At 68.6% G+C, this 55,681-nt stretch carries 51 protein-coding genes, 1 tRNA gene and 2 pseudogenes (1 of these 54 cut by a window edge); 35 read left to right on the top strand and 19 right to left on the bottom strand.

What is annotated here, in order from left to right:
* Positions 1-131: 131 nt before the first annotated feature.
* Both ACFSOX_RS18700 and ACFSOX_RS18705 read left to right on the top strand, forming a co-directional pair.
* On the top strand, positions 132-671 hold the full coding sequence (locus ACFSOX_RS18700) for a PEGA domain-containing protein (RefSeq protein ID WP_378479338.1): 540 nt from the start codon (positions 132-134) through the stop codon (positions 669-671).
* A 244-nt stretch (positions 672-915) separates the two neighbouring features.
* A tRNA-Val gene (locus ACFSOX_RS18705) sits at positions 916-990 on the top strand.
* 251 nt (positions 991-1,241) lie between these two features.
* On the opposite strand, the gene waaC is transcribed toward ACFSOX_RS18705, so the two are convergent.
* Positions 1,242-2,207, bottom strand: coding sequence for a lipopolysaccharide heptosyltransferase I (waaC, locus tag ACFSOX_RS18710; protein WP_378479339.1), 966 nt, complete (start codon positions 2,205-2,207; stop codon positions 1,242-1,244).
* 182 nt (positions 2,208-2,389) lie between these two features.
* On the opposite strand from waaC, the gene galE reads away from it, so the two are divergent.
* From galE to ACFSOX_RS18740, 6 genes are all read left to right on the top strand, one after another.
* A complete protein-coding gene (gene galE, locus ACFSOX_RS18715) occupies positions 2,390-3,376 on the top strand; it encodes a UDP-glucose 4-epimerase GalE (RefSeq protein ID WP_378479340.1) in 987 nt (328 codons plus the stop codon).
* A gap of 229 nt (positions 3,377-3,605) precedes the next feature.
* Complete coding sequence (locus ACFSOX_RS18720; protein WP_378479341.1) at positions 3,606-4,172, top strand: GlcG/HbpS family heme-binding protein; 567 nt, start codon at positions 3,606-3,608, stop codon at positions 4,170-4,172.
* Positions 4,173-4,497: 325 nt separating this feature from the next.
* Positions 4,498-4,911 carry an NUDIX hydrolase gene (locus ACFSOX_RS18725; RefSeq protein ID WP_378479342.1) on the top strand — a complete coding sequence of 138 codons (414 nt, stop codon included), beginning with the start codon at positions 4,498-4,500 and terminating at the stop codon, positions 4,909-4,911.
* A gap of 198 nt (positions 4,912-5,109) precedes the next feature.
* Positions 5,110-5,604 carry a hypothetical protein gene (locus ACFSOX_RS18730; RefSeq protein ID WP_378479343.1) on the top strand — a complete coding sequence of 165 codons (495 nt, stop codon included), beginning with the start codon at positions 5,110-5,112 and terminating at the stop codon, positions 5,602-5,604.
* 121 nt (positions 5,605-5,725) lie between these two features.
* Positions 5,726-6,427 (top strand): fumarylacetoacetate hydrolase family protein, encoded by a 702-nt coding sequence (locus ACFSOX_RS18735; RefSeq protein WP_378479344.1) that lies wholly within the window; start codon positions 5,726-5,728, stop codon positions 6,425-6,427.
* Positions 6,428-6,693: 266 nt separating this feature from the next.
* Positions 6,694-7,098, top strand: a complete 405-nt coding sequence (locus ACFSOX_RS18740; protein WP_378479345.1) for a hypothetical protein — start codon at positions 6,694-6,696, stop codon at positions 7,096-7,098.
* A 201-nt stretch (positions 7,099-7,299) separates the two neighbouring features.
* On the opposite strand, the gene argC is transcribed toward ACFSOX_RS18740, so the two are convergent.
* The 3 genes from argC to ACFSOX_RS18755 form a co-directional block, all read right to left on the bottom strand.
* The gene (gene argC / locus ACFSOX_RS18745; protein ID WP_378479346.1) at positions 7,300-8,358 is read right to left on the bottom strand and encodes an N-acetyl-gamma-glutamyl-phosphate reductase; all 1,059 of its coding nucleotides are present in this window, start codon (positions 8,356-8,358) and stop codon (positions 7,300-7,302) included.
* Positions 8,359-8,623: 265 nt separating this feature from the next.
* The gene (locus ACFSOX_RS18750) at positions 8,624-9,622 is read right to left on the bottom strand and encodes an MBL fold metallo-hydrolase (RefSeq protein ID WP_378479347.1); all 999 of its coding nucleotides are present in this window, start codon (positions 9,620-9,622) and stop codon (positions 8,624-8,626) included.
* Between the two features lie 138 nt (positions 9,623-9,760).
* On the bottom strand, positions 9,761-10,309 hold the full coding sequence (locus tag ACFSOX_RS18755; protein ID WP_378479348.1) for a DedA family protein: 549 nt from the start codon (positions 10,307-10,309) through the stop codon (positions 9,761-9,763).
* A 375-nt stretch (positions 10,310-10,684) separates the two neighbouring features.
* Between ACFSOX_RS18755 and parE the strand changes: the two genes are divergently transcribed.
* Genes parE through ACFSOX_RS18770 form a run of 3 tightly spaced genes read left to right on the top strand, consistent with a single transcriptional unit; the run spans position 10,685 to position 14,742 of the window.
* Positions 10,685-12,787: a DNA topoisomerase IV subunit B gene (parE, locus tag ACFSOX_RS18760; RefSeq protein WP_378479349.1), complete on the top strand. Its 2,103-nt coding sequence runs from the start codon at positions 10,685-10,687 to the stop codon at positions 12,785-12,787.
* 57 nt (positions 12,788-12,844) lie between these two features.
* The gene (locus ACFSOX_RS18765) at positions 12,845-14,221 is read left to right on the top strand and encodes an AAA family ATPase (RefSeq protein WP_378479350.1); all 1,377 of its coding nucleotides are present in this window, start codon (positions 12,845-12,847) and stop codon (positions 14,219-14,221) included.
* The gene (locus ACFSOX_RS18770) at positions 14,218-14,742 is read left to right on the top strand and encodes a hypothetical protein (RefSeq protein WP_378479351.1); all 525 of its coding nucleotides are present in this window, start codon (positions 14,218-14,220) and stop codon (positions 14,740-14,742) included. Before ACFSOX_RS18765 ends, ACFSOX_RS18770 begins: the two co-directional genes overlap by 4 nt.
* A gap of 254 nt (positions 14,743-14,996) precedes the next feature.
* Here the strand turns inward: ACFSOX_RS18770 and ACFSOX_RS18775 are convergent.
* Positions 14,997-15,227: pseudogene (locus tag ACFSOX_RS18775) on the bottom strand (IS5/IS1182 family transposase); the annotation flags it as partial.
* On the opposite strand from ACFSOX_RS18775, the gene ACFSOX_RS18780 reads away from it, so the two are divergent.
* Entirely contained in the window at positions 15,196-15,303 is a 108-nt protein-coding gene (locus tag ACFSOX_RS18780) for a DUF2442 domain-containing protein (protein ID WP_378479352.1), read from the top strand. The pseudogene ACFSOX_RS18775 and the gene ACFSOX_RS18780 overlap by 32 nt on opposite strands.
* Before the next feature lie 133 nt (positions 15,304-15,436).
* Here the strand turns inward: ACFSOX_RS18780 and ACFSOX_RS18785 are convergent, their stop codons facing one another.
* Positions 15,437-16,183, bottom strand: coding sequence for an SAM-dependent methyltransferase (locus ACFSOX_RS18785; protein ID WP_378479353.1), 747 nt, complete (start codon positions 16,181-16,183; stop codon positions 15,437-15,439).
* Between the two features lie 718 nt (positions 16,184-16,901).
* On the opposite strand from ACFSOX_RS18785, the gene ACFSOX_RS18790 reads away from it, so the two are divergent.
* From ACFSOX_RS18790 to ACFSOX_RS18800, 3 genes are all read left to right on the top strand, one after another.
* Positions 16,902-18,455 carry a tetratricopeptide repeat protein gene (locus tag ACFSOX_RS18790; protein ID WP_378479354.1) on the top strand — a complete coding sequence of 518 codons (1,554 nt, stop codon included), beginning with the start codon at positions 16,902-16,904 and terminating at the stop codon, positions 18,453-18,455.
* Positions 18,456-18,613: 158 nt separating this feature from the next.
* Positions 18,614-19,345, top strand: a complete 732-nt coding sequence (locus tag ACFSOX_RS18795; protein WP_378479355.1) for a superoxide dismutase — start codon at positions 18,614-18,616, stop codon at positions 19,343-19,345.
* Positions 19,346-19,551: 206 nt separating this feature from the next.
* Positions 19,552-19,896: a hypothetical protein gene (locus tag ACFSOX_RS18800; RefSeq protein ID WP_378479356.1), complete on the top strand. Its 345-nt coding sequence runs from the start codon at positions 19,552-19,554 to the stop codon at positions 19,894-19,896.
* Positions 19,897-20,011: 115 nt separating this feature from the next.
* Here ACFSOX_RS18800 and dksA read toward each other — a convergent pair whose 3' ends face one another.
* Complete coding sequence (gene dksA, locus ACFSOX_RS18805; protein ID WP_111356778.1) at positions 20,012-20,428, bottom strand: RNA polymerase-binding protein DksA; 417 nt, start codon at positions 20,426-20,428, stop codon at positions 20,012-20,014.
* A 329-nt stretch (positions 20,429-20,757) separates the two neighbouring features.
* A complete protein-coding gene (locus ACFSOX_RS18810) occupies positions 20,758-21,177 on the bottom strand; it encodes a flagellar assembly protein FliX (protein ID WP_378479357.1) in 420 nt (139 codons plus the stop codon).
* 244 nt (positions 21,178-21,421) lie between these two features.
* Between ACFSOX_RS18810 and ACFSOX_RS18815 the strand changes: the two genes are divergently transcribed.
* From ACFSOX_RS18815 to ACFSOX_RS18825, 3 genes are read left to right on the top strand one after another with little or no spacing between them, the layout of a single operon-like run.
* Positions 21,422-22,537 (top strand): flagellar basal body P-ring protein FlgI, encoded by a 1,116-nt coding sequence (locus tag ACFSOX_RS18815; RefSeq protein ID WP_378479358.1) that lies wholly within the window; start codon positions 21,422-21,424, stop codon positions 22,535-22,537.
* Complete coding sequence (locus tag ACFSOX_RS18820; protein ID WP_378479359.1) at positions 22,537-23,019, top strand: rod-binding protein; 483 nt, start codon at positions 22,537-22,539, stop codon at positions 23,017-23,019. The genes ACFSOX_RS18815 and ACFSOX_RS18820 overlap by 1 nt, the downstream gene beginning before the upstream one ends.
* Positions 23,016-23,507, top strand: a complete 492-nt coding sequence (locus ACFSOX_RS18825; RefSeq protein WP_378479360.1) for a hypothetical protein — start codon at positions 23,016-23,018, stop codon at positions 23,505-23,507. The genes ACFSOX_RS18820 and ACFSOX_RS18825 overlap by 4 nt, the downstream gene beginning before the upstream one ends.
* Before the next feature lie 53 nt (positions 23,508-23,560).
* Here ACFSOX_RS18825 and ACFSOX_RS18830 read toward each other — a convergent pair whose 3' ends face one another.
* The gene (locus tag ACFSOX_RS18830; protein ID WP_378479361.1) at positions 23,561-24,781 is read right to left on the bottom strand and encodes a polysaccharide biosynthesis/export family protein; all 1,221 of its coding nucleotides are present in this window, start codon (positions 24,779-24,781) and stop codon (positions 23,561-23,563) included.
* A gap of 338 nt (positions 24,782-25,119) precedes the next feature.
* Here ACFSOX_RS18830 and ACFSOX_RS18835 point away from each other — a divergent pair, with 338 nt between their 5' ends.
* The 7 genes from ACFSOX_RS18835 (at position 25,120) to ACFSOX_RS18865 (ending at position 33,719) form a co-directional block, all read left to right on the top strand.
* Entirely contained in the window at positions 25,120-25,539 is a 420-nt protein-coding gene (locus ACFSOX_RS18835; RefSeq protein ID WP_378479362.1) for a hypothetical protein, read from the top strand.
* Positions 25,540-25,988: 449 nt separating this feature from the next.
* Positions 25,989-28,259, top strand: coding sequence for a flagellin N-terminal helical domain-containing protein (locus tag ACFSOX_RS18840; protein ID WP_378479363.1), 2,271 nt, complete (start codon positions 25,989-25,991; stop codon positions 28,257-28,259).
* A gap of 508 nt (positions 28,260-28,767) precedes the next feature.
* Positions 28,768-31,044: a flagellin N-terminal helical domain-containing protein gene (locus ACFSOX_RS18845; RefSeq protein ID WP_378479364.1), complete on the top strand. Its 2,277-nt coding sequence runs from the start codon at positions 28,768-28,770 to the stop codon at positions 31,042-31,044.
* A gap of 282 nt (positions 31,045-31,326) precedes the next feature.
* Positions 31,327-31,695, top strand: coding sequence for a flagellar biosynthesis regulator FlaF (gene flaF / locus ACFSOX_RS18850; protein WP_378479365.1), 369 nt, complete (start codon positions 31,327-31,329; stop codon positions 31,693-31,695).
* 251 nt (positions 31,696-31,946) lie between these two features.
* Positions 31,947-32,843: an ABC transporter substrate-binding protein gene (locus ACFSOX_RS18855; protein ID WP_378479366.1), complete on the top strand. Its 897-nt coding sequence runs from the start codon at positions 31,947-31,949 to the stop codon at positions 32,841-32,843.
* Positions 32,844-32,968: 125 nt separating this feature from the next.
* The gene (flbT, locus tag ACFSOX_RS18860) at positions 32,969-33,400 is read left to right on the top strand and encodes a flagellar biosynthesis repressor FlbT (protein ID WP_378479367.1); all 432 of its coding nucleotides are present in this window, start codon (positions 32,969-32,971) and stop codon (positions 33,398-33,400) included.
* Positions 33,345-33,719, top strand: a complete 375-nt coding sequence (locus tag ACFSOX_RS18865; protein WP_378479368.1) for a flagellar biosynthesis regulator FlaF — start codon at positions 33,345-33,347, stop codon at positions 33,717-33,719. Before flbT ends, ACFSOX_RS18865 begins: the two co-directional genes overlap by 56 nt.
* A 49-nt stretch (positions 33,720-33,768) precedes the next feature.
* Here ACFSOX_RS18865 and ACFSOX_RS18870 read toward each other — a convergent pair whose 3' ends face one another.
* Genes ACFSOX_RS18870 through ACFSOX_RS18880 form a run of 3 tightly spaced genes read right to left on the bottom strand, consistent with a single transcriptional unit; the run spans position 33,769 to position 40,155 of the window.
* Positions 33,769-36,255 carry a hypothetical protein gene (locus ACFSOX_RS18870; RefSeq protein ID WP_378479369.1) on the bottom strand — a complete coding sequence of 829 codons (2,487 nt, stop codon included), beginning with the start codon at positions 36,253-36,255 and terminating at the stop codon, positions 33,769-33,771.
* Positions 36,256-36,262: 7 nt separating this feature from the next.
* A complete protein-coding gene (gene flgK / locus ACFSOX_RS18875) occupies positions 36,263-38,128 on the bottom strand; it encodes a flagellar hook-associated protein FlgK (protein WP_378479370.1) in 1,866 nt (621 codons plus the stop codon).
* 29 nt (positions 38,129-38,157) lie between these two features.
* Entirely contained in the window at positions 38,158-40,155 is a 1,998-nt protein-coding gene (locus tag ACFSOX_RS18880; protein WP_378479371.1) for a flagellar hook-basal body complex protein, read from the bottom strand.
* Positions 40,156-40,659: 504 nt separating this feature from the next.
* Here ACFSOX_RS18880 and ACFSOX_RS18885 point away from each other — a divergent pair.
* On the top strand, positions 40,660-41,505 hold the full coding sequence (locus ACFSOX_RS18885) for an AAA family ATPase (protein ID WP_378479372.1): 846 nt from the start codon (positions 40,660-40,662) through the stop codon (positions 41,503-41,505).
* 766 nt (positions 41,506-42,271) lie between these two features.
* Here ACFSOX_RS18885 and ACFSOX_RS18890 read toward each other — a convergent pair.
* The 4 genes from ACFSOX_RS18890 to ACFSOX_RS18905 form a co-directional block, all read right to left on the bottom strand.
* Positions 42,272-42,868 (bottom strand): hypothetical protein, encoded by a 597-nt coding sequence (locus ACFSOX_RS18890; RefSeq protein ID WP_378479373.1) that lies wholly within the window; start codon positions 42,866-42,868, stop codon positions 42,272-42,274.
* Positions 42,869-43,285: 417 nt separating this feature from the next.
* Entirely contained in the window at positions 43,286-43,468 is a 183-nt protein-coding gene (locus ACFSOX_RS18895) for a hypothetical protein (protein ID WP_378479374.1), read from the bottom strand.
* Between the two features lie 264 nt (positions 43,469-43,732).
* Positions 43,733-44,395: a B3/B4 domain-containing protein gene (locus ACFSOX_RS18900; protein ID WP_378479375.1), complete on the bottom strand. Its 663-nt coding sequence runs from the start codon at positions 44,393-44,395 to the stop codon at positions 43,733-43,735.
* 75 nt (positions 44,396-44,470) lie between these two features.
* A complete protein-coding gene (locus tag ACFSOX_RS18905) occupies positions 44,471-45,004 on the bottom strand; it encodes a hypothetical protein (protein WP_378479376.1) in 534 nt (177 codons plus the stop codon).
* Between the two features lie 125 nt (positions 45,005-45,129).
* Between ACFSOX_RS18905 and ACFSOX_RS18910 the strand changes: the two genes are divergently transcribed.
* Together ACFSOX_RS18910 and ACFSOX_RS18915 are read left to right on the top strand one after the other, a co-directional pair.
* On the top strand, positions 45,130-45,696 hold the full coding sequence (locus ACFSOX_RS18910; RefSeq protein WP_378479377.1) for a DUF2975 domain-containing protein: 567 nt from the start codon (positions 45,130-45,132) through the stop codon (positions 45,694-45,696).
* An 8-nt stretch (positions 45,697-45,704) separates the two neighbouring features.
* The gene (locus ACFSOX_RS18915) at positions 45,705-45,944 is read left to right on the top strand and encodes a helix-turn-helix domain-containing protein (RefSeq protein ID WP_378479378.1); all 240 of its coding nucleotides are present in this window, start codon (positions 45,705-45,707) and stop codon (positions 45,942-45,944) included.
* Positions 45,945-45,958: 14 nt separating this feature from the next.
* Here the strand turns inward: ACFSOX_RS18915 and ACFSOX_RS18920 are convergent, their stop codons facing one another.
* Positions 45,959-47,635, bottom strand: coding sequence for an NAD(P)/FAD-dependent oxidoreductase (locus ACFSOX_RS18920; protein WP_378479379.1), 1,677 nt, complete (start codon positions 47,633-47,635; stop codon positions 45,959-45,961).
* A gap of 178 nt (positions 47,636-47,813) precedes the next feature.
* Between ACFSOX_RS18920 and ACFSOX_RS18925 the strand changes: the two genes are divergently transcribed.
* From ACFSOX_RS18925 to ACFSOX_RS18935, 3 genes are all read left to right on the top strand, one after another.
* A complete protein-coding gene (locus ACFSOX_RS18925) occupies positions 47,814-48,341 on the top strand; it encodes a SixA phosphatase family protein (protein ID WP_378479380.1) in 528 nt (175 codons plus the stop codon).
* Between the two features lie 260 nt (positions 48,342-48,601).
* Entirely contained in the window at positions 48,602-48,790 is a 189-nt protein-coding gene (locus tag ACFSOX_RS18930; protein WP_378479381.1) for a hypothetical protein, read from the top strand.
* Between the two features lie 256 nt (positions 48,791-49,046).
* Entirely contained in the window at positions 49,047-49,418 is a 372-nt protein-coding gene (locus tag ACFSOX_RS18935; RefSeq protein ID WP_378479382.1) for a hypothetical protein, read from the top strand.
* 262 nt (positions 49,419-49,680) lie between these two features.
* Here ACFSOX_RS18935 and ACFSOX_RS18940 read toward each other — a convergent pair whose 3' ends face one another.
* Positions 49,681-50,193 carry a YciE/YciF ferroxidase family protein gene (locus ACFSOX_RS18940; protein WP_378479383.1) on the bottom strand — a complete coding sequence of 171 codons (513 nt, stop codon included), beginning with the start codon at positions 50,191-50,193 and terminating at the stop codon, positions 49,681-49,683.
* A gap of 221 nt (positions 50,194-50,414) precedes the next feature.
* Between ACFSOX_RS18940 and hemN the strand changes: the two genes are divergently transcribed.
* Positions 50,415-51,761, top strand: a complete 1,347-nt coding sequence (gene hemN, locus ACFSOX_RS18945; RefSeq protein WP_378479384.1) for an oxygen-independent coproporphyrinogen III oxidase — start codon at positions 50,415-50,417, stop codon at positions 51,759-51,761.
* Between the two features lie 275 nt (positions 51,762-52,036).
* Here the strand turns inward: hemN and ACFSOX_RS18950 are convergent.
* Positions 52,037-52,537: pseudogene (locus tag ACFSOX_RS18950) on the bottom strand (YciE/YciF ferroxidase family protein); the annotation flags it as partial.
* A gap of 273 nt (positions 52,538-52,810) precedes the next feature.
* Between ACFSOX_RS18950 and ACFSOX_RS18955 the strand changes: the two are divergent.
* The 3 genes from ACFSOX_RS18955 to ACFSOX_RS18965 form a co-directional block, all read left to right on the top strand.
* Positions 52,811-53,299 (top strand): hypothetical protein, encoded by a 489-nt coding sequence (locus ACFSOX_RS18955; RefSeq protein WP_378479385.1) that lies wholly within the window; start codon positions 52,811-52,813, stop codon positions 53,297-53,299.
* A 265-nt stretch (positions 53,300-53,564) separates the two neighbouring features.
* Positions 53,565-55,055 carry a patatin-like phospholipase family protein gene (locus tag ACFSOX_RS18960; protein ID WP_378479386.1) on the top strand — a complete coding sequence of 497 codons (1,491 nt, stop codon included), beginning with the start codon at positions 53,565-53,567 and terminating at the stop codon, positions 55,053-55,055.
* Between the two features lie 131 nt (positions 55,056-55,186).
* On the top strand, positions 55,187-55,681 hold the 5' portion of the coding sequence (locus ACFSOX_RS18965) for a hypothetical protein (RefSeq protein WP_378479387.1). Its footprint extends 705 nt past the window's final position; 495 of the gene's 1,200 nt are visible here — the first part of the coding sequence; the start codon lies at positions 55,187-55,189; the stop codon falls past the right edge of the window.

Below are 55,681 nucleotides of genomic sequence, written 5' to 3' on the forward strand. Positions count from 1 at the left end.
CGAATCAGACCTTCCGCTACCCCGAAACCGCCGTTAACCCGAGTTCGGTGCCCTGCCACCAACAGTTGCATGGTTGCACCGCTCCGCCCGTCTGATTAATGTCGCGCTCGGGCGTTGGGGGACGCCGAGCCATGACCACGGTCTTTCGCCGCATTTTGGCCGTCGCGGCCGCGGGCGGTCTGCTCACCGGCTGCGAGTCGCTGTCGAGCTTCCAGATGCCGAGCTTCGGGCTCGGCGGACCGGCCACCACGGCCCTGAACCTGGAGAGCGATCCACCGGGCGCCGAGGCCAAGCTGTCGGGCGGTGGCAGCTGCCGCACGCCCTGCACGCTGCCGGCGCCGCTGGTCGGCGACATGACCGTGAGCTTCGCGCTGCCGGGCTACCAGCCGACGACGATTCCGGTCCGGGCCGTGCAGACGCCGAGCACGGCCGAGAACGGCTTCGCCGCGAGCACCGTGACGCTCGATCCGAATCCGATCTTCGTCGAGCTGCAGGCGGTGGCGCCGCCGCCGCCGGCCAAGCGGCGCCGGCCGACCGCGCAGCGCGCCCGCACGTCGCAGCCCTCGGCGGCCCGCCCGCCGCGCGCCTCGGTGCCCGCGGCGGCGCCCGCTCCGGCCGCCCCGGCGGCGCCCGCCACCATCGCCCCGGCGACGCCACTGCCGCCGCAGTGAGGCGCACCCGCCGTGCGGGCCGCCCCGGCGGCGCCGCCGGTCACGGTCGGCCGGCCCTTCGGCAAGAACGAAAGAGCGGCCGCGCGACGCTTGACAGGCCCGGTCCCGACGGCTACTTCGCCCAGACGGTTCGGGCCGCACCCGAACTTTTCGGACCTCGGTCCGAACGGTTCGGCGAGCCGGATTGTTCGGCGGGTCGAGCAGGTTCGGGACACCGAACAGGACGGCCTTCGGCCGACCAGGCGGGCGCTTAGCTCAGCGGGAGAGCACATCCTTCACACGGATGGGGTCGCAGGTTCAATCCCTGCAGCGCCCACCATCTGGCCCGCCGCCAGTCCACGCTTTGCTGTCAGATCGCCCGCTTTGGCTTTGACGTTGCCGTTTGCTCGCGCGACCTCCTCAGGTGCGCGCGAAGCTCATTTCGTGGTCATGGCCGCGCTTGTCCCGACCATCCCCGACCGCCCGCACTTCACCCGAAAAAGCCGTGGATGGCCCTGACTGGCGCGGCCATGACGGCCAGACCTGACGACAGGTGCAACGCCGTATGCGGCGTTCTGACTCGAACACCGCTCAGACCGGCGTCGCCGCCGGCATCACCCGCCCTACGGCCGCCTCGACCTCGGCGAGGCCGCAGGGGGCGCCGTGGTCGCCGAGCGTGACGATCGGGCCCGTGCCGGTCGGGCCGGTGAGCGAGGGGCGGCTGCCGACGAAGATCGACACCAGCGGCACGCCGAGCGCGGCGGCGAGATGCAGGAGGCCGGTGTCGACGCCGACCACCAGGGTCGCCCCGGCGATCAGCCGCGCCACCTGGTCGAGCGGCCGCCGATCCGGCACCCGGGCCGACGGCATCGCGGCGGCGAGCCGCTCGGCCCGCACCTTTTCGGCCGGCGTGCCCCAAGGCAGAACCAGATCGAGGCCGCGCGCCGCCAGCGTGGCGCCGAGCGCGATCCAGTCGGCCTCGGGCCATTCCTTCGCGGGCCGCGCCGTGGCGTGCAGCAGCACCGCATAAGGCCGCGGCGCCGGGTCGGCGAGCGCGGCACGGCCGAGCCCGTAGTCGGCCTCCCCGTCCGGCGCGTAGCCGAGCGCCGCGGCGGTGAGCAGCCGGTTGCGGGCGACGGCGTGGAGATCGCGGGCGACGGCGTGGCGGACGTCGTAGCTCAGCGTCGCGAGTCCTTCGCGGGCACTGGAAAAATCGTAGCCGTGACGCTCGCCGCGGGCGATCCGGGTGAGCACGGCGGTGCGCAGCAGGCCCTGCGTGTCGATCACGGTGTCGAAGCGGCGCTCGCGCAGGTCGCCGAAGAAGCGGCCGATCTCGGCCCAGGTCGCGCCCTCGTTAAGCCGCCGTCGCCAGCGCCGCCAGGCGACCGGCACCACCGCGTCGACGCCGGGATGCAGGCCGGCGAGCGGTGCGAACGCCTCCTCGACGAGCCACACCAGGCGGGCCGACGGCAACGCTCGGCGCGCGTCGGTGACGGCCGGCATGTGATGCACCACGTCGCCGAGCGACGAGGTCTTGATGAACAGGACGTCGGCCATGAAACCTCGGCCATGAAACCATCGGGCCCGGCGGGCCTCTCCGACGGGCGGGTCCGGCGGAGCGCGGTTCTCATAACCGGGGCCGGCGCGCTTGTCATGCGGACCCGACCACGCCCCCTCCCCTGGTCGGGGCGCCGCGGCGCCGATATGGATAGGCGATCGCGGCAACGAAAGGACTGCGCATGAGCGTTCTGGTGACCGGCGGCGCCGGCTATATCGGCAGCCACATGGTGCATGCCCTGGTCGACGCCGGCGAGCCGGTCGTGGTGCTCGACAATCTTTCCACCGGCTTTCGCGCCGCCGTGCCGGAGGCCGCGACGCTGGTGACGGGCGACACCGGCGACGCCGCGCTGGTGTCGCGGCTGATCGCCGAGCACGGCGTGGACTCGATCATCCACTTCGCCGCCTCGATCGTCGTTCCCGAGTCGGTCGCCGAGCCGCTGAAATACTACCGCAACAACACCGCCAACACGCGCAGCATGATCCAGTGCGCGGTCGAAGGCGGCGTGAAGCACTTCATCTTCTCGTCGACCGCGGCCGTCTACGGCAACCCGGCCCAGGTGCCGGTCGCCGAGGATGCGACGCTCGCGCCGATGTCGCCCTACGGCTCGTCCAAACTGATGAGCGAGATCATGCTGCGCGACGCGACGCTGGCGCACGGCCTCGGCCACGTGATCCTGCGCTACTTCAACGTCGCCGGCGCCGACCCGGCGATGCGCACCGGCCAGTCGACGAAGAACGCCACCCATCTGATCAAGGTCGCGGTCGAGACGGCGCTGGGGTTGCGCGACAAGATGGACGTGTTCGGCACCGACTATCCGACCCCGGACGGCACCTGCGTGCGCGACTACATCCACGTTTCGGATCTGGTCTCGGCGCATGCCGACGCGCTTCGCCATCTGCGCGCCGGCGGGCCGTCCGAGACGCTCAACTGCGGTTACGGCCGTGGCTTCTCGGTGCTCGACGTGATCGAGACCGTGAAGGCGGTGGCCGGCGTCGACTTCCGCGTCGACCGCGCGGCGCGCCGGCCGGGCGATCCGGCCGTGATCGTCGCCGCCTCCGACCGGGCGCGAGAAGTCCTCGGCTGGCAGCCGCGCCACGACGACCTGAAGACCATCGTCCGCCACGCCCTCGACTGGCAGCGGAAACTCGGCACGGCGCCGAGGTGATTTCGGGTCGTTCCGGGGCGGCGCGCCGGCGCCGAGCCCGGACCCCATACGCCCTGTCTCTCGTATGCCACCGGCACGGGGGCTATGGATGTCCGGCCCGCGGGCTTCGCTCATGCCCGGAACGACCATGCCGAGGGTGGCGCCGAGGGAATCCGCTCCGGCTTGGCGCGAGCCGGTTGCGCCGACTACGATGCGGCCCGGAAACGCTCGAATGCCCGAGAGACGCCCCATGACCCGTTCTCTGCACGCCCGCCCGCTCGCCGCCACCCTGCGCACCTCCACCCTGCGCTCCGCCACCCTGCTCGGTGGCGCCCTGCTCGGCATCGCTCTGCCGCTCGCAGCCGGCCCGTCCCGGGCCGCCGAGCCGGCCGTCGTGACCACCAAGTCGATGAGCCCCGAGACGGCGCTGGAGCTCGCCCGCGCGGCGCTCGACGCCTGCCGGCAGCGCGGCTTCCAGGTCGCGGTCGCCGTGGTCGACCGTTCCGGTGCCCTCCAGGTGATGCTGCGCGACCGCTACGCGGGACCGCACACACCGGCGACCGCCACCGGCAAGGCATGGACGGCGGTGAGCTTCCGCACCAACACGACCGAGCTGGTCGGCATGACCCAGCCCGGAATGCCGCAAGCCGGCGTCCGCGCCCTGCCGGGCACCGTCGTGCTCGGCGGCGGGCTCATGGTGGAGGGCGGCGGCGCGCTGCTCGGGGCGATCGGCGTCTCGGGCGCGCCGGGCGGCGAAGCGGACGACGCCTGCGCCAAGGCCGGCCTCGAGGCGATCCGCGACAAGCTCGACCTGTGAGGTGCGGCGCGGTCCACCTGGTTCCGCTCCCTGTTCAACCGGGAAAAGGGTCTATACGCTGGACCGGGATGATCGTCGACAGGGTGGGGTCGGGGCTCGTGATTCGTGCCGCCGCTGCGTGGAGCCCAACCGGGGCGGAGCGAGGCGGCCGGCCGTGCGTGGGAGCCTCACCGGGAGCATCGTGATTGCCTCGACCGTGACGATGCCGGCGGCGGCCGTGATCGGCGCGGCATTCCATAGTGCCTGTGGCCTTTTCATCCGAGGATCTCTGTTGGCCCGTCGACATCTCGCGGAGACACCGAAACGTCCACTGCAATATGCGGCCGTGCCGTATCGACGGACCGCCGAGGGCGGGACCGAGGTGCTGCTGCTGACCTCGCGCGAGACGCGGCGCTGGGTGATCCCCAAGGGCTGGCCGATCCGCGGAAAGAAGCCGCACGACTCGGCCGCCCGCGAGGCGCGCGAGGAGGCCGGCATCGTCGGCCGCACCGGCCGCGAGGCGATCGGCAGCTATCGCTACGACAAGCGGCTGAAGAGCGGCGCGGCGACCCGCTGCAAGGTCGAGGTGTTTCCGCTCGCCGTCACGGGACAGCGCAAGCGGTGGCCCGAGAAGGGCCAGCGGACGCTGCGCTGGTTCACGCTGTCGGAGGCGGCCCGGGCCGTGCAGGAGCCGGGCCTGCGCAAGCTCCTGCGCCAGCTCGATCTGCTGCTGCCGGACACGGCCGACAGCGAGGCGTGACGCCACCGGCTGCGATCTCGGCGCCCCCCGGCGGCGGGCGGTACGGCCGGTCCGGGCCCTCTCCGAATGCGGCGAAGCCGACCGGCGAATGTCGGCAAGAATACGCAATTGCGCCCTATATCCGAACCCGGCCCGTGCGAGATCGGCGCCGATGCGCGACGGACCACCACCCGGCCCGGCGCGCGCCCGGAGTTCGTCATGTCTCGTGCTGGTGCGTTCTGTTTCTGTGAGTTCCGCGCGATTCGGCCCGTCCTGGTCGCCGGCCTGTCGATCCTCCTCGCCACGACCGCCCTTCTCGGCCCCCCACCGGCCGCCGCCGCCCCGGACTGTCTCGCCGCGCCCGACGGCACCCCGACCGAGGGCCGGCGCTGGTTCTACCGCCTCGATCACGCCAACAACCGCAAGTGCTGGTACCTGAAGGCGCCCGGCGACAGCCGCGCGGCGCCGTCCCCGAGCCCCGAGGCGACCGGCGGCATCGCCTCCGCACCGGTGCCGGCGACCCCACTCCCCGCGACGCCGCTCACAGCCGCGCCGCCCGCCGACGCGCCGGTCCAGGCGGCGACCGACACGGCCGCGAGCGGTGCACCGGCCGCAGAACCGGCGGGACGCTCCGCGAGGCCGCTCGACGACGCCGCGCGCGACGCGCTCTATCGCGAGTTCCTCGCGTGGCGGCTGCAACAGCCCGCCGATTAGGCAGCGCCGGCGGCTGCCCGCGTTGACGGCCCCGGCGCGTGTGATATGGGCGGATCGCCGAAACGACCGGCCGTCCGACCGACCGGCCGGATGCCCCCGCCACCCTCACCGAGACGTCTTCATGAGCGCGCGCTACGTGATCGATCCTGCCCCCCAGGCCACCCTCGCGGTCGCCGGATCGGACCAGCTCTTCCCGGTCCGCCGCATCTGGTGCGTCGGCCGCAACTATGTCGAGCACATCCGCGAGATGGGGCAGGACGAGCGCGAGCCGCCGTTCTTCTTCGCCAAGCCGGCCGACGCCGTGGTGCCGGACGGCGCCACCGTCCCCTACCCGCCGCTGACCAAGGACATGCATCACGAGGTCGAGCTGGTCGTCGCGCTGAAGGGTGGCGGCCGCAACATCAGGACCGACGATGCGCTCGGCCTCGTCTACGGCTACGCGGTCGGCATCGACCTCACCCGCCGCGACCTGCAGATCGCGTCGCGCAAGATCCAGCGGCCGTGGGAGATCGGCAAGGCGTTCGACGCCTCGGCGCCGTGCGGCGCGCTCAAGCCCGCCTCCGAGATCGGCCACCCCTCGAAGGGCCGCATCACCCTCGCCTGCAACGGCACGCTGCGCCAGGACGGCGATCTCGAGCAGATGATCTGGAACGTGCCCGAGGTGATCTCGAAGCTCTCCGAGATGGTCGCGCTCGCGCCCGGCGACATCATCATGACCGGCACGCCGGCAGGCGTCGCCGCGACCGTCGCGGGCGACACGCTGGAGTGTGCGATCGAGGGCGTCGGAACGCTGACCGTGAAGATCGGCGCGCCGCTCGGCTGAGTCGTTCGAGACCGCCACGGCGGCAGCATGGCCGGACCGGGGCGGTCCACCGGAACCACCCGAATTGGTGAACGTGTCCGTCATCCGTTTGGGGCGAATTGCGCGGACCGGCACAGCGGTCTCGTAAGGGGTGCCGGCTATAACCCGTCGCAGAGACGGCGCTCTCCCGGCGGGCCGAAAAGCCCCGCCGGGAGAGCGGTCCTCGAGCGGTGCCGCGCGGTGGATCGTCCACCCGACGGACCGTCGTTCGACAGGGATGAAGTGCCTTGCGCCCACAGCGTATCGCCTTGGACGCGGCGTTCCGCCGCCGCGCCGACAACGACAACCGTCGCGAGCCCTGCGGAACCAGGCTCGCGCGCCGCAACGTTCTCGCCAGCCGGACCGTCGTGGCCTGCGCGACCGGACTGATCACGACCGATCGCGAGATCTTCTTCGCGGCCGAGCACGCCTGGGCGGCGGAGCGCCTGCTCGACGCGATCGGACGCCAGGACTTCTCCGGCTGGGCGGCCGGCGACGAGGGCACGAGCCCGCATCGCTGGCGCCTCGCACGACGCCGCCTCGAGCTGCATCTGCTGCCGCACGCGACCGCCTTCGAGGCGCTGCTGCGCGACGAGTTCGACCGCCTGTGGACCGAGATCGCCGCCCCGGCGGCGGCCGACTGCGCGGCGTGACGGAGCCCTCGCCCTCATGGTGAGGAGCGCTCCGAAGGAGCGCGTCTCGAACCATGAGGCCGCCTCCGCACACAACCTTCAGGCCGGCAACCGTGGCCGCATGGTTCGAGACGCGGCCTGCGGCCGCTCCTCACCATGAGGAGCGACACAGGGGAACGCCCACCGGAATGACTAGCTCGGATCTCCCGCGCCCGCCGTCCCTCACGGGAACAGCGCCACCTGGTCGATCGCCAGCGTCTCGGGGAAGCCGAGCATCAGGTTCATGTTCTGCACGGCCTGACCCGACGCGCCCTTGACCAGATTGTCGAGCGCGGCGCCGACGATGGCGCGGCCCGGCCGGCGGTCCTTGGCGACCCCGATGAAGGTCATGTTGGAGCCGCGCACATGGCGCGTGTGCGGCATCTCGCCGAACGGCAGCACGTGCACGAAGGGCTCGTCCCGATAGGCCTCGGCGAGGATCGCGTGGAGCTGCTCCGGCCCCTTCCCGGCGGTGCCGCGGACATAGATGGTCGAGAGAATGCCGCGGTTCATCGGCACCAGATGCGGCGTGAAGGTCGGCACGACGGTGCGCCCGGCCGCCTTGGAGAACTCCTGGTCGAGCTCGGCCATGTGGCGGTGATGACCGACGCCGTAGGCGTTGAAGCCCTCCGACACCTCGGAGAACAGCATCGCCTCCTTGGCGGCACGGCCGGCGCCGGTCATGCCCGACTTGGCGTCGATGACGATCTCGTCCGTGTCGATCGCCCCGGCCCGGATCAGCGGAATCAGCGGGAGCTGTGCGCAGCTCGTGTAGCAGCCCGGATTGGCGACCAGGCGGGCGCCCTTGATCTCGTCCCGGTAGACCTCGACCAGCCCATAGACGGCCTCGCGCTGCAGCGCCTCGGCTTGGTGGGCGTGGCCGTACCAGCGCGCATAGGCCTCCGGATCGGAGAGCCGGAAGTCGGCCGAGAGATCGACCACCTTGGTGTTCGGCGCCGTCTCGAGCAGCGTCGCGATCACGGCCTGGGTCGTCCCGTGCGGGAGCGCGCAGAACACGAGGTCGAGCCCGGCGCTCGGCCAGTCGATCGCATCGATCGCGACGAGGCGCGGCAGCGCATAGGGCGAGAACTGCGGAAACACGTCCCGCATCGCCTGGCCGGCGCGGCGGTCGGCCGTCAGGAGGGCGATGTCGACGCGCGGGTGGCGCAGCAGCAGGCGCAGCAGCTCCGAGCCCGTGTAGCCCGAGGCGCCGAGAATGCCGATGTTCGCCTTGTCCGCCATGACCTGTCCTTCCGCGGTCCGGTGATTTTCAGTGCGGCGGACACATAGCCCCTCGCGGGGTCAGCGGAAAGACCCCGCGCAACGCGGGGCGGCCGTGCGGAATGCGCCACGGCTGGCCGTTCCGGGGCGCGCAGGCTGCGCGAACCCGGAATCCGGCCCAGACGATGGTGCTCGTCGGAGCATTCCGGGTCCGCGAGCCTTCGGCTCGCGCCCCGGAACGACGGCGAGACGACCACTGATTCCGTGGTCGGAGCGTGCGCTCCCGTCAGAGCGACGGGTTCCAGGCGACCGGCACCAGCCGATAGCCGGTCCCGTCCTTCTCCACGAAGCCGGTCGCCGGGAACGGGAAGTGGAAGCCCTGCACCTGCATCTTCTCGGCCGCCGCCATGTCGTAGACGCGGCGCCGAGTCGCCTCGGCCTGGGCGGCGTCCATGTCGAACATCACGTGCCAGCCGGGATTGCGCAGGAACAGCGCCGGATGGTTGGTCACGTCCGACTGCACCAGCACCTTGCGGTCGCCGGAGGCGAGCACGAAGGAGGTGTGGCCCGGCGTGTGGCCCGGCGTCGCGATCGGCGTGACGCCGCTCACCACCTCCTTGTCGTGCGGATAGCGCGTGACCTTGTCGCCGAACCCGCCGAACACCCGGCGGGCGTTCTTGAAGTTGCCCTCGACGCCGCTGCCGGCCGGCGCCTTGGCCATGTTGGCGTCGTTCATCCAGAACGCCCACTCGGCCTCCGGCACCAGGATCTCGGCCTTCGGATAGAGCGGCTTGCCGTCGGCGGTCAAAAGCCCGTTGATGTGGTCGCCGTGGAAGTGGGAGATGATCACGGCGTCGACCGCCTCCGGCGCGATGCCGGCCGCGGCGAGATTGCGCGCGTACTGGCCGACCGCGCCCTTCGACTGCTCGAACGCCGCCGGGCCGTTACCTGGATCGATCAGCACCACCCGGCCGCCGGTGCGCACGGCGAGCGGGTTGAACACGATCGTCATCTGGCCGGGCGTCATGTAGGCGGCCTGGAGCGCCGCGTCGATCTGCTCCTTGCCGGCGTTCTTCACGAAGCCGTCCGGCAGCGGGAAGCTCCGCGCGCCGTCCGGCACCACGGTCACCTCGAGGCTGCCGAGCTTGTAGCGGTAGAACCCGGCGGCCGGCCCGGCCGCCGCCGGCGTGTCCGCGAGCGCGGGCGCCGCCGCGATCGGCAGGCTGGCGCCGGCCGCGCCGAGGGCGGCGCCGGCCATCACGTTGCGTCGGGACATCTCGCTCATCCTCTTCTCCATGCTCGGGGGTCGTCATGTTTCGGGGGTGGTCGTCGGGAAAACTCTGGGGATCGAGGGGCGGCGGGTGGGCCGCACGGCCGCACCCCTCTTACGCCGGCAGGGCGGACGCGCGCACGACACGGGCGATCACGCTCCGGTGAACCACTTGAGACCGAGCGCGCCAGGCACCAGCAGCACGGCGGCCCAGACGAAGGCAGAGGAGAAGTTGGCCGCCTGGAAATGCCACCACGGCATCACGAAGATGCCGGCGACCAGCGGCACCGAGGCGCGCAGCGGCCCGAAGAAGCGGCCGATGAAGATCGCCGCCACGCCGAACTTCTTGATGAAGGCCTCGCCCTTGGGGAGCAGCTCGGGATGGCGCGACAGCGGCCACACGTGCGCGACCCTGTCCTTGAAGGTGAAGCCGAGCCAATAGGACACCCAGTCGCCGAGCGCGGCGCCGACCGCCGCCGCCACCCAGATCGGCCAGAACTCCAGCCCGCCGAGCCCGACCAGCGCCCCGATGCCGATCAGGGCCGCCCAGGCCGGAACGATCAGGGAGAAAAAGGCGAGCGATTCCGCGAACGCCAGGAGGCCGACCACCGGGGAGGCCCACATCTGGTTGTCGCGCACGAAGTCGATCAGGCCTTGGGTGTACTGTTCCAGCATGTCCGGGAAGAGATGGGAGCCGAGCATGGGCCTGGGTAGGTTCCCGGATGCCGGAGCGTCCGCGGCAGCGTGACGCGGACCGCGTCCGCCCCGGGGTCCGGCGGGACGCCGCGCCTCGGTCGCGACGTTCGCACGGGCGCCGCAGCTTGTCACGCGACGCGGCGCCGCGGCAGATGAACGGCCCGGCGCGACCGCATCCCGCAAAGGCTGCGACGCAACGGGATCGACCGCTCTGCGCGTGCCGCGGCGTTGGTGCCACACCTTCGCCGCCTCCCATGGCATAGTGCGGCGATCCCGATTCGGCCGGTTCCGCCGCCGCCGCGCAGGATGCGCAGGCGCCGGAGCCGCCGTCCGATCCGTCCTTGCGACCCGTCCGTGCGACCGAAGAGACCGACCCGTCCGATGGCCAAGCCCGCCCAGAAGCCCGCGCCCAAGACCTCCGCCGACGATCTTTTCGCCGGCGCCGCTTCCGCCGCAGGCGGCCCGGCCGCCCGCCGCCCGGAGCCGGCCAAGCCGGAGCCGCCGAAGCCCGAGCCGCGCCGCGCACCGGCCGGCGCCGGCGGCGACGGCACCTACACGGCGCACGACATCGAGGTGCTGGAGGGGCTCGAGCCGGTGCGGCGCCGCCCCGGCATGTATATCGGCGGCACCGACGAGCGGGCGCTGCATCACCTCTTCGCCGAGGTGATCGACAACTGCATGGACGAGGCGCTGGCCGGCTTCGCCACCTTCATCGAGGTGACGCTCGGCGCCGACGGCTTCCTCACCGTGACCGACAACGGCCGCGGCATCCCGGTCGACCCGCACCCGAAGTTCCCGAAGAAGTCCGCCCTCGAAGTGATCATGTGCATGCTGCACGCCGGCGGCAAGTTCGACTCCAAGGTCTACGAGACCTCGGGCGGCCTGCACGGCGTCGGCATTTCGGTCGTCAACGCGCTGTCCGAGGCCTTGGAAGTCGAGGTGGCGCGCGGCGGCCAGCTCTATCGCCAGACCTTCGCCCGCGGCAAGCCGCAGGGCGGGCTCGAGTCGCTCGGCAAGATCAACAACCGCCGCGGCACCAAGGTGCGGTTCAAGCCGGACCCGCAGATTTTCCCGAAGTCGAGGTTCAGCCCGCAGCGCCTGTTCAAGATGGCGCGCTCGAAGGCGTACCTCTTCGGCGGCGTCGAGATCCGCTGGCGCTGCGACCCGAGCCTGCTGGCCGGCCTCGACGGCGTGCCGGCCGAGGAGACGTTCCACTTCGCCGGCGGGCTCAAGGACTATCTCGCCAACGCGGTCGAGGGCCAGACGCTGGTCCATCCGGATCTGTTCACCGGGTCGAGCGGCCGGCCCGGCCAGAACGGCGCCGTCGAGTGGGCGATCGCCTGGACGGCCGACGGCGACGGCTTCGTCTCCTCCTACTGCAACACGATCCCGACGCCTGAAGGCGGCACCCACGAATCGGGCCTGCGCGCGGCGCTGCTGCGCGGCCTCAAGGACCACGCCGAGCGCGTCGGCCAGGGCAAGCGCGTCGCCGGCGTCTCGTCCGACGACGTGATGAACGGCGCCGGCGTGATGCTCTCGGTGTTCGTGCGCGAGCCCGAGTTCCAGGGCCAGACCAAGGACCGGCTCGCCACCGTCGAGGCGAGCCGCATCGTCGAAGGCGCCGTAAAAGACCAGTTCGACCACTGGCTCGCCGGCAACCCCAACCAGGCCAACAAGCTGGTCGACTGGGTGGTGGAGCGCGCCGAGGAGCGGCTGCGCCGCCGCCAGGAGAAGGAGATCGCCCGCAAGTCGGCGGTCAAGAAGCTGCGGCTGCCCGGCAAGCTCGCCGACTGCACCGGCACGGCGACCGAGGGCTCCGAGATCTTCATCGTCGAGGGCGACTCGGCCGGCGGCTCGGCCAAGCAGGCGCGCGACCGCGCGACCCAGGCCGTCCTCCCGTTGCGGGGGAAGATCCTCAACGTCGCCTCGGCCGGCAAGGATAAGCTCGCCCAGAACCAGCAGCTCGCCGATCTCGTGCTGGCGCTCGGCTGCGGCACCGGGGCGAGCTATCGCGACGAGGATCTGCGCTACGAGAAGGTGATCGTGATGACGGACGCCGACGTCGACGGCGCCCACATCGCCTCCCTGCTGATCACGTTCTTCTACCGGCAGATGCCGCAGCTCATCGAGAGCGGCCACCTCTATCTCGCGGTGCCGCCGCTCTATCGCCTGTCGCACGGCGGCAAGACGTTCTACGCCCGCGACGACAAGCACAAGGACGAGATCCTGGCGAAGGAGTTCCGCTCCAACGCCAAGGTGGAGATCGGCCGCTTCAAGGGCCTGGGCGAGATGATGCCGCACCAGCTGAAAGAGACGACCATGAACCGCAAGACCCGCACGCTCTTGCGGGTCAAGCTCCTGGCCGAGGACCGCTCCGACACGGCCAAGTCGGTCGAGCGCCTGATGGGCACCAAGGCCGAGACCCGCTTCGCCTTCATCCAGGAGCGCGCCGAATTCGCCTCCGAGGACATGCTCGACGTGTGAGGAGTAGAAATTTCCGAAAAGTGCAGATATCCTGAGCTAAACTTTCAAGGTGCGCTAATGTTGACACGACTCCGCTTTGAGAACTTCAAGTCTTGGAAGCGGGTCGACATCACCCTCGCCCCGCTCACAGCGTTTTATGGAGCAAATTCTTCCGGAAAGAGCAGCATCATTCAATTCCTGCTAATGTTGAAGCAGACAAAAGATTCTCCAGATAGGTCTCTTTCTCTTGACTTCGGAAGCGCCGACTCACTGGCGGACCTAGGCTCATTTCTGGACACCGTTTACCAACACAACAGCGAAGCAAGTATAAGCTGGCGTCTTCACTGGAAGATGCAGCAAGAACTCCGAATCGCAGATCCCTCGGGGAAACGTAGCGAAGCCCTATTCAACGGAAGTGAGATAGCAATTGCATCTGCCGCTCGCCTACGGAATAGGAACGTAGTGAGTGAATCGTTAGAATATGATTTTTCCGGTGCACGCTTTGTACTTAGGCGCGAGAAGGAGCGCCCCGGATTTCAATTAGAGGCCCGCTCTGCAAGCGACTTCCGATTTGTTCGAACTCTCGGACGCAAGTGGGATCTACCCGGACCTACCAAATCCTATGCTTTTCCAGATCAAGCACGTACTTACTTCCAGAATTCACAGTTTCTGAGTGAATTTGAAACTGCATATGTCGGGCAAATGGACGCCATTCTACATCTCGGACCACTGCGTGACTTTCCAAGACGGCAGTATATTTGGGCGGGATCAAGCCCCAATGACGTCGGGCGACGCGGGGAAAGAACCATCGACGCCGTCTTGGCTGCGACAGCCAGAAATGAGCAACGCAACCTTCGCCCAAGAACCAGACTTAAACCATTTCAAGAAATGATAGCATGGTGGCTAAAAGAGATCGGATTGATCAGCAGTTTTAAAGTCACAGAAGTGGCTGACGGCAGCGGCTTGTATCGCGCAACAGTGAAACGCGACCCCAAGTCAACGGAAGCGCTTATTACTGACGTTGGATTTGGCGTTTCACAGGTACTTCCAGCATTGGTTCTGCTTTATTACGCTCCTGAGGGCTCAACAATAATTCTAGAACAACCAGAAATACACCTGCATCCTGCCGTGCAGGCGGCTTTAGCCGATGTTATTATAACGACGATTAAAAGTCGGAACGTTCAAGTTATCATCGAAAGCCACAGCGAACATTTACTGCAAAGAATTCAGAGAAGAATTGCTGAGGGAAAAGACTCCCCCTATCCTATGCTCTCAGAGCAGGATGTTAAAATCTATTTTTGCCAGACGACCGACGGAAAGTCGGAGGTTGATGAACTTAAGGTTAATCTCTTTGGCTCCATTGAGAACTGGCCCGACGACTTCTTTGGCGACCAACTTGGTGAGATCGCTGCGCGACAAGAAGCCGCAATAAAGAAACAACGAGCCGCCGAATGAAGGGTTACGTAGTCGATGAAAACGTCGCCATTGTTGCAAATGACCAAAGTTCAGGGAAGCCGAGAGCCCCGCAAGCAAATACAGCGTGCCGGTTGGCATGCATCAAAAAGATCCGAGAGATTGTAAAGGGCAGACTAGTTTTCATTGATTCGAATGGCGCAATGCTGAATCATTACAAGAAGCACCTTAGCAGGAAAGGTCAAACTGGAGTTGGTGATCTGTTTTTCAAGCATTTGTGCGACAATGAGTTCAACCGCAAGAAGATCAGGCGAATCGATCTTGAGAGACTGGACGATGGCGCTTATGCGGCCCTATCGATTTACCCGAGTCTGCTAAAGTTTGATCCTGCGGATCAAATCTTCGTTGCGGTTGCGCTGACGGCACCAGAAAAGCCTGCGATAATTAATGCAGTCGATAGCGACTATAAGCAATTTGCCTCGGCACTCTTGAATGCGGGCGTGGTCGTCGAAGAGCTTTGTGAAGATTGCATCAAAACATTGCCTTCGAAGCAGCGGGGCTAATGCGGAATGGTCAGCTCGTGATCTCGGCGCACTTCAACCCAGGGCAATCGCATATGGAACTTTTCGATTCTATTCGTGCGCTGAGGCGGCGCCCCAGATTCTAAAATTTCGCGCCGACCACGCTTTCGATTCTTATCGTGTGCCGAGCGCCTGAAACCGAGCCATATGCGATCCCCCTGCACTTCAACCACGGATGTCGTTTCGCGTAACTCGGGATATGTCGTCGTCCGTGAAGAAAGGCTCTGGACGCCAGTTCAGGCGTAGGGTGGGTCGAGGGCGGCGTGGAGGATGGCGGCCCAGAGGGCACGCAAAATCCGCTCGAACCATCGCAGGAGGAGTCGGAAGTTGAAGCCGACGGCGGCGAGGAGCGCGTTGGCGCGATCGCCGTCGCGGCCTTTGAGGTGGTTACGGCCCAGGCGGTGCTCGGCCTTCAGGTGTCCGATGACCGGCTCGATGGCGGCGCAGCGCGACAACTGGCGGCTGATCGGCCGCGGCCAGGGCATCCACTGGCCCGACCTCGACGAGGACGTGTCGGTCGCGAGCCTGTTGAAGGCGAGCTGAGAGTTCGTCGTAGGGTGGGTGGAGCCGCAGGCGATACCCACCGATACGGCAGCGCTCCGAGATGATGGGTATCGCCTGCGGCTCCACCCATCCTACGGGCTGCGGGCGCGGCGACGCGGGAGGCGCCCCGCCCTCACCGCCGCATCAGAGCGAACACACCCCAGCCCAGATACTCGCGGGTGAATGCGGCGTAGCGTTCGGGCTCGGTGGTCAGGAGGGACCGCACCTCGGCGGCGAGTTCGTCGTCCGGATTGGCGTCGAGCCAGCGGCGCATGGTGAGCCATTTGGCGGCTTCGTAGCGGTCCCAGCCGTCCTGGTCGGCCAGCATCATCTCGACAACGTCGCAGCCGAGCCGGCCGAAGGAGGCGAGCAGGTCCGGCAGCAGCAGGAAGTCGGAGATCGCGCCGGCGAGGCAGCGCCGGGCGACGTCGTCGCTCGGCGGCAGCCGGCGCCAGTAGGGCTCGCCGATCAGCATGATGCCGCCGTCGCGAAGACTCCGGTCCAGAAGCGCGATCGTGCCGGCGACGCCACCGCCGATCCAGGTGGCGCCGACACAGGCCGCCACGTCGACCTTCTCGGCGGCGACATGGCCGGCCGCGTCGTCATGCACGAAGGTCACGCGATCGGCGACGCCGAGCTCCGCGGCACGGCGACGCGCCTGCGCCGTGAACACCGAGCTCATGTCGATGCCGGTGCCGACGATGCCGTGATCGCGCGCCCAGGTGCAGAGCATCTCCCCCGAGCCGCTGCCGAGGTCGAGCACGCGGGCGCCCGGCTCGAGCCGCAGCGCCGCGCCGAGCACGGCGAGCTTGTCGGGGGTGATCGGATTGTGGATGCGGTGGGCGCTTTCGGTGATGTTGAAAATACGAGGGATGTCCACCGGGACGCACTCCTTCACCGCGATCCGATCGAGCCCGACCAGACGCGCGCCAGCCGTGGGTCGCGAACATGCCGGATCATGACACCGGCCAGCGCCGGTGCGCCGTCCGTAACCCGCGCGAACCCGCGGCGGAATGCGGGGCATTACGGCATCGGCGAAGAGAGCCGGCTGCGGCTCGTCCGACCGGTCCGCCCGCGCATCATGCGACATCACGACTGCAAACCCGCGGCCCCGGCCGACGTCACACCGCCTCCTGCTAAACGCCCGGCTTTCCCTTGTGGCGCCGGTGGCCGTCACCGGCCATCCAGTCGTCGATCTCGTCGAACCGTCGAACCCCCACGGGCCGCTGGCGCGGCACTCTCGTTATCCGTCGCATCACTGGTCCACACCGGTATTCGGACCGAAAAACGCACGATCCGCCAAAACGTGACGCCCGCCGGAAGGGCGGGCGTGTTCGGTCCGGTATATGGGGGCTCACGGCGACATTTCGACGGCAGGGTGCCGCAACCCTGCTGCGCGCCACCCGCTGGGATTAAGTGAGATTAGGCGCACAATCATTGCGCGCAACAGCGTCCGATGCCCGTCTTCACCGTTGGTTAACCATGATTTTTCACCGTGCGTTAACCATTCTTCTCAACCCTTTGTTAACCATGACGCGGCTTCGATCGCGATCGCCGGCCGGTCTCTGCTGCGGACCCGGCACCGCGGAGCGCCAGCCATGGCTTCGAAAAAGTACCCGCCGCCCCGCCCCGCCGTGGTGGCTGCGGTGCGGCTGCAGGAGGCCGGGCGGCTCGCCGAGGCCGAGCAGGCCCTGATCGCGGCGCTGCGCGACGACCGGACCGACTTCTACGCCCTCCACCAGCTCGGGCTGATCTGCTGCGACCGTAAGAGGTTCGCCGACGCCGTGCTGCTGCTCGCGACCGCGGTGGAAGCGCGGCCCGATTCGCCCGAGGCCCTGTGCAACCTGGCGCTGGCGCTGCGCGGCCTCGGCCGGCTCGACGAGGCGGTCGCCGCCTGCGACGCGGCGCTGGCGCTCGCCCCCGACCACACCGCCGCCCACCACAATCGCGGCAACGCGCTGCTCGATCTCGACCGCCCGGCCGAGGCCGCCGCCGCGCACGAGCGCGCCGTCGCCCTCGATCCGAAGAACGCCGAGTCGCTCTACGGGCTCGGCAACGCGCTGCGCGAGCTGCACCGCTTCGACGCCGCGATGGACTGTTACGACAAAGCCCTGAGCCTCGCGCCGCAGCGCTCCGACATCCGCTTCAACGTCGCCCTCTTGAATCTATTGACCGGCCGGCTGCGCGAGGGCTTCGCCGGCTACGCCCACCGGCTGGAGAAGCCGGAGTTCGCCGAGCTGCGCGGCCGCTTCGCGGCGCCCGCCTGGGCGGGCGAGCCGGTCGAAGGACGCTCCATGCTGCTGCATCCCGAGCAGGGCGCCGGCGACGTCATCCAGTTCGTGCGCTACGCCCCCCTGTTGGCAGCCCGCGGCGCCCGGGTGATCTGCGCCGTGACGGCGCCGCTGAAGCCGTTGATCGATAGCCTCGCCGGGCCATCCATCCAGGTGACGGTGTGGGACCGCACCGCCCCGCCGGCGCACGACCTGCACTGCCCCTATCTCAGCCTGCCGGCCGGTTTCGGGACGACCCTCGACACGATCCCGGCCTCCGTGCCGTATCTCGCCGCCGCGCCGGCGCGGATCGCCGCGATGGCGGACCGAATCGCTGCCGCGGTGGCCGCGGCCGGGACCGTGCCGGGGGCGGGCAGCGGCGCCCCGGCGGACGTGCCGCGGCTGCGGGTCGGCCTCGTCTGGGCCGGCAACCCGGCCTTCGCCAACGACCGCCATCGCTCGATCCCGCTCACCACGCTGGCCCCGCTGCTCGGACTGCCGGATATCGACTTCATCAGCCTGCAAAAAGACTTGCGGGAGGGAGATGAAGCCTTTCTCCAGCACCACGGGGTGGCCCGGCTCGGCCCGGACCTCGCCGACTTCGCCGCCACGGCGGCGGCGGTCCAAAACCTCGACCTGGTGATCACGGTCGACACTGCCGTCGCCCACCTGGCCGGGGCGCTGGGGCGACCGGTGTGGATCCTGCTGCCGTTCTCGCCCGACTGGCGGTGGCTGACCGGGCGTACCGATTCGCCCTGGTACCCGACCGCGCGCCTCTTCCGCCAGCCGGCGCTCGGCGACTGGGCGAGCGTCGCCGTGACCCTGCGCACCGCCTTGGCAGAGCTCCGGGCGACGCCCCGGATCGACACTGCAAGCGCCTGAGATCCCTGTCGCTTTTTTCCCCGATCACGGTCCGGTGTGATGCCCGCCATGGCCCTCGCGGGCGTCATGCCGAGCGGTTAGCCTGCGGCGGCCGTCGGAGCCGACCGACTATCGCCCGACGTTGCCTCGGACACCGTGCATTCCCAGAGGAGACCCCCATGTCCTTCCATCGTCGTCAGTTCCTCGTCGGCGGCGCGGTCGCGGCCGCCGCCCTGCTCGGCTCCCGCGCGGCGTTCGCCCAGACCACGTCGAGCCCGCCGGCCGGCCCGTTCAAGCTCGATCCGCTGCCCTATGCGAACGATGCACTCGCCCCGCACATCGATGCGCGGACCATGGAGATCCATCACGACCGCCATCACCAGGCTTATGTGAACAACCTCAACGCCGCCGTGAAGGACCACGGCCAAGTGGCTCAGATGTCATTGAAAGACATTCTGGCGAAGCTCGGCGAGATGCCCGAGGCGATCCGCACGGCGGTGCGCAACAACGGCGGCGGCCACGCCAACCACACGATGTTCTGGCAGGTGATGGGGCCGAACGGCGGAGCCCCCTCCGGGGCGCTGGCCGAGGCGATCCAGCGCGACCTCGGCGGACTCGACAAGCTGAAGAGCGACTTCAACGGCGCCGGGGCGCGCGTCTTCGGCTCGGGCTGGGTGTTCGTCACGGTGACGCGCGACGGCAAGCTCGCGCTCGAATCGCGGCCGAACCAGGACACGCCGCTGATGGACGGCAAGATGGTCCTGTTCGGCAACGACGTATGGGAGCACGCCTATTACCTCACCTACCAGAACCGCCGGCCCGACTATCTGGCGGCGTGGTGGAACGTGGTGAACTGGGGCAAGGTGGGCGAGCGCTACGCGGCCGCGGCGGCCGGCACGCTGACGCTCTGACGACGCCCCTCCGCCGCGCGACGGCGTGCATATTTCGAACATGGCGAGTCCCGTCCGGGCGGGACTTGCTTTACACTTGCGCTCCGGATGGGGTGGATGGGGAGCGGCCCGGGCCGCCAACGAGCGAGGTTCCGATGTCGAGGGGTCCGGCTGTCACGCGGTGGTTCGAACGCGGGTCTCAATCCGGACGAGCATCGGCCGCGGCCGTGCTGGTGCTGCTCGCCGGCGTCGCCCTGCCCGGTGGTTCCGCCGCCGCGCAGACCGCGGCCGGCTGCGCCCCCTATTGCGACTTCCGGCACTACTACGGAACCTACGATTACACCTATGTCCAGCGCGGCGTGTATTGCGCGCCGATCTGCGACGCCTTCGGAAACTGTGTGCCGGCCAAGACCTGCGTGCGCGCCCCGAACGCGATCCCGACCACGGCCACCGTGACCTACATCGACCCGACCATCGCGACGCCCGGCGTGGTCGGCCCGCGCCGGACGGTGCGCGCGACCGCGGCCCGTTCGGCGACGGTGCGGGTGCGGCCCTATCGGCCGCAGCGCTGACGCTCGCGCACATCGCAGGACGGCCGACGCGGAACCGCGTCCCCGAGAAGCCGAACGCCCCGCGGGGCGGGGCGTTCGGAGGTCGTGCCTGCCGTCGACGATCGCCGGGCGATGATCAGTCGTCGCGATAGACTCGTTCGCGCCGCTCGTGCCGCTCCTGCGCTTCGAGCGACAGGGTGGCGATGGGGCGCGCCTCGAGGCGCTTGATGGAGATCGGCTCGCCGGTCTCCTCGCAGTAGCCGTAGGTGCCGTCCTCGATCCGCTGCAGCGCCGCGTCGATCTTGGCGATCAGCTTGCGCTGGCGATCACGCGCCCGAAGCTCGATGGCCCGCTCCGTCTCGGACGAGGCACGGTCGGCGAGGTCAGGATGATTCTGGTTCTCGTCCTGCAGGTGCTGAAGTGTTTCCTTCGCTTCCCGCAGAATATCGTCCTTCCATGAGAGCAGCTTGTTACGGAAGTACTCGCGCTGCCGCTCGTTCATGAAGGGTTCTTTGTCCGTAGGTCTGTAGATCCCGTTCGTTTCCAGGCGCATGACACGCTCACTCCCACGCGGCCATCCCGTTTCCTTCCCGATCGACTTCTCTGGTCGATTCATCGGCGGATGCGCACGCTATATACAAGCGTTGCGACATAACGACAACAACAGTTTGGATTAATCCGGCCGCCGATCGATCAGTAAAGTATATGTCGGATCGACAAGGAGATGCGCCGGGGAGCCCGGCTCCGGCGCGCTTCCGCGATACCGCCTGGACGCCGTTCGTCGCAGGATTGAATTACCACCGAGGCGCGAGTTGTTTCGCGGTGCGGCGAATCGGCTCGATTCGCCCCCTGTCGGTCACGTTCGGATGGTACGGACCGCCGTCACACGCCGCCGAGCGGCTTGAGCTTGGCGAGCTCGACCTCCACCCGAAGCTCGATCTCGGCGAGGACGCCGTCGAGGCCGGGGTCGCCGGTCGTCTCCTTGAGCCCGGCCGCGATGGCGGAGAGCCGGGCCAGGATGGCCGGATCGAGATTGCCGGCGAGGAGCGCGAGCTTCATCTCGTCGAGCACGTCGAGGGCGGAGCGGCCGCGGACCACGGCGCGGCGGCGCCGTTCGGTGGCGTCCTCGACGCCCTGCAGGGCGAGCAGCGCGTCGATGCCGCCGAGCATGCGGGCCGCGCCGCTCGCCGAGGAACCGTGCGGCCCGTCGGTGTCGGGCAGCGAGAAGCGGCCGGAGCCGGAGCGCCGCACCGTGGTGCCCGGCGTCGTCGAGGTGGGTCCGGTGGGGCCGGTGATGCGCATGGTCCGTCGAGTCCTCCGAGACTCGCGACGTGTCGAGGCTCGCGACAATTCAGCGCCGCAATGGTTAACGCGCCGTTAAGGCTCGGCAATTCCTGCCGGGTCGGCCCCGCCGACGGCCCATTCCTTCCCGGCCCGACCCGCAGGCGCCGAAATTTTCGACAATGATTTCAACAGTTAACGAATCCACACCGGCTGGCACGCTCCTCGCAATGCAGCCTCCGTCACGCCGTCCGAGGAGCATGCGATGCGGACCCTTCTCCACTGCGCACTGGCCGCGATCACGCTCGCCGCGACCCTCTTCGCAGGGCCACCGGCCGGCGCCACGTCGCGCATCAAGGATCTCGCCAATGTCGAAGGGGTCCGCCAGAACCAACTGATCGGCTACGGCCTCGTGGTCGGCCTGCAGGGCACCGGCGACACCATCAACAACTCACCCTTCACCAAGCAGTCGCTGCAGGCGATGCTGGAGCGGCTCGGCGTCAACATCCGCGGCCAGACGCTGCGCACCGGCAACGTCGCCGCCGTGATGGTGACGGCGAACCTGCCGCCCTTCTCGACCCAGGGCACGCGCGTCGACGTCACCGTCTCGGCGCTCGGTGACGCCAAGAGCCTGCAGGGCGGCGTTCTCGTCATCACGCCGCTGCTCGCCGCCGACGGCAACGTCTACGCGGTGGCGCAGGGCTCGCTCGCCATCGGGGGCTTCATGGCCGAGGGCGAGGCCGCCAAGATCGTGCGCGGCGTGCCGACCGTCGGCCGCATCGCCAACGGCGCCATCATCGAGCGCGAGATCGAGTTCGCGCTGAACCGGCTGACCCAGGTGCGGCTCGCCCTGCGCAATCCGGACTTCACCACGGCCAAGCGCATCGCCGCCGCGATCAACGACTTCCTGGCGATGCCGGTGGCCGAGCCGATCGATCCCTCGACCGTGCAGCTGAGCGTGCCGAAGGAGTACACCGGCAACGTCGTCGCCATGCTGACCGAGATCGAGCAGCTCCAGATCGAGCCCGACCAGCTCGCCCGCATCATCGTCGACGAGCGCTCCGGCATCATCGTGATGGGCCGCGACGTGCGCGTCTCCACCGTGGCAGTGGCGCAGGGCAACCTCACCGTGACGATCACCGAGTCGCCGGAGGTGAGCCAGCCGGCGCCCTTCTCCGAAGGCCGCACCGTCGTGGTGCCGCGGACCAACGTCACGGCGAACGAGGACGGCCACAAGCTCGCGGTGGTGCGGGAGGGCGTGTCGCTGCAGCAGCTCGTCGACGGGCTCAACGCGCTCGGCATCGGCCCGCGCGACCTGATCGCCATCCTGCAGGCCATCAAGGCGGCCGGCGCCATCCAGGCCGACCTGGAGGTGATGTGATGAGCGCGGCGAGCATCCCCGCCTCGGCCACGCTGACGGCCGATCAGATCAGGTCCGGCGGCCTGCCGGTGTTCGCCGGCGGCGCCAGCCGCACGGCACCGGCCAAGACGGGAGCCGAGAAAGCCTGGGCCCAGGCCCAGGATTTCGAAGCGATGTTCCTCAACCAGATGATGCAGACCATGTTCGCCGGCGTCGGCGAGGACGGCCCGCTCGGCAACGGCCCGGCAACCGGGATGTGGCGCTCGTTCCTGATCGACGAGTACGCCAAATCGACCGTCAAGGCCGGCGGCATCGGCATCGCCAAGCAGGTCTACGCACAGCTCCTGAACCAGCAGGACGCCGCCTCGGCGCGCGGCGCCGGCGCGGCTGCCGCGACGTACTCGGCCACCGCGACCTCGGCGACCACCTCGGCGACCACCTCGCCGATCGGCCCGCCGACCACCACGCAGACCACCACGACGAGCAAGGGGAGCGTCCAATGACCGATCAGGCCGTCGCCACGAGCCCGGAGACCGCGCCGCGGGCGATCACGTCCGTCGACGAGGCGCGCGACGTGATCCGCATGCTCGACGAGACCATCACGGCGCTCGTCGAGGTGATCGAGGAGGAGAACCGCCTGGTGCGCGCCGGGAGGCTGTCCGAGGTGGCGCGGCTCTCGCCGACCAAGACCGGCCATGCGCGCCGCTATCTCGCCGGCAGCCTGCGGCTGCGCGACAGCCTGCCACGACTGCGCGGCGCGCTCGGCGGCGAGCTCCCCGCCGTGAAGGCGCGCCACGCCGCCTTCCAGGATCGGCTGCAGAGCAATCTCACGGCGCTCGCCACCGCCCACGCGGTGTCGGAGGGCATCGTGCGCGGCGTCGCCGGCGAGCTCACCCGCAACGAGAGCCTGCAGACCTACGGCGCGTCGGGCCGCACGCCCCTGCCCGATCCGCGCAACATGAAGCCGCTCGCGGTCAGCCGGACGCTGTGATCGTCGGGACGCTCGGCTGATCGATCGCATGCGTGAGGCGGCGCCGCGCGCGGTCAGCCGCCACTTCCCGACACCGGCGTGCCGAGGCGCGGGAGGCGACTGTTGTAACGCGCGATGTAGATGTCGTTGACGAGGTTGACGCCGGTGTCGGCGGTCCCCATCGCCGTGTTCAGGAAGTTGAGGAATTTGGTCGTGTCGACCTGCGGCGCATTGGCGACGTAGAGGATGTCGAACGGTCGCATGCCCACCCGCGTGGCGTGGAAGTAGCCGGCCGGATCCTGGAAGCTCACCGAGTAGACGACCGGCACCAGGCCGGTCGGGAAGCGCGCCATGTCGACGCCGAGCTTCTCGGCGACCTCGCGCGGCTCGCGCCGATAGAGGAAGACCGAGCCCGGATCGGCCTGCAGATCGAACAGGCCGCCGGCCTTGGCGACCGCTTGGGCGAGGTTGATCTTCCAGGCGTCGAACTTGAACTCCCCCTGCTGGCCGGTGGCGCCGAAGGCGAGGAAGCGCATCGGCTCGCGATAGACGTAGATGCGGTCACCGGGCTGCACGTAGATGTTGTTGACCGGCGCGTAGACGAGGTTGGCGAACGGCACGATGCCGCGCTTGCCGTCGCGCTCGAGCATCACCCAGATCTCCCAGCCGTCGCCGGCGATGCCGCCGGCCCGGGTGAGCGCGTCGGTGATGCGATCCTGGGCGCCGGTGGTCGGCATCGGGTAACGCAACGGTGCGCGCACGTCGCCGACGACGCTGACCAGCGACGAGCGCTGCTCGGCGAGCGCCACGACCACCTGGGGATCGATGGCGCGGTTCTTGATGCGGGCGACGATGTCGTTCTGGACCTGAACATTGGTGCGCCCGGCGGCCCGCACGACGCCGGCATAGGGCACCGTGATGTTGCCGTCGTTGTCGACCGTCTGGGCCGGCAACGAGACGAAGTTGCCGGGCCGCACGCCGGCCTCGAGCGGGATGAACAGCCCGCCGGCCGCCGCCTCGAAGATCGTCACGTTGACGATGTCGCCGATGCCGAACCGGATGCCGCTCGGGGCGCGCCGGTCGGTGAACACGCCGCCGAGCACGTCCGGCTCGAACGCCTCCAGCACCTGGACGGCCCGGGCGTCGAGCCGCACCACCGCATAGGGCAGCGTCGGGCTGTGCTCGGTCCGGATCTCGAGGCTGGACGGCCCCGACATCGGGATGAAGCCGCACCCTCCAAGTCCAACCGCCGCTAGCAGGCTCGCCGCGAACGCGACCAGCGCCGAACTCCGCATCCCCTGCCCCGACGGTAAGACTCACGCTCAGATTCTCGAAAGCTGCTGATAACGCGAGCCGATCCCGGCTTCATGACAGCCGGAGCGAAATCGTCCTGCGTCGCGAGATCACCGCTCTCATGTCACCCGTCTGCAACACTCCGGAGCCGACGGAGCCGACCGCGATTCGCGTCCGGCCGCGGCTGCACCGGAACTCGTTAAAATTTTACCCATCCAAGTATTTCTCGATAACCATCTTTTCTAACAAGGTCTTAATGCCGCTCCTTTATGAGTATGTGATTGGAAGGTGGAAAACGTGCGGTCGGCAGGACGTGCGGCCGCAGCGGACAGGACGTCACATGGACACGAGCCTCACCATAAGGCCACCGAGCGTCGCCCCGATGGGCGACCATGGGCGGCCCGTGGCGGTCGAGGCCCCGGCCGTCCCCACCGTGCTCCCCGAGCACCAGACGGTCGCCGCACTCGGCGCCAGCAACTCCACCTCGACGGACCCCGACCTCGGCCAGAACGGCAACCCTCCGTCCCAGGAGCAGCCGCTCGCGGCCCAGATGCGCCAGGCCGCCGAGCAGACCACCCGCGTGCTGATCCTCAACCCGGAGACCCGCGAGGTGATCTTCCGGGTGATCGACTCGCGCTCCCGCCAGGTGCTCCGACAGGTGCCCGACGAGGCGCTGCTGCGGATGCGCGCCTACAACAAGGCGCTCGAGGAAGGCAAAAGCGCAGCCGACGTGATGATGCACGCCGACCTGCAGGTCTGATCCGTCCCTGATCGGTCCGCCTCCTCGCCGGTCTTTCCTCGTGCCGCGCTCGGCCCGCGCCGCTTCTGTCCTCGCGCCGCACGTCACGCGCCACGCGCCGCACTGCCCGACTTTCTCGTGCACCGATCCTGTCGTGCACCGATCGACGTCGTGCGCCACGCCCCGCCGCTTCTGCACCACCTCCTCCGAACGAGCCGATCGATCCGCCACGGCGCGAGCGGGAGATCGCCGCGCGGCGGGTATCCGGCCGCCCTCTCGCGGACCGGTATGCTTAATGAAAACCTAATCGAAACCAATGCGTTCGGTCTCCCGGCGGAGAGCCGAAATTAGGCGGGAATTAACGGGCCGTATTTACGCTTGGTTACGTCCCGCCGTGCGATCACGGCCGGCGACCATGAAGGTCGAAGCTCCACCGCCAGTACGGCACACAACCAGAAAGGTTGAACTCCATGTCTTCCGGTATCACCCTCTCGGCCGGCGTCCGCCAGAATCTTCTCTCCCTCCAGGCGACCGCGGACATGATGGCGACGACGCAGAATCGTCTCGCCACCGGCAAGAAGGTCAACTCGGCTCTCGACAATCCGTCGAACTTCTTCACCTCGCAGTCGCTCAGCGACCGGGCGGGCGACCTCAACTCGCTCCTCGATTCGATCGGCCAGGCGGTGAAGACGCTCGACGCGGCCAACAACGGCATCACCTCGCTGACCAAGCTCGTGCAGTCCGCGAAGTCGATCGCCCAGCAGGCCCGCTCGGCGACGGCTCCGGCCGCCACCTACGACGCCCTCAACGTCACCGGCACGCTCCCCTCCGAGACCATCTCCTCGACGATCGCGGGCGGCGCCAACGACCTTCAGCCGAAGGCCGTGAACCTCTCGTTCACCAACCAGAGCGAGTCGATCGGCGCGGTGACGGGCTCGGCCGACCTGTCCGGTGGTCTGACGGGTGCCGACGCCGGTACGGTTCAGATCCGCGTCACCGCGAGCGGGGTCGACAAGACCTTCAACGTGGCGCTCGACGGAACCGAGGCGGACACCGCGGCCGTCGTCGCGAAGTTCGCCGCGACGACGTCCGGCACCGTGGGCGACACGCTCGACCAGTACCTCACCATCGCCAACGACGGCTCGGGCCATCTGGCGCTGACGGCGGCCTCGGCCGACGTCGACTTCTCGATCAGCGCCGCCGGCTCCGGCTCGACCGCCGCCACCCTGACGGCCGTCGGCCTCACCGCCGGTGCCCACAATTCGACCAGCCTGCTCGACCGCATCACCGCGGCCGGCGGCACGGCGGGCACGTCCAGCCTGGTGCTGAGCGTCACCGGCCAGACCGACAAGACCGTCACGTTCGGCAACAGCGGTGGTCAGGTCTCGACCATCTCCGAGCTGAACAGCTGGATCAACAGCAATCGCGGCGCGGCGACCGGCTCGATCTCCGGCACCACGTTCTCGATGAGCCTGGCGGCAGGTTCGGGCAATGCGATCGGCTTCAACGCGACCGATGTCGGCGTCACCACGGCGCTCGGCCTCAACGCGGCGACCGCGAACTACAACTTCGGCACCGGCGCCCGTGGCGGCATGGGCTCGGCGCTGTCGAAGTCGTTCAACAGCGAACTGACGCTCGGCGAGATCGACACGACCCTCGCCGCCGGCACCAGCATCTCGATCACGGTCGACGCCAACGACGGCAACGGCTCGCAGACCCAGACGGTCGGCCTCGCCGGAACCGACAACCTGACCTCGGTCGTGAACAAGCTGAAGGGCAACGCCACCCTCGCGGCCAACCTCGACATCTCCAACGAGGCCGGCAAGCTCAAGCTGGTCGCCAAGACCGCCGACGTCGACTTCTCGATCGCCGCCGGCAGCGCCACCACGGCCCTCAACATGACGGCCGGCTCCTACAACTCGACCAGCCTGCTCGATCAGATCGTGGCCGGCGGCGGCTCCATCGGCGACACCATGACGGTGGCGGCCAACGGCGGCGCGGCCCAGACGATCACGTTCGGCAAGGGCACGGGCCAGGTCTCGACCATCGCCGAGTTCACCAAGGCGATCTCGAACCTGTCCGGCGTCACGGCGAGCGTCACCGGATCGGCGTTCTCGATCGGCGTGGCGCAGGGCACCAGCCAGACCTCGCTGACCATCGGTGGCGCGACCAACACGCTCACCGCGATCGGCACCAGTGCCCAGTCGAAGTCGGGCGTCAAGCACGAGGGTGACCCGAACTCGACTCGCGAGAGCCTGCAGAAGGACTACAACGACGTCCTCGCGCAGATCGACGCCCTGTCGAAGGATGCCTCCTACAACGGCATCAATCTCCTCAACGGCGACGATCTCAAGGTGGCCTTCAACGAGAGCAACACCTCGTCGCTGACCATCAAGGGCGTCACCTACAGCGCGTCCAACCTCGGCCTGAACAAGCAGAACGGCACCACCTTCCAGGACAACGCGAAGATCGACGAGACCATCTCGGCGATCAACGATGCCCTGACGTCGCTCCGCACCCAGGCGTCGAAGTTCGGCTCGAACCTGACGACCGTCCAGACCCGTCAGGACTTCACCAAGAGCATGATCAACACCCTGCAGACGGGTGCCGACAACCTGGTGCTGGCCGACTCGAACGAGGAAGGCGCCAACATGCTGGCCCTGCAGACCCGCCAGCAGCTCTCCACCACGGCCCTCTCGCTCGCCAACCAGGCGAACCAGGCCGTGCTGCGGCTGTTCTGAGTCTCCTCGGCCACGTCCGATACGGACAAATACGGACGGCGGGGCTTCGGCCCCGCCGTTTTCATTTTAACGATCGTGCCGACCGCGCGAGAGCGGCGATTTCGGCCCGCGGCCGCGGCCCCGGCGACCGTGCGCGCGCGCCGCCACGGCATCGCGGAAAACCCGATCGGCCCCCCGAAGGGCCGCGCGCGGGCTCGGCGCGCCGATCCGATTCCCTAAATCGTCCAGCATCTTGAGGTCCGGGCTCCGGGCCCGCGACGGCGTCGTGACCGCGCTGCGGCGGGGCGTCGCGGCGTGCCGCGCCGAGGTCGGCCCGGCGCCCCGCAGGCCCACCCGGCAAAAATTGCTTATACGTAAAGAAAGCAGATTCCAGGCGCAGAATTTTCAACGTCGTTATCGAGGCGTTAACGATCTCGGCCCTACCCTCTCCACGTTCGGCAAGAGGCTGGCGCGAATCTCAACCCGCGAGCCCTCCGCGCCGGTCCGAGATTTCGACGGAGAGGCTTCCATGTCGTCCAACATCACCCTGTCCGCCGGCGTCCGCCAGAACCTGCTGTCGCTGCAGGCTACCGCGGACCTGATGGCGACCACCCAGAACCGTCTCGCCACCGGCAAGAAGGTCAATTCCGCGCTCGACAACCCGTCGAACTTCTTCACCTCGCAATCGCTCAGCGACCGCGCCGGGGATCTCTCGTCGCTGCTCGACTCGATCGCGCAGGGGATCAAGACGATCGAGGCCGCCAACAACGGCATCACCTCGCTGACCAAGCTCGTGCAGTCGGCCAAGTCGATCGCCCAGCAGGCCCGCTCGGCGACGGCGCCCTCGGCCACCTACGACGCGCTCAGCATCACCGGCTCGCTGCCGACCGAGATCATCGGCTCGGCGATCGCCGGCGGCGCCAACGACCTCTCACCCAAGGCCGTCAACCTCTCCTTCACCAACATGGCCGAGACGATCGGCACCAAGACCGGCACGGTCGACCTGACCGCCGGTCCCGGTGGCGCCGGCGCGGCCGGCACGGTGCAGATCCGCGTCACGGTGTCGGGCGTCGCCAAGACGTTCGATGTCAACCTGGCCGGCACCGAGGCGAACTTCGCCGCCACCCAGGCGGTGTTCGACGCCACCACGTCCGGCACGGTGGGCGACACGCTCGACAACTACATCACCATCACCAACGACGGTTCGGGCCACATGGTCCTGACCGCCGCCTCGGCCGACGTCGACTTCTCGATCAGCGCCGCCGGCTCCGGCTCGACCGCCGCCACCCTGACGGCCCTCGGCCTCACCGCGACGACCCACAACTCGACCAGCCTGCTCGACAACGTGATCGCCGCCGGCGGCACGCTCGGCACCTCGAACATGATCCTCAAGGTCTCCGGCCAGGCCGACAAGACCGTCACGTTCGGCCACGGCGGTGGCATGGTGTCGACGATCAGCGAACTGAACTCCTGGATCAACTCGAACCGCGGCGCGGCGACCGCCTCGATCAGCGGCACCACCTTCTCGCTCGGCCTCGGCGCGGCGACCGGCAACTCGATCGGCTTCACCCTCTCGGACGTCGGCGTCGCCGGCGCGCTCGGCCTCAACGCCGCCGAGGCGGACTACAACTTCGGCACCGGCGCCCGCGGCGGCATGGGCTCGCTGCTCAGCAAGACCTTCAACAGCGACCTGACGCTCGGCGAGATCGACACCGACCTCGCCACCGGCACCAACATCGCCATCACGGTCGATCCGAACGACGGCACCGGCCCGCAGACCCAGACGGTCGGCCTCGCCGGCACCGACAACCTCAATTCCGTGGTCGCCAAGCTCAAGGCCAACGCGATGCTCGGGGCCAACCTCGACATCACCAACGAGGCCGGCAAGCTGAAGATCGTCGCCAAGTCGGCCGACGTCGACTTCTCGATCGCCGCCGGCCTCGCGACGACGGCCCTCAACATGACGGCCGGCAGCTACGCCTCGACCAGCCTGATGGATCGCCTGATCGCCGCCGGAGGCGCCGAGGGCGACGTGTTCACGGTCTCGGCCAACGGCGGCGCCGCCCAGACCATCACGTTCGGCAAGGGTACGACCCAGGTGTCGACGCTCGCCGAGTTCACGGCGGCGCTCTCCAACCTGTCGGGCGTGACCAGCAGCGTCACCGGAACGGCCTACACGATCAGTCTCGCCGAGGGAACCAGCCAGACGACGCTCGCCATCGGCGGCTCGACCAACACGATCACGGCGCTCGGCACCAGTGCCCAGATCCTCAAGGGCGTCAAGCACGAGGGCACGGCGAACTCGACCCGCGAGAGCCTGCAGAAGGACTTCAACGACGTCCTCAACCAGATCGACGGACTGTCGAAGGACGCCTCCTACAACGGCATCAACCTGCTCAACGGCGACGACCTCAAGATCACCTTCAACGAGCGCGGCACCTCCTCGCTGACCATCACGGGCGTCACCTACTCGTCGTCCAACCTCGGCCTGAACAAGCAGAACGGCTCGTCGTTCCAGGACAACACGATCGTCGACCAGGTGATCGAGTCGATCAACACGGCGCTCACCACGCTGCGCACCCAGGCCTCGAAGTTCGGCTCGAACCTCTCGACCGTCCAGGTGCGGCAGGACTTCACCAAGCAGATGGTGAACACGCTGCAGATCGGTGCCGACAACCTCGTGCTGGCGGACACCAACGAGGAAGGCGCCAACATGCTGGCCCTGCAGACCCGCCAGCAGCTCTCCACCACGGCCCTCTCGCTCGCCAACCAGGCGAACCAGGCCGTGCTGCGGCTCTTCGGCTGACGCCGAGACCCACGCTCCGGCGGACCGCGGGGCCACGGCCCCGCGACTCCGCCGAGACGCCGGACGGCAGGCGCCGCGGTCCACGTCGATCGCAGGCTTTGGCACGCCGCGCCGTCCACACCACCCGAAACGATCCAGAAGAGATCGATGCGGCTACGTGCGAGCCGCACGAACCAGGCGCGCGTCCGACGCAAATCGGGCAGCCTGAATAAGCATGTCTTAACGGCACGACGCTACAACCGAAGTCCATCGTGCCGACCAGTGGCACCAGGAGTCCCCGAGATGCACAGCGCGGCGAAAGCCTACGGACAGGTGGCGCAACAGATCGCGAATCCGCGCGAGCTCGAAGCCCGCTTGCTGCTCAAGGCGGCGGCCCGCCTGCAGCACGTCCGCGAGGACTGGGAGAAGGATCGTTCCGATCTCTTCGACGCCTTGCTCTACAATCGCAAGCTCTGGACCGTGTTCCTCACCTCGGTCACCAGCCCGGACCACGAGATGCCGGCGCCGATCCGCCAGAACGTCGCCAATCTCGGCCTGTTCGTGATGAACCACACGCTCGACATCCAGCGCGATCCGCGGCCCGAGGCGCTCGCCGCCCTCGTCAACATCAATCGCGAGATCGCCGCCGGCCTGCTCGGCCAGCCGGCCTGAGACGCGGCGACACCGTAGCCGTGCGATCGACGCTCCGGCGCGTCGATCCGCGTTCCGCCGCCCGCCGGCGCGCCACATCGGGCCTCGCGAGCGACCCGCCCGGCGCGCCGCGCCACGCCGCGCCGCGCGGGTGGCGCCCTCGCCGGCGCAACCCAGCCCCATCGTCCAAGCCGTTGATTTTTCGCCGCGATGCCGGCAGAACCGGCGCGCTGCCGGGGCACCGCCGGGCGAGGACGGGAGGCGAAGACGACATGACCGAACCTGAAAAAAAGCTCCGACTCCACACGCTGCTCGGCACCCATCCGAATACCAAGGCGCTCAAGTCCGGCGCCGTCGTATCGGATCTCGTGGCGTTCGACTTCGCCGACATCCCGGTCGCCAATCGCGGCTTCAAGCCGATGGTGCGCCAGCACGTCTTCGATTTCGGCGAGCTCGCCATCGGCACCTTCCTGCAGGCCCGTGTGGCCGGCGCGCCCTACCGGCTGATCCCGGCGACCGTGGTCGGCCGCGGCCAGCTCCACACCATCGCCTACGTGCCCGAGCGCGGGCCGCTCGCGCCGGGCGACCTCGCCGGCAAGCGGGTCGGCGTGCGCGCCTACAGCCAGACCACCGGCATCTGGCTGCGCGGCATGCTGGAGGAGCTCTACGGCGTCGACCCGGAGCGCATCGACTGGGTGACGTTCGAGGATGCCCACGTGGCCGGCTACCAGGATCCGCCCTTCGTGCGCCGCGCGGCCGAAGGCGAGGATCTCGTCACGATGCTGCTCGACGGCGCACTCGATGCCGCCATCGTCGGCGACAGGTTTCCCGATCCGCGCCTCGCCCCCCTCGTCCCCGATCCCGAGACGGCGAACCGGCGCTGGGCCGAGACGCACGGCGGCGTGCCGATCAACCACATGCTGGTCGTGCGCGAGGAGATCGCGGCGGCGCGCCCCGACGTGGTGCGCGAGCTCTACCGCATGATCCGCGAGAGCACGGCGGCCGGCGGCCTGCCGACCGACGACGCCACGGCGGCGTTGCGCTTCGGCATCGAGCCGAACCGCCGCTCGCTCGAGTTGATCGTCGACTACGCGTTCCGCCAAAAGCTGATCCCGGAGCGGGTCAGCGTCGATTCGCTGTTCGACGACACGGCCCGCGGGCTCGCCTGACGCGGCGGGGCGTTTCCGGGCCTGGAAGCCCCTGGCAACCCACTGAGAAAACGATCGTTTTTCCCCTTAACGGATCGTTAAGCCAGATGGTTAACGATCCGTGAGACTCATGGGGGAGAGCGGCCATGGCCTTGAAGGTCGAACTGAAGCCCGGCGAACGCATCATTCTCGGCGACTGCGTCATCACCAATTCGGACCAGCGGGCGCGTCTGCTGATCGAGGGCGAGACGCCGATCCTGCGCGAGAAGGACATTCTGACGGCCGAGACGGCCGACACGCCGGCCAAGCGCATCTATCTCGCCGTGCAGCTCATGTACACGTCGAAGGACGCGCGCGCCTATCACGAGATCTACTTCAAGCTGGTCAGCGACATCCTCAAGGCGGCGCCGAGCACCTGGCCGCTGATCGAGAGCGTGAACAACCACATCCTGGCAGGCGAGATGTACAAGGCCCTCAAGGAGGCCAAGAAGCTGATCGCCTACGAGAGGGAGCTGGTCGACCATGCCCTGCATCGAAACGGCGAACAGTCCGGAGCACCCCACGCCCGCTCCGCGTGAAATCCAGGCCCTGCTTCTCCGCGATGCCGCCTGGCGCCTCCAGGCGGCCCAATCCGGCGCGGTCCAGAACGGCGAGCAGACGAGCCGCGATGCCATCGACGCCGCGCTGGTCCACAACCGCCGCCTCTGGCACGAGGTCGTCGAAGCCGCCGCGGCACCCGACCCGGCGCTTCCCTGCGCGGTGCGGCACAGCCTCGCCAGCCTCGGCCTGCTGGTCGATCACCAGACCGTCGCCTTCGCGACCGACCCCCGCCCCGAGCGCCTCGCCACGCTGATCGGCATCAACCGCGACATCGCCGACGGTCTCTTGGGCGCCTGAGGGGCGCCCTGCCCGACCGGCTGCCGGCGCCCGATCGGCGCCCGCGCCCTCAGAGATAGTTCACGAGATTGAGCTTGGAGAGCAGCGCCGTCGTCTGCAGCGAGGCCTGGAGGCTCGTCTGCAGGGCGAGGATCATGGCGGCCGACTCCTCCATCGGCACGCCTTCGATGTTCTCCAGCATGTCGGTCAGCGCCGCGGTGGTCTGGGTGTGGCGATCCTTGGCGGTCTGCACCGCCTTCTGCGAGGCGCCGAGATCGGCCGTGATGTCGGAGATCTTCTGGACGCCCTGCTGATTGCCGAGATTCGACTGGACCCGGTTCATCAGCGCCGAGAACCGGCCTTCGCCGTCGGCGTCGCTCGACGAGAAGGTGACGGCGGCCATCGCGGCCGTGTTGGCGATCGCCACCCGGAACGCCTGCTCGTTGGCCCGCATGCCGTAGGAGATCGAGATCTGCGAGTCGATGCGGGCGACCGAGGTGGAGCGCGCCGAGGTCGCGCCGGCCTCGCCCGTGTACCAGGTCAGCGTGTCGGCCGTCGTGCCGTTCTTCAGGGCGACGGCGGTATCGAAGGGCGGACCGTCGACCCGCTGCGGCGGCGTCGCGTCGCCGGCGTTGAAGAACTCGTTGGAGGCCTGCACGGCGGAGGCCGCCATCAGCGACGTCCTGGCGAGCGTTCCGACCGACGAGTTGAGGAGCGTGTGCAGGTTGGCGAGCGTCTCCGCCTCGGTGACGCCGATGGCGAACTGGTTCTTCTCCTTGGGCGGATCGACGACGTTGCCGACCCGGTTGCCGGCCGGAAAGCCGAGCGAGTCGAGCGTCGCGGAATCGCCGCCGAGCGTGATCTGCTCGCCGGCCGCCGACTTGAACACCAGCTGGCCCCCCTCGTTGGTGACCGACACGCCGCCGTTGCCGGCCGGCAACGAGTTGAGCGCCGCCATGATCTTGGTCGCGGCGGTCGACGGGCTGTCGCTCGCGTTCAGGCCCGAGACCGTGACGGCGGCCCCCCCGTTCAGGAGCGGCGTCTGGATCGTGATGGCGCCCGGCGTTCCGCCCAGGATGTGGCCGGGCGCCGAGAAGCCGCCGGTGCCGACCACGCTCTTCGGCGTCGATACCGCGGTGAGGACGAGATTCTCCTTGGTGCCGTCCGGCAGCGAGAAGCCGAACGTCACCGTGTCGCCGTCGCGCGGCAGCGTGCCGCCGATGTCGACCGACATCGTGGGCGGCGCGCCGGCCGGCTGGGTCGCGGTGGCGCCCGGGATCGTCGTCGCCATCGACAGGAGCTTGAAGCCGAACACCGAGCCGGCGACGTCCTCGCCGATCGAGACGACGTTGGTCGCCTTCGACGTCGTCGTCGCGAGCCCGAACGTGGACGCCGCGACCGTGCCGCCGATCGTGATGTCGCCGGTGCTGCTCGACGCCGTGACGGTGAGATTGCCGTTGGCCGTATCGACGACCGCGGTGCCGCCCGTGATGGCCGCCAGCGCGGTGTTCAGCTCCGCGATGGTCGACACCTGGCCGAGGCCGGTGCCGAACGTCACCGTGACGGCACTGGTGCCGATCGCGACCGACAGGGTCTGCCCGGCCGTGACGCCGCCCGCCTGGGTCAGCAGATTGGTCGGCGCGGCGGTGCCGGCCGAAAGGCCGAGCTCGGTCAGGAGCCCGGCCGTGCTGCCGGCCCCGATCGTGACGCTCGCGTCGGCATCCGCACCGGTGAGGACGAGATGGTTCGCGCCGTCGAGCGACGCCGTGACGCTCGGCGCGGCGGGCGCCGCCGCGGCGGTCAGCGCCGCGTTGATGGCGTCGCGGATCGTCGCGCCGTCGTCGCCGGCGTTGATCGTCACGCTGACGCCGCCGATGTCGAGCGTGCCGCCGGCCGCCGACGTGAAGGGCGGGCCGAGATCCGCCGTGCCGGTCGTCACCGCGACGGCGTCCGGCGCCAGCGTCGCCGTGGTGCCGACGAGGCTCGCCGAGGTCGAGGTGGTCGCCGGGATCACCAGCCGGCCGAGGCCGGTGGCGCCGAGATCGGCCTGGTTGCGCTCGGTGATGAGCTGGATCAGCCCGGCCTGCGGGCCGACGCCGTTGAGGATGTGGTCGGTGGTCTCGACCGCGGCCTTGTCGGGGGACAGGCCCGAGAAGATGAACTGGTCGCCGAACTGGGTGTTGAGCGCGCCCAGCATACGGTCGAGCTGGCCCTGGGCCGTCACCTGATCCTGGGTGCGGCCGTTCTGCGAGAGCACATAGGTCGCCTTGGGGATCGAGGTCTTCACGGTGCGGGCGGCGGCGTCGATGTCGGAGAGCGCCGTCTGCGACAGCTTCAGCCGGGTCTCGAGCTGCTGGATCGAGCCGTTGTAGGACGACACAGACGACAGCTTGGTGCGCAGCCCGACGGTGAGGCCACGGTCGAGACCGATGCCCGCATAAGTGTTGGAGCGCTTCTGGGTGCCGAGCTGCCGCTGCAGGTCGTCGAGCTGGCGCCGCATCGAGATGAGACGCTCGACCTGGAGCAGGCTCTGGCTTCCCAAGCCGGTGATCGCCATGGCAGCCTCACATCATCTGGAGCAGGGTCTTGAGCATCTCGTTGACCACCGAGAAGACCCGCGCGTTGGCCCCGTAGGCCGTCTGCAAGGTGAGGAGAGTCGTCATCTCCTCGTCGATGTTGACGGCGGCGCCTTCGTTGAGCCGCTGCTGCAGCGCGTCGACGACCATCTTCTGGCCTTCGGCGAGCTTGGCGGCACCGGCGGCGTTCTCGCCCTGCAGCGCCATCGCCTGGCGCAGGAAGGACGCGATGGTGCCGTTGTAGGGCGCCGCGTCCGAGCCGACGCCCGTGTTGGTCGCGTAGGTCTGGCCGGCGTTGACGAGCTTGTCGTAGAGGAAGTTCGGGCGGGTCAGGTCGCCGGACGGCGTGGCGACGTCGAACTGGACGAGCTTGCTGACGTCGGCGAGCAGCGCCGGGTTGACCGTGATGCGCGCCGCGAAGCCGACCGACTGCGGATACGTGCCGGCGACCGCGCCGGAGAAATAGTCGGGACCGTCCATGAAGAACGGCAGCGCCGCGGTTCCGCCGGTCAGCGAGGTCTGGGTCTTGGTGACCGAGACCGAGACGATGTCGGCCGCGCTCGCGGCGCCGTCGTCGAGAACGCGCAGCGTGTTGCCCGACGGGTTGGAGAACTGCACCTGGCCCGTGAAGGCCTTGTTCATCTGGGTGACGGCGCTGGCGAGCCCGCCCGAGAAGTCGATGCCGATCACCTTGTCGTTCGGATCGGCGGTGAGGCTGTTCGACAGCGGCAGCGCGCTCGGATTGTCGACCCGCACCAGGGTCGCCGTGTGGGTCTTGCCGGTGAGCGTGTCCTTCCAGCTCACCTTCACCGAATTGCCGGCGAGGAGCCCGGTCAAATCGACGTCGAAGCCGGACTGGGCGCCGGAGGTGGCCGGCGTGCCGGCCGTCGTCGTGTCGGAGAGGGAGCGCGAGACCGCGGCGGCGAACTCGTCGAGCTGGTTCTGCGCCTGGACCAGGACCTTGTCGCGCATCTCGAGATAGGCGGCGATCTTGCCGGAGCGGATCGAGCGCGTCGAGATCAGGTCGATGGTGCCGCCGGACGAGTTGGTGGCGATGATGGTGCCGACCTGGCGCTTGCTCTCGTCGGCGTTCCACTGGGCGCCGGCGGTGATCATGCCCTGGGCGTCGAACGACAGGGTCGAGGCGGAAGCGCCGGCGAGCTGGATCCCGGAGCTCGTGAACACCGCGACGCTGTCGTCGGTGTTGTGGGTCACCTGGATGTCCATCAGCTCGGCGAGCCGGTCGAGATAATAGTCGCGCTGATCCAGCATGGTCGCGCGCGAGGCGTCGTTCGAATGCGACGCGGTGAGCTGATTGTTGACCTGCGCCAGCCCCTTGAGAAGGGTGTTGACGCTCGCCACGCACTCGGCCAGCCCCTGCTCGGCGTTCTGCCGCAGGGATTGGATGTCCTCCGACATGTTGTTGAGCTGCTGCGCCACCGCGATGCCGGTCGACAGCACGTTGGCACGGGTCGAGTAGTCGGACGGATTGGTGGTGAGCGCCTGGATCGCCTCGGTGAAGCCGTTGTAGACCGATTCGAGCGAGGTCGCCGAGTTGGGATCGCCGTAGATGTTCTGCAGCCGTTCGTAGAACTGCGAGCGGAGCGTCGCGTAGGCGCCGCCCGTGCTCTCGGTCCGGAGCTGCTTCTGGATGTACTGGTCGACCAGTCGGTTGACGGCGGCGAGCCGGACGCTGACCAGATCGCCGCCGGCCGCGACCGTCGCGGTCTCGACCGTCTTGCGGGTGTAGCCCGGGGTCTGCGCGTTGGCGACGTTGGCCGAGACGAGCGACAGCCCGCCCTGCGCCGCATTGAGGCCGGCCGCGGCCGTCCGGAGCGCCTGGGTGAGACTCATTTAGGTGCCCTCCGCCGTCGCGCGCTCGCTCAGCGCAACATGTTCAGAAGATCCTGGATCATCTGGTTGCTGGTCGTGATCACCCGCGTGTTGGCCGAATAGGCCTGCTGGGTGACGATCAGCTTGGTGAACTCGTCGGCGATGTCCGTGTTGGCGCCCTCGAGCGACGAGCCGACGATCTTGCCGGCGGCCCCGTAGACCGCGGTTCCCGACTCGTCGGTCGCCTCGAAGGCGCCGCCGTCGATCTTCTTCAGGTAGTTGGCGCCGGCGAACTTGGCGAGCGTCACCTCGGCGAGGTCGATGGTGCGGCCGTTCGAGTACGAGCCGACCACCCGACCCTTCTCGCTGACCGAGATGGTCTGCAGCGCACCGGCCGCGTAGCCGTTCTGGGTCAGCAGGTTGACCTGGACGTTGCCGTTCGGGTCGGAGAACTCGGTGATGCCGCCGGAGCCGAACTTCAGCGAGATGGTGCCGAGCGCCGCGCCGTCGACCGTCACGTCGGAGAGGGTCAGGTTCGCCACCACCGGGTTCATCTGGCCGTCGGAGCCGAACGTGAAGTTGGTGCCGACGTTCTTCCAGGCGGTCTCGCTGCCCGTGGCGCTGGAGTTGACCTGATAGAACAGGTTCCAGGTGTCGACGTGGCCGCTCCCGAGCGTGGTCGAGTCGATCTTGGCCCAGCGGAGCTGGATGTTGGCCTGAGACCCGGACACGTCGTAGGCCGTGATGGCGCCGCCGCCGATCGACTGCGACACGAAGGTGGTGACGTCGTCGCCGACCACGGTCTGGTTCGAGGGCAGAGCCGACTTGGTGCGCAGACCGAACACGGTCGGGTTGGCGTCGCCGCCGATCGTGATCTGGTCCGTCAGGCTCGCCGCCGTGATGGTGAGGTTGCCGTTGAGCGAATTCACCGAGGCGGAACCGCCGGTGAGCGTGGCGAGCTGGGTGGCGAGATCCGCCATGGTCTGGATGTTGGGCAGTCCGCCGGTGCCGAAGGTGAGGGTGAGGGTCGGGTTCGATCCGATCGTGATGGTCAGGGTCTGGCCGGACGCCGCCGCCGACTGCGTCAGCAGGTTGGTCGGATTGGTGGTGCCGACCGACAGCCCGATCTCGGTCATCAGCGCGGCGTTGCTGCCGCCGATGGCGATCGCCGTGCGGGCGTCCGCGCTCTGCAGCACGAGCTTGCCCGAGGCGTCGAGCGTCGCCGTCACGGCGGGGTTCGCGGCCGTGTTGATGGCCGACAGGACGTTGGCCGGCGTCATGCCGGCCGTCAGCACCACGTTGTTGCCGTTCACCGTGATGGTGCCGGCGTTCACCAGCGTGCCGGGCAGCACCGCCGCGCCGGTGAGCAGCGCGTTGGCGTCGGGGCTCAGCGTCGCGCCCGTGCCGGTGATCTTGGCGGGCTGCGGCGAGACGGCCAGGGGATTGGCGATGAAGTCGGTCGCCTTCAGGAGCTCGGAGCCGACCGTCGCGGTGTCGTGCGACGGCGTGAAGGGGTAGCGCGGCAGGTTGGCGCGGTAGGAGATCTCGGTGGTCGCCTGGGCCGGCAGGAAGTCGTTCTTGAACTTCAGGAGGCTCGGCACGCTGGCGCTGAGATTGCCGGTGGTCGAGTCGATCGGGATGCCCATCAGATAGTAGCCGGCCCCGTTGACCAGATAGCCGTCCTTGTTCGGCTGGAAGTCGCCGCGCCTCGTGAACTGGTTGACGCCGGAGAAGATCGGGTTGTTGTCCACCACGCTGGTCGGCTTCATGACGACGAAGTAGCCGTCGCCGTTGATCGCCATGAAGGTGCCGATCGAGCTCGTCTGGATGTCGCCTTGCACCGTGTTGGTGCCGCGCGACGAAGCCTGCACGCTGCCGGCCACCTGCTTGGAGGGCTGATTGTCCTGGATCAGGTCGGTGAAGCTCGTGTCGGTGCGCTTGTAGGCGGTCGTCTGCGAGTTCGCGATGTTGCCGGAGATGTTCTGCAGGGCGAAAGACTGCGCCTGCATGCCCGTCACGGAGGTGGTCAGCGCGCCAAAGATACCCATCGGTCGTCTCCACTCGGCCGAGCGGTACGCGAAACCCGATTGCGCGCCCGCACCCTGCCGACTGTTCAGCAAGCGCTGTGCCGACGGGTGACGGTGTTTGTTCTCAATGAGTTAGGCTCGGCCGGGCGGCGCGTGGCGAGGCCGCGCCCCGGCAAGAACGGCCGCTGCCCGGCAGATATTTCCGCCCGACAAAAATCGCGGCTGCGCGATCCTGCCGGGTCGCACATCCGTAGGCGGGCGAAGGCCTGTCTCCGGCCGCATGCCCTTCAAACGGACGCCGCACCCGAACCAGGCGCGACTTTTTTCGCGGCACCGAACTTTTTTCTCCCGCCTCCGACGACCGGCGGCGGCGGTGGCGGCGGTGGCGGCGGTGGCGGTGGTGGCGGCGGCTCGGCCCGGTCCGGATCGCGCCGGCGAAGCGGCCAACGGCAGCCCCCGGGCTCGCTTGCCCCGCCCCGGCCGCCGCCCTACTGTCCGGGGAAACCCGGACATCGAGGATCCGACATGCGCTTCGACGGCACCAGTGCCTATGTCGCCACCGACGACCTCAAGGTCGCCGTCAACGCCGCCATCGCGCTCGAGCGTCCGCTTCTCGTGAAGGGCGAGCCCGGCACCGGCAAGACCGTGCTGGCCGTCGAGATCGCCAAGGCGGTGGGGGCGCCGCTGATCGAGTGGCACGTCAAGTCGACCACCAAGGCGCTGCAGGGGCTCTACGAGTACGACGCCGTGTCGCGCCTGCGCGACAGCCAGCTCGGCGACGCGCGGGTCAAGGACATCCGCAACTACATCAAGCGCGGCAAGCTGTGGGAGGCGTTCGTCGCCGATACGCGACCCGTGCTGCTGATCGACGAGATCGACAAGGCCGACATCGAGTTCCCGAACGACCTCCTGCAGGAGCTCGATCGGATGGAGTTCTACGTCTACGAGACCGGCGAGACCGTGCGGGCGCGGCGCCGGCCGATCGTCGTCATCACCTCCAACAACGAGAAGGAGCTGCCGGACGCCTTCCTGCGCCGCTGCTTCTTCCACTACATCCGCTTCCCCGACCCGGACACGATGCGGGCGATCGTCGAGGTGCATTTCCCCGGCATCAAGCAGCGGCTGGTCGCCGAGGCCTTGCGGCTGTTCTACGAGATCCGCGACGTGCCCGGCATGAAGAAGAAGCCCTCGACCTCGGAGCTGCTCGACTGGCTCAAGCTCCTGATGGTCGAGGACATCGGCCCCGAGATGTTGCGCGAGCGCGACCCCAAGAAGCTGATCCCGCCCCTGCACGGCGCGCTGATCAAGAACGAGCAGGACGTCCACCTGTTCGAGCGCCTCGCCTTCATGGCACGGCGCGAGGGGCGTTAAGATAAAGCAGAGAGGCACGTTAACGAAACAGAAGCTTCGAGCTAATTATTACACCTACAACCCAGCGCAAGCATTAACTTGCTGAGCGTTGACCGAGTCGAAATATTGTATGCACGTGACAACTCTCTTAGTTCATTCTCCGAAATACTGCTTTTTTCCAAAAACTCCCTAAACTTATTGGGGTGAAATCTATATAATTCATTCAATTGCGCAAATGTCAATTGAATTGCAAAGAGATGATGTGCTGGGATATCGCATGCAACAATAAGATCCGAAATATCATAAAGCGCCGGGAAAAGCGGCAATTGAGCATCACTCAAGCGCCGCCCGCGTCTTAATCGCTCTGCGAACGAACGCTCAACCGAATCTGGACGTACAGAATTTCTGCTTTTCCCGCGCGATCGGCGACCGAGTTTAGCGTGTCCGATCATAATGCACCCGCGCGATGGCCGGAGGCTCCGCCCCCTTATATACCCGATCTACAAAGAAGGAATTCTTTGATTTGCTTACACCACAGAAGAAGCCACACCGTGAATTTTGCCAACGAAACCCACAATACCAATTCCCCACAAAACGATCCGGGATTTCGTAAATTACTCCATTGAAGCAAGTTTCACCAATCAGATCGCGCGGATCGCTCAGCTTTAAAATCCTGCGAAAAATCCATTCACTCGCGTTAGACACATCGTTTTTTAGATCGAGATCATCTAGTCTGAGCCATTCATTCGCCGGCCCAGTAGTCCAAATCATCTGCATTCTAACACGATCAAACCCCACGATTGAGTCTCCCTTCACTTTCTCCAAGCATTTCTTGAAGTTTCTCAATTGGCCCTATCGCCTTGGAAGCCAAATCCCGGACGGCACCTAGGGACTCCGTGAGATGAGAGAAGTCATACTTGTTTGCAATCTCCTTAAGCCTTCGCCTTTCGATAAACATTTCCTGCAGAATTCCCTTTAACTCAGAAACTACATCGAGCATATTATGATCTAGCCAGAATACATGATCCTCTGAAATCTTAAATGAGCTTGGTATGTTTATTGGAAATCGTTCTAGCATTTCAATTACTTCACGAGAACAATCAAGATGCTCCTCGCCAGGAGCAACAATCTTTGTTTCTACACCAATTGATGTCGCACGGCACTGGAGAACAAAGGACTCTACCTCATTCTTCATTCGCCCTAATCCGGACTTCAGCACGGCTCTAAATCGCCTCGCGCGGGAAAGCTCTTCATTCTTCTTCTCTTCTTCTACGCGGCGCCGCTCCGCAAACCACAACGATATTGCAATTGCAGCACCAATCAGTGCGCCCACAACCTGGGAAAGCGCCTGCGGATCAGCCCAACGCCTTAGATACTCAAGCATTCTAGAATCACGCGCTGCGATCAACGAAACGCTACTACTGCAAATTGAGCAATTTGTCGACCACCCCGCAGAGATCTCGATTGAAATATTTCAACGATCTCACCCTGGGTTTAAGGGCGGCTTGAGCCAGATTTCATCACCGCTCAGACGCAACAACCCCGCGGCTGGATCCGTCTGCCCCAACCAACTTACCAGGAGCGTGCTGCAAAATGCGCCTGAGGCAAGTAGGTGATCGCGTCAATCGCCTCCCCCGCCGCCGTCACTGCCACTCGTGTCGGACGACGACCCGCCACCCCGTCGCGTCCCGCGACGCACCAGGGCGACCAGGATCCCACCGACCGCCCCGGACACGGCGAGCAGTCCGAGCACCGTCTGGGCATCCGACGTCATGTCGCGTCTCCTCGCGGGGGCGCCGCATCAGATCAGATGATGGCTGATGCAGTAGCGCACCGCCTCGCTGCGGCCGCCCGCCGGACCGCCGTCGCGCGAGGTCTCCGGCTCGGGCGGAGAGCCGGTCCGGACCACGGTGCCGGCGAGCCGTCCGGCGGAGCCGGCCTGGGCCTGCTCTGTGCCGAGGGCGAGACGATCGTGCGGGCTCATTTGGCTCTCCTGGCGTAGACCGGATCATCGAACGACGATCGGTTTCTACGGCAGGGCGACGGCGCGCTCCGTGCGGAGGATCACACGGGGCCGCGCCGGTGGCCGCCGGGAAAGGGCAAGCGCCGCACGCCCGGCCGGAACCGGACCGGACGGCGCGAAAGCCCACATCGGCCCGATCTCTTGGTGAAAACGTTTACACCGACAGAGCGGGACCGGCGGGACGGCTCGAAAGGGCCGGTCGAGGACCGACGAACGGGCTGCCGCTCAGCCGACCACCGCGGTCGTGATCTCCGCCGCCTGCGCGTGGCGGGTCAGCAGCTCCGCCGTGCGGTCGAGCACCGCGGGCAGGCCGTCCGCCCCGCCGAACGCGGTGACGACAAGGAGCATGCGCGTCGTCCCGACCGTCACCATGGCGCGCTCGGAATCGCTCGTCGGGCTGCCGAACGGCCCTTGCGCATCGACATAGACGGGCAGGCCTTCGAGGTTCAGAACGTCCTTGCCGATGCCCTTGTAGGTCTCGCCGGCCGCCGCCACCCGCATCGTCACGGCGTCGCCGACGATGCGGTCGCGGTCGTAGACCCCGAGCGACTGGCGGCTCTCGATCGATACGAGGTTCATGAGATCGACCACGGTGTTGATGCGATAGAGCCCGAGCCCGCGCAGCACCCGCCGCATCAGCGCCTCCTGCGAGCCGCGATAGCGGGTCGGATCCTTGCCGAGCGCCCGGTAGCCCCGGCGCAGCGCCTGCACGGCGGGCAGCTTGGCGATGTCCTCGATCACCATGTCGCGCGTCACCGCCGCGGCGCCGGCGTCGAGCGCCGCCCCGAGCGCCGGATCGTCGGTGCCGTTGACGACCCGCGCCTCGACGAGGCCGAGCACCAGCGACGGACAGGCGGCCTTCACGGCGGGATCGATCACGATGGTCATGCGGCACCTCGGCGATTTGCGACCGCCAATAGAGCGCCCCGGCCGAAACGTAAATCCCGGCCCACGCGGACGCGCTCAGCCGCAGGCCGGCAGCTCGCCGGCGCCCGGCACGTCGCGCAGATCGACGTCGCGCATCAGCGGGAAGAAGTCGCCGCCGGCCTCCGTCTTCAGATAGGTCGTGAGCAGCACCCGCTCCGGCGCGGCGGCCGTGCGACACGCCTCGGCGCCGACGCCGAGCGTCAGCGAGCCGCGCTCGCCGCGTCCCTTGCGGGCCATCAGGTCGCTGCGCAGCGCCGTCACCCGGGCGACGTCGGCGGGCTCGAGCCGATAGGCCCAGACCGCGGCGCCTTTCGTCACCTCGCCGCGCAGCGACGCGAGGTCGGCCGGATCGGCGGCATCGGCGAGCACGAAGGCGCTCACGACGGGCGCGGCGGCCCCGACCGTCACGGTGAGCTTCAGGGTGACGCTGCCGGGCCGCGGCCGCACCCCGGCCGGCAGCCGCACCCCCACCCGCAGCACGGCCGGGTCGATGGTGGTGAAGTCGGTGCGGGCGAGCTTCACCATCGACGTCACCGGCATCGACGTGCAGGCGCCGGCCGTCAGGGCCACGGCCCCGAGAATCCCGGCCAAGCCCCGGCAGGATCGCGATAAACGCATCTCTACACCTCGATTGACGAGAATGAGTTATTGTTTTATGATAATTCATCATCGCAAATCGATCAATGAGGTCGTTCATGTCAAGCGTCGCTCCGGCCCCTGCCATCGCCTCGGCGCAAGCCCGGCTCGCCCGCCTCTCCCGCCGGATGGAATGGGTCACGACGCTGGGCATCGTGCTGATCGTCGTATTGATGGGGCTCGCCTTCGTGATCCCGGACTGGAGCCGCAACCTGCTGCTGCACCGGCTCGGGGCCACCGGTGCCAAGCTGCCGCTCGCGGCGTCCGATCAGGCTGTCATGGCGATGATCCACGCCGTCCCGCTCGGGCTGATGATCTGGGGGCTGTGGCAGGTGCGCTCGCTGTTCCGCGACTTCGCGGCCGGCCTGGTGTTCACAGCCGCGGCGGCGCAGCGGCTGCGGCTGTTCGGTTTTTCGGTGCTGCTGCAGGGACCGCTCGGTCCGCTCACCGCGACGGCGCTGGCGCTCGCGCTGTCGCTCGGCAATCCGCCCGGCCAGCGCTATCTCGTGCTCACGTTCTCGATCAACGACTACGTCGCCCTGATCGTCGGTGGCGTGCTGATCGCGGTCGCCGCCGTCATGCGCGAGGCCGTCCAGCTCGCCGACGAGAACGCCGCCTTCGTGTGAGTCCGCCGATGCCGATCGTGGTCAATCTCGACGTCATGCTGGCGCGGCGCAAGATGCGCTCGAAGGAGCTCGCCGAGCGCATCGGCATCACCGAGCAGAACGTCTCGCTGCTGAAGTCCGGCAAGGTGAAGGGCGTGCGCTTCGACACGCTCGGGCGCATCTGCGCCGTGCTCGACTGCCAGCCGGGCGACATTCTCGAATATCGGCCCGGCCCGGAGGACGAAGGGACGCCGGGCGACGACGCCTGATCCCGGCGCCGGCGTCAGCGCCCGGCGGGGCGGTCGGGCGCGGCAGCTGCCTCGCCCTCGTCGATCGCGCGGGCGCGGCGCCAGTCGAGCGTGTTGGGCGGCTCCGGCGGATCGGCCGGCCCGAAGGACGGGTCGGCGAAGGAGCGTCCGCCATAGGCGGCGACCGGCCGCGTGTCGTAGCGGTCCGCCGCGTATCCGTCCGTCGCATATCCGTCCGCCGCGGACCGATCCGCGTCGTACCGGTCGTCGGCGGTCGCGCCGGCCGCGACCGGCGACGGTGCCGCCGCCACGGCCCGCACCTCGGCCCAGGCGGCCGGCGGCGGCGGATCGACCGCGTCGTCGTCCTGGCGATAGCGCGGCAGCGCGCCGGCGAGGCGCTTGCGGTCGCGCCTGCGCGCCAGCCCGGCCTCGATCGCCTCGCGCCGGTTGCGCAGGCGGCTGCGGGCCTCCTGCAGCATCCGCCCGGCGATGCCGCCGGCCCACACCAGATCCCAGGGCTCGAACTGCCGCACCGTGTCGTCGTTCTCGACGATCGCCCGGGCGATCAGGTTGCCGGCGATCGCCGTGGTGTTGAGCCCGTGCCCGGCGAAGGCGCCGGCGACCCACAGGCCGGGCGAGACCTCGCCGATCTGCGGCATGCGGTGGATCGCGAAGGCCATGCTGCCGTTCCAGGCATGGGTGAACTCGACCGGCCCCAGCCTCGGATAGACCGAGGCGATCGCCGGCGCGAAGCGGCGCCGCGCCACCCGCATCGGATCGCGCGGGAAGCAGGTGCCCTCGCCGCACCACAGCAGGCGATCGCCGTCGATCACCCGGTAATGGTGATTGGCGAAGCGCGAGTCGCTCACCGCGCCCGGATAGGCGATCGCCTCGCGCAGCTTCGGGCCGAGCGGCGCCGTCACGGCCGTCGTGCTGGTGATCGACATCACGGTCGCGGCGAGCTGCGGCATGATTTCGGCCATGTGGACGTTGCCGGCCAGCACGACATGCCCGGCCCGCACCATGCCGCCCGGCGTCGCGACGCGCTTGCGCACGCCGGCCGGATCGATCTCGCGCGCCGGCGTGCCCTCGAAGATGCGCACCCCGGCCGCCTCCGCCGCGGCGGCGAGGCCGAGCGCGTAGTTGAGCGGCTGGATGTGGAAAGCGTTCGGATAATGGATGGCGTGGAAATAGGCGTCGGTGCGCAGATGCTCGCGCACCTGCTCCACCGGCCACCCCTCGACGGCGGCGCCGAACTCGCCCATCAGCAGGGCGAGCGTGTCGTCCATGTCGTCGAGATCGTCGGTCTTGGAGACGTCGAGCCAGCCGCGCGCCGGTGCGACGCCGGACAGCTCGCGCTCGCGGATGATGGTGCGGACATAGGCGACGCCCGCCTCCGACAGCGACCAGAGCTGCCGCGCCCGGTCGAGCCCGACCCGCGCCACGATGGTGCGGGCATCGCAGGCGAAGCCCGGCAGCACGAAGCCGCAGTTGCGGCCCGAGGCGCTCCAGGCGACCCGCTTCGCCTCCAGCACGACGACCGACCAGCCGAGCCGCGCGACCTCGAGCGCCGTCGTCAGCCCGGCGAGCCCGGCGCCGATCACGCAGACGTCGACGTCGAGGTCGATCGCCAGCGCCGGCCGTTCGGGCGCCGCGACCGCCGTCGCCGCATAGAAGCTGTGCCCGTAGTCGTCAGCCGCCGCCGCGTCCATCCTGCCTCGCTCGTGTTCCCGCCGCCCGCACTCGACCGCGGGACGGATACCGGCCGTTCACCATCGCCGTCCAAAGTCGGATCTCGTCCGGCCTTCTCGCCGCGACCGGACGACCCGGGACGATGGATCGCCCATTGCCCACTGGACTTTGTGCGCCGCCACATGGAATTTGCAACCCATGCGCCGACTCGTCCTGCTCCGTCATACCAAAGCCGACCCTGCCGCGGCCGGGATTTCCGACCATGCGCGCCCGCTGAACGCCCGCGGCACCGCCGCGGCCGACCTGATCGGCGCCTACATGGCGCGCCATCACCTGGTTCCCGACGCGGTGGTCTGCTCGACGGCGCAGCGGACCCGGGACACCTGGGCGCGCGTCGCCCGGCAGCTCGGCGACCCGCCGGCCGCCACGTTCGAGCGCCGCGTCTACGAGGCGCCCGCCGAGCGCCTGCTGGCGACCATACGGGCGGTTCCGGACGAGGCCCATGCGGTCTTGATGGTGGGTCACAATCCCGGCCTGCACGAGCTCGCGACCACCCTGATCGCCACCGGCGACGTCGAGGAGCGGGAGCGGCTGCACGAGAAGCTGCCCACCGGCGGCCTCGTCGTCATCGATTTCGCCGTCGACGCCTGGACGGACATCCACCCCCGCAGCGGCCGACTGGATCGCTTCGTCACGCCGAAGAGCCTCGAGGACGATCCCGTATAGGCGCCGCACCGATCTCGGTGCGGATGAGATCGGCCTGACTTTACCGATTGTTAAGCCGAACACCTCGAATTTTAGAGAGGACGAACCGGCGCGGGAACCGCGGGCTGGCAGGTGACGTTCAGCCTACACATCTCGACGACACGCACCCGCGGGCCGTGCCGGGCTTGGGCGGAATATCGGGTGGTCGACACGCGCCGATGGAACCGGAGCGGCAGTTCGACGTTGTCACGGTGCTCAATCGTTCCGTTGGCTGCTGTGCCATGACGCTGAAGATGAACCATCTCCGCTTCGACCACGTCCGTTGCGAGGACAATCACGAGCCGCTGGCGTGCGGGGATCTCCGGCGACCGGTCGTGAAGCCGTTCGATCCGGACGAGCTCGATCGGCTCCCGCAGCCGACCGACGACGATCCGCCCTATCGTCCGTGGTGGGTGGTCGACCGTTCGTGACGAGATCGACTCAAAGCCGGGAGAACCACGCCGCCTCCATGGCAGGGTCGCAGGGCGAGGCCGAATCGGCTAGACAACTTCACATTGCGATCGCGACACGGCGGACGTCTGACGGCGCCCGCCGATTTCTTGTCTGGATAGTGGTGTTGCTGGAGCGTGTCGGTCGAGCGCCTGCCGCTCGGCTCGGATCGTGCGTCGGTTCTGCGTTCGCCCGGGTAGTCCCGTCTCGAAGCTCGTTATCAGCCACGAGGATCCCATGATTCGGTTTGTTACGGCGTCGGCTGCGGCAGCGGTCGTGCTCGCCGCCTTCGCGTCCCAGCCGGCGTCCGCCCGCACCCCCTACGACGGTGCGTGGAGCGTGGTCATCATCACTGACCGCGGAACCTGCGACCGTGCCTATCGGTACAGCGTGCAGATCGTCGACGGCATCGTTCGGTACGCCGGCGAGATGGGAATGGATTTCCGCGGCCGCGTCGGCAAGGGCGGCGCCGTCGCCGTGAGCGTCGCGGCCGGTGGCTCGCGCGCCGACGGCCGCGGCCGGCTCGGCCGCGACTACGGCGGCGGCACCTGGGCCGGAAACTCGTCGACCGGCGCCTGCTCGGGCCGCTGGACCGCCGAGCGCCGCTGACCGGCGCACCGCCTGCCCCCGGCGCTCCACCGCCGCGAACCCGTTCGACCCGACCCGGCGCCAGCGATGGCGCCGGGTCGTGTCGTGATGGCCTGCGCATGATCGATCCCGCAAGATCGGTGCGCGATCCGCGCCAGGTCCGCGTCCTCCGCGTCCTCCGCGTCGATCCGCCCGGGCCGCCTCGGGACCGCCGATCAGGCGGGTCGCGTCGACCCCCGAGCGGGCGGACACCGCATCGCTCCGGCGGCCGCAGCAGCGCCGATCAGCGGGCGGCGCGCGCCTTCTGGTTGACGCTGCCCTCGGCCATCGCGGTGAGCGCGAGGTCGGTCGCCTTCTCCTCGTCGAGCGTCGTCTGAAGCACGCTGGCGCAGTCGGTGCGGCCGAGCTGCCTGGCCCAGGCGATCAGGGTGCCGTAGCGGGTGATCTCGTAGTGCTCGACCGCCTGGGCGGCGGCGATCAGCGCGGCGTCGAGCACCGTCGGATCGTCGACCTCGCCGACCACGTCGTCGGTCTCCTCGATGATGCCGTCGATCGCCGGACAATCGACGCCGCGCACCTCGAGGCCGTGCATGCGAAACACCTGCTGCAGGCGGGCGATGTGGGTCTCGGTCTCGCCGAGATGCGCCTTGAAGGCCCGCTTGAGCTGCGGGTCACCGGCCTTCTCGATCATCTCGGGCAGCGCCTTCACGATGCGGTTCTCGGCGTAATAGACGTCCCGCAGCGTGTGCACGAAGAGATCGTCCATCGTGCGGATGTCCTTGGAGAAAATGCCCATTGCTCGGATCCTGTGACGGGGGTTTGCAGGGGTCGTCGCGGCGGCGCAGCCTCGTCGCGCGCCGGGTGCCGGCCCGAAGCTCGAGGCGCGGCTCGCCGGACCAACGGCCCGGAAACACGCGGGTTCCGGCCTTCCGAAGACATCTACGGCTGCACCGATCGCCGGGCTGTTTGACCTTGATCAAGGTCGTTTTCGTCAATCGTCCTTTACACTCTTGGCCCATGAACAGTGTCATCGCGCTCGCCGAACGAAACGTCCCCCGGTACACGTCGTACCCGACCGCGCCGCACTTCTCGCCGACGGTCGACGCCAAGACCTATGCCGGCTGGCTCGAAGCCCTGCCGGCGGGCTCCACCCTGTCGCTCTACCTGCACGTCCCCTTCTGCGTCGACATCTGCCTCTATTGCGGATGCCACACCAAGGCGGTGCGGCGGGACGCGCCGCTCGACGCCTACACGGACCGGCTGATCGAGGAGATCGGCCTGGTCGCGGCCAAGGCCGGCAGCAAGACGGTGGTGCACATCCACTGGGGGGGTGGCACGCCCTCGATCCTCGGGGCGGAGCGGCTCGGCCGCATCGTCGACGCGATCAAGAGCAACTTCGATCTCTCGACCCTGCACGAGCACGCGATCGAGCTCGATCCGCGCCGGCTGACGCAGGAGCTGGCCGACGCGCTCGCCCGCATCGGCATCACGCGCGCCAGCCTCGGCGTTCAGGACTTCTCGCCCCACGTCCAGGAGGCGATCGGGCGCATCCAGCCGTTCGAGATCGTGCGCGACGCCGCCGCCATGCTGCGCAAGGCCGGCATCGATCGCATCAACATCGATCTGATGTACGGCCTGCCGCATCAGACCATCGCCGACGTCGAGAAGAGTGCCGCGCTCGCCGCGTCGCTCGATCCGGCCCGCCTCGCGCTGTTCGGCTACGCCCACGTGCCGTGGTTCAAGGGCAACCAGAAGCTCATCGACGTCGCCGCCCTGGCGGGCCCCGGCGAGCGCATCGAGCAGGTGAAGGCGGCGGCCCGCACGCTGGCGAGCCACGGCTACGTGGCGATCGGGCTCGACCACTTCGCGCGGCCCGACGACGACCTCGCCAAGCTGCAGCGCGGCGGCCGACTGCACCGCAACTTCCAGGGCTACACGACCGACGAGGCCGACGGCCTGATCGGCTTCGGTGCCTCGGCGATCGGCAAGCTGCCGCAGGGCTTCATCCAGAACGCCGTCGACATCGCCGGCTATTCGCGCACGGTCGAGAGCGGCTCGCTCGCCACCATCAAGGGCGTCGCGGTGTCGGCCGACGACGTGCTGCGGGCCGAGGTCATCGAGCGGCTGATGTGCGACCTCGCGGTCGATCTCGACGCCCTGCCGGAGAAGCTGACGGCGGGCCTCGACACCGGCTTCGCCCACGAGCTGAGCGATCTCGACGGCCTGGTCGCCGCCGGCATGGTGCGGGTCGACGGCCGACGGATCGTCATCACCGAGGAGGGCCGGCACTTCGTCCGGTTGGTGGCGGCGGCGTTCGACGCCTACCTGCCGCAGAACCGCTCGCGCCATTCGGTGGCCGTGTAGGCCGCCGCGGGAATTCGGTGGCCCATCGGCCACAAAGTCGTACTGACGACCATATTGCGATGGCCGGGGCGCGCCCCGGCCATCGTCGTTTTCAGGAGGGCGCTCGCTAAGGCCGGCCGATGCGACTGCGCGGATCAGGCGGCGGCGCGGCCGCGGCGGCCGTTCGCCTTCTTGGCCGACCTCGCCGCCGTCTTCACCCCGCTCCTGGCGCCGGTCTTGCCCTTGCCGCGCGACGCGGCTCCGCGGGCCGGGCTGCGGCGCGGCGGCGCCTTGCCCGAGGCCTTCGGGTTCGCCGCCTTCTTCGCCATCACGGTGAGCTTCTTGTCGGTGGCGACCTCCTCGCGCAGCGTCTCGGTCAGCAGCGTCGCGACGTCCTTGCGGCCGAGCTGCTTCGCCCAGGCGACCAGCGTGCCGTAGCGGGTGATCTCGTAGTGCTCGACCGCCTGGGCGGCGGCGATCAGCGCGGCGTCGAGAACCTCCTTGTCCTCGACCTCGCCGGCGACGTCGTCGGCCTCCGCGAGGATGCCGTCGATGGCCGGGCACTCGGTGCCCTTGGGATCCTGATCGAGCGCCTTGAACACCTGGTCGAGCCGCTTGATCTGGCGCTTGGTCTCGGCGAGATGCGTCTTGAAGCCGCGCTTGAGCTCGGCGTCGCTCGCCTTCTCCATCATCTCGGGAAGCGCCTTCTCGATCCGACGCTCGGCGTAATAGATGTCCTCGAGCTGATGGACGAAGAGATCGTCCAGGGTGCGGATCTGATCGGAAAACATCGCCATTCGGGGGCTCCTTGGGACGGTCCGGTGCGGACCTCGGGGGATCGTCGCGCGCGATCGATGCGGTCGTCGCGACAGTCGTAATCTCGCCACCAACGACCGATCGCGGGGCCGGTTCCGCGACGCGCCGGTGTACGAGTTGAATCGCGGGCGAAATTGCGCAGGATGCGCGGCGTCGCGAGTCGTTTCGACCGCCAAGAGGCCGCGGTGTCGCCGCCGAGGCGGTGTCGCCGCCGAGCCCGACACGCCCAGCCACAGCCGAGCCAGAGCCGAGTCATGAACCGCGCAGCGAACCGCAGAGCGACCCCGACGACGACCGCATCCGCGATCGACGAGACGGCGCCGCCCGCGCGCGCCCTGATCCTGTGCGTCGCCGTGCTGGGCGGCGTGGCGGCGACGATCGCGGCGCAGCTCGCCTTCGCGCGGTTCGGGCTCGATCTCGGCGCCGCGTGGCGCGACATGATGGGACTGCGGAGCGGCCAGATGCGCTCGGCCTTCGCCTGGTGGGCGATCGCGCTCACCGCCTTCGCGGCCGGCTTTCTGATCGCCCTGGTGACGCGGTGGCTGTCGCGCACCGAAGCCGATCTCGCGATCCTGCACTGGATCGGCGGGCTCGCGCTCGTCGCCGGCCTCGCGCTGGCCGGCCACGCCGCCGGCGCGCCGGCCGGCCTGCCGGTCGGGGCCGCGACGGCGCTCGGCCTGACCACGCTGGCGGCGGCCGGCCTGCTGTCGCTGCTCGGCGGCTATTTCGCCACGCGCCGCTGACCCGCGCCGATGTGGCCGCGGCGTGGCGGCGACTCCCGTCGGATTTGCACAACCCGCGGGCATCACAAAAAAAACACGCGCAACGTGATAGAAGCCGGCATCATGTCCGTGCCGACTCGACCGGTCGTCTCGTGGCCGTTCGAACCGGGTTACGAGCCGAAGCCACGCATGCGTAGCGGCCGCTGCCGCATGCAAGCCACAGCCCCCGCCGCGTGATGCCGATCGCAGCATCGCCGGCGGGTGGACCATTCGAGGCAGGTGGACAATGCGATCGTGGTCGCCGACGTGCCGCGTCTTCCGGTTCCTTCCGTTCGGGCTCGCCGCGAGCCTCGGCATCGGCCTCGCGGTCGTCGCGATCGCGACGCCGGCCGACGCGGCACCGCGCCAGAAGCTCGTCTGCCCGAAGACGCTGGTGGAGCCTGGCGCGTTCGCCGACGATGCCGAGCACGCCCGTTACGCCGCCTGCCTGCGCCGGGCGGAGGCCCGCAAGGCACGTCTCGCCAAGCAGAAGCAGCAGGCGGCCCCGGCCGCCGGCGCCGGCGCGGCGGCGACCGGGGCCGCCGCGACGGCGGCGGCGGGACGCGAGGCGACCGGCAAGACGCAGCCGAGCGGCCGTGACTTCAAGGCTGCGGATCTGGCGCTCGCCGTCGTTCCGGGTATTCCCGACGCCCGCTTCTGGGGCGACTCCGAGGCGGACTATCTGCGCGTCCTCGGCGGCGCCGGCGACGCCTGGCTGGCGCTCTCCGCCGGCGGCGAGGACTCGGGCTTCGGCGCCGGCCTGTTCACCGGCCTGTCGGCGAGCGGCCGCCGCACCGACTACGCCGTGGTGACCGGGGTCAGCTCCGGCGCCCTGCTCGCCCCCTTCATTTTCCTCGGCCCGTCGCGCGACGGCGAGATGCGCGACAACTTCATGGCCCTGAACGCGGCGGAGGTGTTCGAGGATCAGCGCACCCGCGAGAGCCTTCTCGACACCTGGCCGCTGCGCAAGTACCTGGAGCGGCACATCACCCGCGAGCTGATCGATGCCGTCGCGGCCGAGCACAGGCGCGGCCGTCGGCTGATCGTGCTCACCGCTAATCTCGACACGGCCCGCCCGGTCGCCTGGAACATGGGCGCGATCGCGGCCGCCGGCACCGACGCCTCGGCCAAGCTGTTCCGCGACGTGCTGGTCGCGTCGAGCGCGATCCCCGGCCTGTTCCCGCCGATGATGATCGAGACGGAGACGAACGGCCGCAAGATCCAGGAGATGCATGTCGACGGCGGCCTCGCCTCGACGCTGTACGTGGCACCGGATTCGATGCTGCTCGCCGGGGCCTCGAAGCTGCCGATGAAGCGCGTCACGCTGGTGATCAACGGCAAGCTCAGGCCGGAATTCGACGTGACCGACCGCAGCCTGGTCGGCGTGCTCGGCCGCTCGCTGTCGATCGGCGTCAAGCGCGGCAGCCGGACCACGGCGCTCCTGGCCGCCGCGGCGGCGCGGCGCGCCGGCATCGGCTTCGAGATCGCTTATGTCGACCAGGGCTTCGATCACCCGAGCCGCGGCATGTTCGACCCCGCCTACATGAAGGCGCTGTTCGAGAGCGGCATCGCCCAGGGCAAGAGCGCGACGCCGTTCCGCGCCGCGCTGCCCGGCACCGGGAGCGCCGACACGGCGGCCGGGGGACCGTCCTCTCCTGCCACGCTCCCCGTCGCAGGACCGACCGACGGCTCCGCCGCGCAGGCGAGCCCGCCGACGGGTGGCGCCACGGCGCAGTGAACGGCTGCGGCGCGGGGGCCTCGGACCGGCGGCCGGCGCCGCCCCGGCGGACGCGGCCCCTGCGCTCTTGCGGCACGGCGCGGCCGGGTCCAAAGCTGAGCCGATTGCGTCACCAGATCGATCGAGCCCCGATGCCCCGCCTGTTTCGCGTCTCCACGCTTCGCGGCCTCTGGTACGGCCTGCGCACCGAAGGCCCGCGCAGCCTGCTGCGCCTCGCCCGCAACGAGCTCGCCGAGCCCCGCCTCGCCCTCACCCGCAAGGTCAGGGGGGCGGTCTCGGCGGTCGGTGATCGCTTCCGCCGCGTCACGACGGCGAGCGAGGCGTGGTCGGACGATTGCCTGCAGCTCGTCTGGGATCTCGCGGTCGCGCCCGTGTCCTACGACCTCGTCGCGGCGCTCGCGGCGGCCGAGATCGAGCGGCGCAAGCGCGGTCTCGGCGGCCTCGTGGTGATCGTCGTCCCGGGTCCGCATCACGGCGTGAAGCGGGAGACGCCGGCGCACGAGATGGCCGAGGATCCCGAGACGCGGCTGCACCGGCTGCGCCAGGAGCTGTTGCCGCTGCTCGCGCTGATGCCCTCGGTGCGCGGCCATGCCGTCTGCGGCGACCGCCAGCAGGCGTGGTCGCTG

The organism is Rhodoplanes azumiensis, assembly GCF_042682915.1.
GTDB lineage: Bacteria > Pseudomonadota > Alphaproteobacteria > Rhizobiales > Xanthobacteraceae > Rhodoplanes > Rhodoplanes azumiensis.

Bases quoted from the DNA above. Each gene is read 5' to 3' on its own strand.
- ACFSOX_RS18910 (WP_378479377.1), top strand. From the start codon at position 45,130: ATGTCAAGCGTCGCTCCGGCCCCTGCCATCGCCTCGGCGCAAGCCCGG.
- ACFSOX_RS18790 (WP_378479354.1), top strand. From the start codon at position 16,902: ATGGCTTCGAAAAAGTACCCGCCGCCCCGCCCCGCCGTGGTGGCTGCG.
- ACFSOX_RS18925 (WP_378479380.1), top strand. From the start codon at position 47,814: ATGCGCCGACTCGTCCTGCTCCGTCATACCAAAGCCGACCCTGCCGCG.
- ACFSOX_RS18820 (WP_378479359.1), top strand. From the start codon at position 22,537: ATGAGCGCGGCGAGCATCCCCGCCTCGGCCACGCTGACGGCCGATCAG.
- ACFSOX_RS18960 (WP_378479386.1), top strand. From the start codon at position 53,565: ATGCGATCGTGGTCGCCGACGTGCCGCGTCTTCCGGTTCCTTCCGTTC.
- ACFSOX_RS18755 (WP_378479348.1), bottom strand. From the start codon at position 10,309: ATGCTCGGCTCCCATCTCTTCCCGGACATGCTGGAACAGTACACCCAA.
- ACFSOX_RS18920 (WP_378479379.1), bottom strand. From the start codon at position 47,635: ATGGACGCGGCGGCGGCTGACGACTACGGGCACAGCTTCTATGCGGCG.
- ACFSOX_RS18885 (WP_378479372.1), top strand. From the start codon at position 40,660: ATGCGCTTCGACGGCACCAGTGCCTATGTCGCCACCGACGACCTCAAG.
- ACFSOX_RS18815 (WP_378479358.1), top strand. From the start codon at position 21,422: ATGCGGACCCTTCTCCACTGCGCACTGGCCGCGATCACGCTCGCCGCG.
- flbT (WP_378479367.1), top strand. From the start codon at position 32,969: ATGGCCTTGAAGGTCGAACTGAAGCCCGGCGAACGCATCATTCTCGGC.
- ACFSOX_RS18720 (WP_378479341.1), top strand. From the start codon at position 3,606: ATGACCCGTTCTCTGCACGCCCGCCCGCTCGCCGCCACCCTGCGCACC.
- ACFSOX_RS18765 (WP_378479350.1), top strand. From the start codon at position 12,845: ATGTTGACACGACTCCGCTTTGAGAACTTCAAGTCTTGGAAGCGGGTC.
- ACFSOX_RS18830 (WP_378479361.1), bottom strand. From the start codon at position 24,781: ATGCGGAGTTCGGCGCTGGTCGCGTTCGCGGCGAGCCTGCTAGCGGCG.
- ACFSOX_RS18895 (WP_378479374.1), bottom strand. From the start codon at position 43,468: ATGAGCCCGCACGATCGTCTCGCCCTCGGCACAGAGCAGGCCCAGGCC.
- ACFSOX_RS18825 (WP_378479360.1), top strand. From the start codon at position 23,016: ATGACCGATCAGGCCGTCGCCACGAGCCCGGAGACCGCGCCGCGGGCG.
- parE (WP_378479349.1), top strand. From the start codon at position 10,685: ATGGCCAAGCCCGCCCAGAAGCCCGCGCCCAAGACCTCCGCCGACGAT.
- ACFSOX_RS18845 (WP_378479364.1), top strand. From the start codon at position 28,768: ATGTCGTCCAACATCACCCTGTCCGCCGGCGTCCGCCAGAACCTGCTG.
- dksA (WP_111356778.1), bottom strand. From the start codon at position 20,428: ATGCGCCTGGAAACGAACGGGATCTACAGACCTACGGACAAAGAACCC.
- ACFSOX_RS18810 (WP_378479357.1), bottom strand. From the start codon at position 21,177: ATGCGCATCACCGGCCCCACCGGACCCACCTCGACGACGCCGGGCACC.
- flaF (WP_378479365.1), top strand. From the start codon at position 31,327: ATGCACAGCGCGGCGAAAGCCTACGGACAGGTGGCGCAACAGATCGCG.
- ACFSOX_RS18940 (WP_378479383.1), bottom strand. From the start codon at position 50,193: ATGGGCATTTTCTCCAAGGACATCCGCACGATGGACGATCTCTTCGTG.
- ACFSOX_RS18780 (WP_378479352.1), top strand. From the start codon at position 15,196: ATGGCGGCGCAGCGCGACAACTGGCGGCTGATCGGCCGCGGCCAGGGC.
- ACFSOX_RS18880 (WP_378479371.1), bottom strand. From the start codon at position 40,155: ATGGGTATCTTTGGCGCGCTGACCACCTCCGTGACGGGCATGCAGGCG.
- ACFSOX_RS18935 (WP_378479382.1), top strand. From the start codon at position 49,047: ATGATTCGGTTTGTTACGGCGTCGGCTGCGGCAGCGGTCGTGCTCGCC.
- galE (WP_378479340.1), top strand. From the start codon at position 2,390: ATGAGCGTTCTGGTGACCGGCGGCGCCGGCTATATCGGCAGCCACATG.
- argC (WP_378479346.1), bottom strand. From the start codon at position 8,358: ATGGCGGACAAGGCGAACATCGGCATTCTCGGCGCCTCGGGCTACACG.
- ACFSOX_RS18795 (WP_378479355.1), top strand. From the start codon at position 18,614: ATGTCCTTCCATCGTCGTCAGTTCCTCGTCGGCGGCGCGGTCGCGGCC.
- waaC (WP_378479339.1), bottom strand. From the start codon at position 2,207: ATGGCCGACGTCCTGTTCATCAAGACCTCGTCGCTCGGCGACGTGGTG.
- ACFSOX_RS18840 (WP_378479363.1), top strand. From the start codon at position 25,989: ATGTCTTCCGGTATCACCCTCTCGGCCGGCGTCCGCCAGAATCTTCTC.
- hemN (WP_378479384.1), top strand. From the start codon at position 50,415: ATGAACAGTGTCATCGCGCTCGCCGAACGAAACGTCCCCCGGTACACG.
- ACFSOX_RS18890 (WP_378479373.1), bottom strand. From the start codon at position 42,868: ATGCTTGAGTATCTAAGGCGTTGGGCTGATCCGCAGGCGCTTTCCCAG.
- ACFSOX_RS18865 (WP_378479368.1), top strand. From the start codon at position 33,345: ATGCCCTGCATCGAAACGGCGAACAGTCCGGAGCACCCCACGCCCGCT.
- flgK (WP_378479370.1), bottom strand. From the start codon at position 38,128: ATGAGTCTCACCCAGGCGCTCCGGACGGCCGCGGCCGGCCTCAATGCG.
- ACFSOX_RS18735 (WP_378479344.1), top strand. From the start codon at position 5,726: ATGAGCGCGCGCTACGTGATCGATCCTGCCCCCCAGGCCACCCTCGCG.
- ACFSOX_RS18955 (WP_378479385.1), top strand. From the start codon at position 52,811: ATGAACCGCGCAGCGAACCGCAGAGCGACCCCGACGACGACCGCATCC.
- ACFSOX_RS18870 (WP_378479369.1), bottom strand. From the start codon at position 36,255: ATGGCGATCACCGGCTTGGGAAGCCAGAGCCTGCTCCAGGTCGAGCGT.
- ACFSOX_RS18900 (WP_378479375.1), bottom strand. From the start codon at position 44,395: ATGACCATCGTGATCGATCCCGCCGTGAAGGCCGCCTGTCCGTCGCTG.
- ACFSOX_RS18930 (WP_378479381.1), top strand. From the start codon at position 48,602: ATGACGCTGAAGATGAACCATCTCCGCTTCGACCACGTCCGTTGCGAG.
- ACFSOX_RS18915 (WP_378479378.1), top strand. From the start codon at position 45,705: ATGCCGATCGTGGTCAATCTCGACGTCATGCTGGCGCGGCGCAAGATG.
- ACFSOX_RS18750 (WP_378479347.1), bottom strand. From the start codon at position 9,622: ATGAGCGAGATGTCCCGACGCAACGTGATGGCCGGCGCCGCCCTCGGC.
- ACFSOX_RS18855 (WP_378479366.1), top strand. From the start codon at position 31,947: ATGACCGAACCTGAAAAAAAGCTCCGACTCCACACGCTGCTCGGCACC.
- ACFSOX_RS18700 (WP_378479338.1), top strand. From the start codon at position 132: ATGACCACGGTCTTTCGCCGCATTTTGGCCGTCGCGGCCGCGGGCGGT.
- ACFSOX_RS18770 (WP_378479351.1), top strand. From the start codon at position 14,218: ATGAAGGGTTACGTAGTCGATGAAAACGTCGCCATTGTTGCAAATGAC.
- ACFSOX_RS18835 (WP_378479362.1), top strand. From the start codon at position 25,120: ATGGACACGAGCCTCACCATAAGGCCACCGAGCGTCGCCCCGATGGGC.
- ACFSOX_RS18730 (WP_378479343.1), top strand. From the start codon at position 5,110: ATGTCTCGTGCTGGTGCGTTCTGTTTCTGTGAGTTCCGCGCGATTCGG.